Annotated in this window: 54 protein-coding genes and 2 riboswitches (2 of these 56 cut by a window edge); of the genes, 20 read left to right on the forward strand and 34 right to left on the reverse strand. The window is 72.7% G+C overall.

Features of this window, described 5'->3' with window-relative positions; translation table 11 throughout:
- Positions 1 to 630, reverse strand: the 5' portion of a protein-coding gene (locus CRYAR_RS26790) for an MSMEG_1061 family FMN-dependent PPOX-type flavoprotein (protein WP_051570994.1). Its footprint begins 3 nt before the window's first position; 630 of the gene's 633 nt are visible here — the first part of the coding sequence; its start codon is at positions 628 to 630; its stop codon lies off the left edge, out of view.
- Between the two features lie 30 nt (positions 631 to 660).
- Here CRYAR_RS26790 and CRYAR_RS26795 point away from each other — a divergent pair, with 30 nt between their 5' ends.
- A complete protein-coding gene (locus tag CRYAR_RS26795; protein ID WP_035856074.1) occupies positions 661 to 1,629 on the forward strand; it encodes a helix-turn-helix transcriptional regulator in 969 nt (322 codons plus the stop codon).
- Positions 1,630 to 1,633: 4 nt separating this feature from the next.
- On the opposite strand, the gene CRYAR_RS26800 is transcribed toward CRYAR_RS26795, so the two are convergent.
- Genes CRYAR_RS26800 through CRYAR_RS26810 form a run of 3 tightly spaced genes read right to left on the reverse strand, consistent with a single transcriptional unit; the run spans position 1,634 to position 3,445 of the window.
- A complete protein-coding gene (locus CRYAR_RS26800) occupies positions 1,634 to 2,095 on the reverse strand; it encodes a DUF427 domain-containing protein (RefSeq protein ID WP_035856076.1) in 462 nt (153 codons plus the stop codon).
- 44 nt (positions 2,096 to 2,139) lie between these two features.
- A complete protein-coding gene (locus CRYAR_RS26805; RefSeq protein WP_035866546.1) occupies positions 2,140 to 3,060 on the reverse strand; it encodes an SDR family oxidoreductase in 921 nt (306 codons plus the stop codon).
- A gap of 43 nt (positions 3,061 to 3,103) precedes the next feature.
- Positions 3,104 to 3,445 (reverse strand): STAS domain-containing protein, encoded by a 342-nt coding sequence (locus tag CRYAR_RS26810; protein WP_035856080.1) that lies wholly within the window; start codon positions 3,443 to 3,445, stop codon positions 3,104 to 3,106.
- Positions 3,446 to 3,669: 224 nt separating this feature from the next.
- Here CRYAR_RS26810 and CRYAR_RS43705 point away from each other — a divergent pair, with 224 nt between their 5' ends.
- Complete coding sequence (locus tag CRYAR_RS43705; protein WP_051570995.1) at positions 3,670 to 6,012, forward strand: putative bifunctional diguanylate cyclase/phosphodiesterase; 2,343 nt, start codon at positions 3,670 to 3,672, stop codon at positions 6,010 to 6,012.
- Here CRYAR_RS43705 and CRYAR_RS26820 read toward each other — a convergent pair.
- The 3 genes from CRYAR_RS26820 to CRYAR_RS26835 all read right to left on the reverse strand — a co-directional run bounded on the left by CRYAR_RS26820 (position 5,960) and on the right by CRYAR_RS26835 (position 8,811).
- Positions 5,960 to 7,453, reverse strand: coding sequence for a PAS domain-containing protein (locus CRYAR_RS26820; RefSeq protein ID WP_035856083.1), 1,494 nt, complete (start codon positions 7,451 to 7,453; stop codon positions 5,960 to 5,962). The two genes, CRYAR_RS43705 and CRYAR_RS26820, sit on opposite strands and share 53 nt — an antisense overlap.
- A gap of 99 nt (positions 7,454 to 7,552) precedes the next feature.
- Positions 7,553 to 7,864: a hypothetical protein gene (locus CRYAR_RS26825; protein WP_211247655.1), complete on the reverse strand. Its 312-nt coding sequence runs from the start codon at positions 7,862 to 7,864 to the stop codon at positions 7,553 to 7,555.
- A gap of 53 nt (positions 7,865 to 7,917) precedes the next feature.
- Positions 7,918 to 8,811, reverse strand: coding sequence for a LysR family transcriptional regulator (locus CRYAR_RS26835; protein WP_035856092.1), 894 nt, complete (start codon positions 8,809 to 8,811; stop codon positions 7,918 to 7,920).
- A 72-nt stretch (positions 8,812 to 8,883) separates the two neighbouring features.
- Between CRYAR_RS26835 and CRYAR_RS26840 the strand changes: the two genes are divergently transcribed.
- From CRYAR_RS26840 to CRYAR_RS26860, 5 genes are all read left to right on the forward strand, one after another.
- Positions 8,884 to 9,540: a cyclase family protein gene (locus tag CRYAR_RS26840; protein WP_035856095.1), complete on the forward strand. Its 657-nt coding sequence runs from the start codon at positions 8,884 to 8,886 to the stop codon at positions 9,538 to 9,540.
- 1 nt (position 9,541) lies between these two features.
- Positions 9,542 to 9,820 carry a CBU_0592 family membrane protein gene (locus CRYAR_RS26845; protein WP_051570996.1) on the forward strand — a complete coding sequence of 93 codons (279 nt, stop codon included), beginning with the start codon at positions 9,542 to 9,544 and terminating at the stop codon, positions 9,818 to 9,820.
- Between the two features lie 78 nt (positions 9,821 to 9,898).
- Positions 9,899 to 10,786 (forward strand): tyrosine-type recombinase/integrase, encoded by an 888-nt coding sequence (locus tag CRYAR_RS26850; RefSeq protein ID WP_035856098.1) that lies wholly within the window; start codon positions 9,899 to 9,901, stop codon positions 10,784 to 10,786.
- 285 nt (positions 10,787 to 11,071) lie between these two features.
- Positions 11,072 to 12,598, forward strand: coding sequence for an OmpA family protein (locus CRYAR_RS50335; RefSeq protein WP_051570997.1), 1,527 nt, complete (start codon positions 11,072 to 11,074; stop codon positions 12,596 to 12,598).
- Between the two features lie 148 nt (positions 12,599 to 12,746).
- Positions 12,747 to 13,733: an IS481 family transposase gene (locus CRYAR_RS26860; protein WP_035856099.1), complete on the forward strand. Its 987-nt coding sequence runs from the start codon at positions 12,747 to 12,749 to the stop codon at positions 13,731 to 13,733.
- On the opposite strand, the gene CRYAR_RS26865 is transcribed toward CRYAR_RS26860, so the two are convergent.
- Positions 13,730 to 14,269: a DUF6318 family protein gene (locus CRYAR_RS26865; RefSeq protein ID WP_035856102.1), complete on the reverse strand. Its 540-nt coding sequence runs from the start codon at positions 14,267 to 14,269 to the stop codon at positions 13,730 to 13,732. The two genes, CRYAR_RS26860 and CRYAR_RS26865, sit on opposite strands and share 4 nt — an antisense overlap.
- A gap of 314 nt (positions 14,270 to 14,583) precedes the next feature.
- Here CRYAR_RS26865 and CRYAR_RS26870 point away from each other — a divergent pair, with 314 nt between their 5' ends.
- The 3 genes from CRYAR_RS26870 (at position 14,584) to CRYAR_RS47565 (ending at position 18,716) form a co-directional block, all read left to right on the forward strand.
- Complete coding sequence (locus CRYAR_RS26870) at positions 14,584 to 16,416, forward strand: substrate-binding and VWA domain-containing protein (protein ID WP_084700982.1); 1,833 nt, start codon at positions 14,584 to 14,586, stop codon at positions 16,414 to 16,416.
- Between the two features lie 454 nt (positions 16,417 to 16,870).
- Positions 16,871 to 17,068 carry a DUF5999 family protein gene (locus tag CRYAR_RS26875; RefSeq protein WP_035866553.1) on the forward strand — a complete coding sequence of 66 codons (198 nt, stop codon included), beginning with the start codon at positions 16,871 to 16,873 and terminating at the stop codon, positions 17,066 to 17,068.
- Positions 17,069 to 18,464: 1,396 nt separating this feature from the next.
- Positions 18,465 to 18,716 carry a hypothetical protein gene (locus CRYAR_RS47565; protein WP_157018083.1) on the forward strand — a complete coding sequence of 84 codons (252 nt, stop codon included), beginning with the start codon at positions 18,465 to 18,467 and terminating at the stop codon, positions 18,714 to 18,716.
- Positions 18,717 to 18,879: 163 nt separating this feature from the next.
- Here the strand turns inward: CRYAR_RS47565 and CRYAR_RS26885 are convergent, their stop codons facing one another.
- Positions 18,880 to 19,773 (reverse strand): NAD(P)H-binding protein, encoded by an 894-nt coding sequence (locus CRYAR_RS26885; RefSeq protein ID WP_035856111.1) that lies wholly within the window; start codon positions 19,771 to 19,773, stop codon positions 18,880 to 18,882.
- A gap of 142 nt (positions 19,774 to 19,915) precedes the next feature.
- On the opposite strand from CRYAR_RS26885, the gene CRYAR_RS26890 reads away from it, so the two are divergent.
- The 3 genes from CRYAR_RS26890 (at position 19,916) to CRYAR_RS43715 (ending at position 21,679) form a co-directional block, all read left to right on the forward strand.
- Positions 19,916 to 20,527 carry a TetR/AcrR family transcriptional regulator gene (locus tag CRYAR_RS26890; protein WP_035856114.1) on the forward strand — a complete coding sequence of 204 codons (612 nt, stop codon included), beginning with the start codon at positions 19,916 to 19,918 and terminating at the stop codon, positions 20,525 to 20,527.
- A gap of 241 nt (positions 20,528 to 20,768) precedes the next feature.
- Positions 20,769 to 21,110 carry a hypothetical protein gene (locus tag CRYAR_RS48200; RefSeq protein WP_169745087.1) on the forward strand — a complete coding sequence of 114 codons (342 nt, stop codon included), beginning with the start codon at positions 20,769 to 20,771 and terminating at the stop codon, positions 21,108 to 21,110.
- Complete coding sequence (locus tag CRYAR_RS43715; protein WP_169745088.1) at positions 21,107 to 21,679, forward strand: GNAT family N-acetyltransferase; 573 nt, start codon at positions 21,107 to 21,109, stop codon at positions 21,677 to 21,679. Before CRYAR_RS48200 ends, CRYAR_RS43715 begins: the two co-directional genes overlap by 4 nt.
- Positions 21,680 to 21,714: 35 nt before the next feature.
- Here CRYAR_RS43715 and gcvP read toward each other — a convergent pair whose 3' ends face one another.
- From gcvP to clsA, 10 genes are all read right to left on the reverse strand, one after another.
- Entirely contained in the window at positions 21,715 to 24,567 is a 2,853-nt protein-coding gene (gcvP, locus tag CRYAR_RS26905) for an aminomethyl-transferring glycine dehydrogenase (protein ID WP_035856119.1), read from the reverse strand.
- A gap of 38 nt (positions 24,568 to 24,605) precedes the next feature.
- Positions 24,606 to 24,699: riboswitch (glycine riboswitch) on the reverse strand.
- A gap of 1 nt (position 24,700) precedes the next feature.
- A riboswitch (glycine riboswitch) is annotated at positions 24,701 to 24,795 on the reverse strand.
- 18 nt (positions 24,796 to 24,813) lie between these two features.
- A complete protein-coding gene (locus CRYAR_RS26910; RefSeq protein ID WP_245620720.1) occupies positions 24,814 to 25,344 on the reverse strand; it encodes a MerR family transcriptional regulator in 531 nt (176 codons plus the stop codon).
- Positions 25,345 to 25,662: 318 nt separating this feature from the next.
- Positions 25,663 to 26,130, reverse strand: a complete 468-nt coding sequence (locus CRYAR_RS26915; protein WP_035856122.1) for a bifunctional nuclease family protein — start codon at positions 26,128 to 26,130, stop codon at positions 25,663 to 25,665.
- Positions 26,131 to 26,269: 139 nt separating this feature from the next.
- Positions 26,270 to 26,983, reverse strand: coding sequence for a transcriptional regulator FtsR (gene ftsR, locus CRYAR_RS26920; protein ID WP_035856127.1), 714 nt, complete (start codon positions 26,981 to 26,983; stop codon positions 26,270 to 26,272).
- Positions 26,980 to 27,450: an oxoglutarate dehydrogenase inhibitor Odhl gene (gene odhI, locus CRYAR_RS26925; protein WP_035856133.1), complete on the reverse strand. Its 471-nt coding sequence runs from the start codon at positions 27,448 to 27,450 to the stop codon at positions 26,980 to 26,982. The genes ftsR and odhI overlap by 4 nt, the downstream gene beginning before the upstream one ends.
- Positions 27,451 to 27,696: 246 nt before the next feature.
- Positions 27,697 to 28,080 (reverse strand): glycine cleavage system protein GcvH, encoded by a 384-nt coding sequence (gene gcvH, locus CRYAR_RS26930; protein WP_035856136.1) that lies wholly within the window; start codon positions 28,078 to 28,080, stop codon positions 27,697 to 27,699.
- A gap of 28 nt (positions 28,081 to 28,108) precedes the next feature.
- A complete protein-coding gene (locus CRYAR_RS26935) occupies positions 28,109 to 29,062 on the reverse strand; it encodes a DUF881 domain-containing protein (protein WP_051570999.1) in 954 nt (317 codons plus the stop codon).
- A gap of 2 nt (positions 29,063 to 29,064) precedes the next feature.
- Positions 29,065 to 29,397: a small basic family protein gene (locus tag CRYAR_RS26940; RefSeq protein WP_035856140.1), complete on the reverse strand. Its 333-nt coding sequence runs from the start codon at positions 29,395 to 29,397 to the stop codon at positions 29,065 to 29,067.
- Entirely contained in the window at positions 29,394 to 30,371 is a 978-nt protein-coding gene (locus CRYAR_RS26945; protein WP_035856144.1) for a DUF881 domain-containing protein, read from the reverse strand. The genes CRYAR_RS26940 and CRYAR_RS26945 overlap by 4 nt, the downstream gene beginning before the upstream one ends.
- Positions 30,368 to 30,994 (reverse strand): cardiolipin synthase ClsA, encoded by a 627-nt coding sequence (clsA, locus tag CRYAR_RS26950; protein WP_245620508.1) that lies wholly within the window; start codon positions 30,992 to 30,994, stop codon positions 30,368 to 30,370. The genes CRYAR_RS26945 and clsA overlap by 4 nt, the downstream gene beginning before the upstream one ends.
- Positions 30,995 to 31,214: 220 nt before the next feature.
- Here clsA and CRYAR_RS26955 point away from each other — a divergent pair, with 220 nt between their 5' ends.
- Positions 31,215 to 33,101, forward strand: coding sequence for a S8 family serine peptidase (locus CRYAR_RS26955; protein ID WP_051571000.1), 1,887 nt, complete (start codon positions 31,215 to 31,217; stop codon positions 33,099 to 33,101).
- Between the two features lie 54 nt (positions 33,102 to 33,155).
- Here the strand turns inward: CRYAR_RS26955 and CRYAR_RS26960 are convergent, their stop codons facing one another.
- From CRYAR_RS26960 to CRYAR_RS26970, 3 genes are all read right to left on the reverse strand, one after another.
- The gene (locus CRYAR_RS26960) at positions 33,156 to 35,069 is read right to left on the reverse strand and encodes a glycoside hydrolase family 15 protein (RefSeq protein WP_084700988.1); all 1,914 of its coding nucleotides are present in this window, start codon (positions 35,067 to 35,069) and stop codon (positions 33,156 to 33,158) included.
- A gap of 500 nt (positions 35,070 to 35,569) precedes the next feature.
- On the reverse strand, positions 35,570 to 35,785 hold the full coding sequence (locus CRYAR_RS26965) for a hypothetical protein (RefSeq protein WP_035856146.1): 216 nt from the start codon (positions 35,783 to 35,785) through the stop codon (positions 35,570 to 35,572).
- A gap of 207 nt (positions 35,786 to 35,992) precedes the next feature.
- The gene (locus CRYAR_RS26970; RefSeq protein WP_245620509.1) at positions 35,993 to 36,715 is read right to left on the reverse strand and encodes a SanA/YdcF family protein; all 723 of its coding nucleotides are present in this window, start codon (positions 36,713 to 36,715) and stop codon (positions 35,993 to 35,995) included.
- Positions 36,716 to 36,760: 45 nt separating this feature from the next.
- Between CRYAR_RS26970 and malQ the strand changes: the two genes are divergently transcribed.
- Positions 36,761 to 38,899, forward strand: a complete 2,139-nt coding sequence (gene malQ, locus CRYAR_RS26975) for a 4-alpha-glucanotransferase (RefSeq protein ID WP_035856148.1) — start codon at positions 36,761 to 36,763, stop codon at positions 38,897 to 38,899.
- Here the strand turns inward: malQ and CRYAR_RS26980 are convergent.
- Positions 38,844 to 40,184, reverse strand: a complete 1,341-nt coding sequence (locus CRYAR_RS26980) for a cytochrome P450 (protein ID WP_035856150.1) — start codon at positions 40,182 to 40,184, stop codon at positions 38,844 to 38,846. The genes malQ and CRYAR_RS26980 overlap by 56 nt on opposite strands.
- Positions 40,185 to 40,240: 56 nt before the next feature.
- Between CRYAR_RS26980 and CRYAR_RS26985 the strand changes: the two genes are divergently transcribed.
- Entirely contained in the window at positions 40,241 to 40,666 is a 426-nt protein-coding gene (locus CRYAR_RS26985) for a nitroreductase/quinone reductase family protein (protein WP_051571001.1), read from the forward strand.
- A 1,149-nt stretch (positions 40,667 to 41,815) separates the two neighbouring features.
- Here the strand turns inward: CRYAR_RS26985 and ptsP are convergent.
- Genes ptsP through CRYAR_RS27010 form a run of 5 tightly spaced genes read right to left on the reverse strand, consistent with a single transcriptional unit; the run spans position 41,816 to position 47,542 of the window.
- Positions 41,816 to 44,437: a phosphoenolpyruvate--protein phosphotransferase gene (gene ptsP / locus CRYAR_RS26990; RefSeq protein ID WP_051571002.1), complete on the reverse strand. Its 2,622-nt coding sequence runs from the start codon at positions 44,435 to 44,437 to the stop codon at positions 41,816 to 41,818.
- Complete coding sequence (gene dhaL / locus CRYAR_RS26995) at positions 44,430 to 45,011, reverse strand: dihydroxyacetone kinase subunit DhaL (protein ID WP_035856153.1); 582 nt, start codon at positions 45,009 to 45,011, stop codon at positions 44,430 to 44,432. Before dhaL ends, ptsP begins: the two co-directional genes overlap by 8 nt.
- The gene (dhaK, locus tag CRYAR_RS27000; protein ID WP_035856155.1) at positions 45,008 to 45,994 is read right to left on the reverse strand and encodes a dihydroxyacetone kinase subunit DhaK; all 987 of its coding nucleotides are present in this window, start codon (positions 45,992 to 45,994) and stop codon (positions 45,008 to 45,010) included. Before dhaK ends, dhaL begins: the two co-directional genes overlap by 4 nt.
- A gap of 20 nt (positions 45,995 to 46,014) precedes the next feature.
- A complete protein-coding gene (locus CRYAR_RS27005) occupies positions 46,015 to 47,040 on the reverse strand; it encodes an NAD(P)/FAD-dependent oxidoreductase (RefSeq protein WP_035856159.1) in 1,026 nt (341 codons plus the stop codon).
- A 10-nt stretch (positions 47,041 to 47,050) separates the two neighbouring features.
- Complete coding sequence (locus CRYAR_RS27010) at positions 47,051 to 47,542, reverse strand: phosphoribosyltransferase (protein ID WP_245620510.1); 492 nt, start codon at positions 47,540 to 47,542, stop codon at positions 47,051 to 47,053.
- A gap of 75 nt (positions 47,543 to 47,617) precedes the next feature.
- On the opposite strand from CRYAR_RS27010, the gene CRYAR_RS27015 reads away from it, so the two are divergent.
- Positions 47,618 to 48,517 (forward strand): S1C family serine protease, encoded by a 900-nt coding sequence (locus tag CRYAR_RS27015; protein WP_051571003.1) that lies wholly within the window; start codon positions 47,618 to 47,620, stop codon positions 48,515 to 48,517.
- Here CRYAR_RS27015 and CRYAR_RS27020 read toward each other — a convergent pair.
- From CRYAR_RS27020 to CRYAR_RS27040, 5 genes are all read right to left on the reverse strand, one after another.
- Positions 48,510 to 49,268, reverse strand: a complete 759-nt coding sequence (locus CRYAR_RS27020) for a DUF427 domain-containing protein (RefSeq protein ID WP_084701987.1) — start codon at positions 49,266 to 49,268, stop codon at positions 48,510 to 48,512. The two genes, CRYAR_RS27015 and CRYAR_RS27020, sit on opposite strands and share 8 nt — an antisense overlap.
- 18 nt (positions 49,269 to 49,286) lie before the next feature.
- On the reverse strand, positions 49,287 to 50,432 hold the full coding sequence (locus CRYAR_RS27025; protein WP_157018087.1) for a hypothetical protein: 1,146 nt from the start codon (positions 50,430 to 50,432) through the stop codon (positions 49,287 to 49,289).
- On the reverse strand, positions 50,425 to 50,946 hold the full coding sequence (locus CRYAR_RS27030) for a SigE family RNA polymerase sigma factor (protein WP_035856174.1): 522 nt from the start codon (positions 50,944 to 50,946) through the stop codon (positions 50,425 to 50,427). Before CRYAR_RS27030 ends, CRYAR_RS27025 begins: the two co-directional genes overlap by 8 nt.
- A 58-nt stretch (positions 50,947 to 51,004) precedes the next feature.
- On the reverse strand, positions 51,005 to 52,027 hold the full coding sequence (locus CRYAR_RS27035; RefSeq protein WP_051571004.1) for a S1C family serine protease: 1,023 nt from the start codon (positions 52,025 to 52,027) through the stop codon (positions 51,005 to 51,007).
- An 86-nt stretch (positions 52,028 to 52,113) separates the two neighbouring features.
- Positions 52,114 to 52,497 (reverse strand): hypothetical protein, encoded by a 384-nt coding sequence (locus tag CRYAR_RS27040; protein WP_035856178.1) that lies wholly within the window; start codon positions 52,495 to 52,497, stop codon positions 52,114 to 52,116.
- 135 nt (positions 52,498 to 52,632) lie between these two features.
- On the opposite strand from CRYAR_RS27040, the gene CRYAR_RS27045 reads away from it, so the two are divergent.
- Positions 52,633 to 53,304 (forward strand): NUDIX domain-containing protein, encoded by a 672-nt coding sequence (locus tag CRYAR_RS27045; RefSeq protein ID WP_035856180.1) that lies wholly within the window; start codon positions 52,633 to 52,635, stop codon positions 53,302 to 53,304.
- Here CRYAR_RS27045 and CRYAR_RS27050 read toward each other — a convergent pair.
- Positions 53,301 to 53,708, reverse strand: coding sequence for an HNH endonuclease (locus tag CRYAR_RS27050; RefSeq protein WP_035856185.1), 408 nt, complete (start codon positions 53,706 to 53,708; stop codon positions 53,301 to 53,303). The two genes, CRYAR_RS27045 and CRYAR_RS27050, sit on opposite strands and share 4 nt — an antisense overlap.
- 144 nt (positions 53,709 to 53,852) lie before the next feature.
- Here CRYAR_RS27050 and CRYAR_RS27055 point away from each other — a divergent pair, with 144 nt between their 5' ends.
- Both CRYAR_RS27055 and CRYAR_RS27060 read left to right on the forward strand, forming a co-directional pair.
- Positions 53,853 to 54,170 (forward strand): bifunctional 3-phenylpropionate/cinnamic acid dioxygenase ferredoxin subunit, encoded by a 318-nt coding sequence (locus tag CRYAR_RS27055; protein ID WP_035856188.1) that lies wholly within the window; start codon positions 53,853 to 53,855, stop codon positions 54,168 to 54,170.
- Positions 54,171 to 54,189: 19 nt separating this feature from the next.
- Positions 54,190 to 56,415, forward strand: partial view of a GcvT family protein gene (locus CRYAR_RS27060; RefSeq protein ID WP_035856191.1) — the 5' portion only. The gene runs 168 nt beyond the window's last position; the window shows 2,226 of its 2,394 coding nt (coding positions 1-2,226); the start codon lies at positions 54,190 to 54,192; its stop codon lies off the right edge, out of view.

Consider the following 56,415-nt stretch of genomic DNA (forward strand, 5'->3'; position numbering starts at 1 on the left):
GGCCGTCGGGTAGCGCTTCTCCACACCCGGGAGCGGCTCCGGCCAGTACGCCGACTGGCTGAAGAAGATCTCCTTCACCGTCGGCAGGTCCTCCGAGGACGGCCACGTGTCGGGCTTCCAGATCCCGCCCCGCGTCGGCGCCTGCCCGCAGTGCAGGAACATCTCGTCCACCTCGACGACCGTCGCCAGGCGCGGTGACGTCCCCTGGTCGCCGTCGAGGCGGGAGCCCGGCAGGTCGGCCAGGAACGGCGCGTCACGCACGATCGTCGCGCGCCCGTTGAGCCGCACCGTCTCCCGGTAGCCCGGCACCAGGAAGATCAGGCCGACCGACGAGCGCTCGACGATGTTGCGGAAGCTGTCGATCCGGCGGTTGCCGGGCCGGTCGCCGAACGCGATGTGCCGCTCGTCGAGCACCAGCACGCCGCCCGGCTTCTCGCCCCGCGGCGACACGTCGAGGCGCCCGTCGGCGCTCACGGTGGCCAGCAGGAAGTACGTCGAGAACGACAGGAATCGCCGGGTCTCCTCGTCGATCACCGAGATCGACTTCTGCTTCATGTGGGGGTGGGGGTCGGGGATCAGCTCCCGCAGCTCCGCCACGCTGACGACCGGCTTCCCCAGGTCAGGGGTCATGAGGCGCTCACGAAGGCTAACCTAACAAGGGTGCGCGCGGAACGTCTGGTCGCCCTCCTGTTCATCCTCCAGCGGCGCTCGGCGGCGACCGTTCCGGAGCTCGCCGAGGCCGTCGGCGTCTCCGAGCGCACCCTGCACCGCGACCTTGTCGCTCTGCGCGACGCCGGTGTCCCGCTCTGGACCGAGACCGGCCGCCACGGCGGGGTGCGGCTCGTCGAGGGCTGGCGTTCGCGCCTGGACGGCCTCACCTCACGCGAGGCGGTGGCCCTGCTGGCGATGGGCGCCCCGCAGGCCCTCGCGCAGCTGGGCCTGGGCACCGCGGTCACGGCCGCGCACGCCAAGGTCGCCGCCACGCTGCCGCCGGAGCTGCGCGACCAGGCCGAACACCTGGCTCAGCGCTTCCTCCTGGACGCACCGGACTGGTTCCGCACCGCCGACGGCACCGACCACCTGGCCACCGTCGCGGGTGCGGTCTGGCACTCCCGCCGGCTCCGGATCTCCTACCGCCGCGAGACCGGCACCGTGGAGCGCACGGTCGACCCGCTGGGGCTCGTCCTCAAGGCCGGCGTCTGGTACCTGGTCGCGGCGGTCGAGGGCACCGTCCGCACCTACCGGGTCGGTCGCGTCACGTCGGCCGACGAGCTAGACGAGCCCGCCGAGCGCCCCGGGTCGTTCCACCTGGCCGAGTGGTGGGAGACCTCGTCGGCGGCGTTCGAACGGTCGCTGCAACGCACCGACGTGCGGGTCCGGCTGAGCCCTCGCGGCTACCGCTGGCTCCCGAAGACCCTTCCGGCCGACGTCGCCGAGCAGGCGCTCGCCACCGCGGGCCCACCGGGTCCCGACGGCTGGCGCGAGGTCACGCTCGGGCTCGAGTCGCCCGACGTCGCGGTGGGTCAGCTCCTCCCGCTGGCCACCGAGGTGGAGATCCTCACGCCGGCCGCGGTCCGGGCGTCCTTCGCGCGGATCGCGGCCGAGATCGCCCGCCGCCACGGCGGGTGAGCGCTCACCAGCCCAGCGTGCCCGGCGCGCCTTTGAACGGGCCGGTGACGTCGGCGGTGATCCAGCCGCCGTAGAAGTCGCCGTCCTGCGGCTGGACCACCTCGCCGGCCACCCGGCACTCGTCGACCCGGCTCGGGTAGAAGGCCACCGCGTCGGTGAGCTCGGCGTACGCGGGCGTGGGGTCCGGGTACGACCAGCCTGCCCGCCGCACCCGGGTCTCCCCCACGACGACGTCCCAGTACTCGGCGATGCCTTTGAACTCGCAGAACGACCGGCCGTCCCCGGGTTCCAGCGCCCCGGCGGCGATGTCGTCGCGGGGCACGTAGTACACCGGCGGGTGCGAGGTCTCCAGGACCCGCCAGCACCGGTCGCTGTCGACGATCGTCCGGCCCGCGTGCACGATCGTGACCCGGCTCGCGGTTCGCTCGAGGCGCGGCGGGCGGGGGTAGTCCCAGACTGACTCCATCGGCTCAGCCTGCCAGCCCGGCCGCCGGGCCGCAGAACGGCGGACTACCGGTACTTCGCGACCGTCTCCGCGTCGGCGGGCCGCCCCGCCCGCTCGACCTCGATCATGTAGCGCCAGCCGTCCGGACGGCTGCCGTCGACGTCGTCGATGCCGTACCGCTTCGCGAGCAGGCCGCTGTCGAGCGACTGCCCGCTGAGCGCGTGCCGGTCCGGATCGGCGGCGAGCGCGGCGACCGTGCGCCCGGCGAACGTCGGCGTCTCGGAGATCGCGAAGTGCGGCGTCGTGGCCAGCGCGTCGCGCCAGTTGTCCTCGCGCACGCCGAACGCCTCGAGCATCGCCTCCGACCGCAGCCACCCGGGCGAGAACGCGACCGCGGTGCCGCCGGACGGGGCCAACTCGAACGCCTCGGCCTTGACCAGCTGGTGCGCGGCGGTCTTGGCTACGTAGAACGCCGTCGACGTGCCCTGGCGGAACACCGCGTCGTACTCAGGGATCCCGTCGGTCAGCTCGACGACCAGGCCGTCCCCCGCCGCGACGACGAGCGGGAACAACACGTGTGCGGTGATCACGTGGGCGTCGATCGCGAGGTGGAGCATGCGGAGGCTCGCGTCCAGGTCGTGTTCCCAGACCGGCTTGCCCCACTGCAGGTGGTGGTCACCGCCCCAGACGCCGTCCACCAGGACGTCGAGCCGTCCGTGCGCGGCCCCGATCGTGGCGGCCAGGCCACGCACGTCGTCGGGGACCAGGTGGTCGACACGGATCGCGGTGCCCTTCCCGCCGGCGGCCTCGACCAGCGCGACGGTCTCCTCGATCGTTTCCGGCCGGTCGACCTCGGAGCGACCGGCCGACGTCGACCGGCCGGTGACGTAGACGAACGCGCCGGCCCGGCCGAGTTCGACGGCGATCGCGCGGCTGGCCCCGCGGGTGCCGCCGGCGACGAGAGCGATCTTTCCGGTGAGATCCATGGACACCAGCGTCACCGCAAACCCTGACAGCGCACGACAGGGTTTACCGCACGGGAAGAGAGACCATCCCGTTCATGCCGGTACGGATGAGAATCTCACGGATGAAATCGGGCAGTCCGCTGATGATCACCGGCGAATACACCCGCTCGACCAGCCCGGAGAGGAAGTTCAGCGCGGTGGCTCCGAAGAACGTCACCGCGGACAGGTCGACGACCACCCGGTCGTCGCGCCCGGCCACGGTGCGGACCCGGTCCAGCACGGCCGCGTGCTCGAGGTCGATCGCACCACGCAACCAGACCAGCAGCAGCCGGTCGTAGCGGACCCACTGCACGGCGTCGGGCTGGGAGGGGGTCGCCAACGGAGCCGGAGGAAAGACGTCGTCCACGGAACTCCTGCATTCAGTCGTCGTCGAACGGTGTTCGTCGTACGGGCCGACTGCTTGACCTCGGGAACAGCCCGCAACCGGACGTTCCACCTCTCATTCTGACGCAACCGGCGACCACCGGCACCTCGGAACCGCGACCCGGCGGCCGGTTTCACGAAGTCGCCCCCGATTGCTGCCGATGCACCGGGTGACGTGTGTACGGCGATCGGGGAGAGGGGCGGCCCATGGCGCGTGCCGGACGCCCGGTCGGCCGTGCGGTCGCAACGCTGGTGTTGCTCTGTGTGCTGGTCTGCCTGCACGTCCCGGCCATCCGTACCGACTCGCTGTACAGCGCCACGATCATGCTGCTGACCGGCGGCGGAGCCGTGCTGCACGGCTGGACGGCCGCACGCGCGCGCGGACGAGCGCGGCGGGTGTGGGCGACGACGACGATCGCGCTCGCGTGCTGGGGGTACGCCGAGGTGTCGGTCGGGCTGCCGGCGGTCGCCACCGGCACCGCGCCCGAGCGGAGCCTGATCGCGAACGTGCTGAACCTGAGCGCGATGGTGTTCGCGGTCATCGGCATGCTCTCGATCCCCGGCGCGCCCCGCGACCGGTTCGCCCGCCTGAAGATGCTGCTCGACGGCGTCGTGGCCGCGACCGCGCTGGCCGGCGTCGTCTGGATGCTCATCCTGGAGCCGCTGATCCGGGTCAAAGGCTCGTCGCCGGCGTTCATGGACCTCGCCTATCCGGTGGGCGCCACCGGCATCCTGGCGGTCGGCGTCGTCCTGCTGGCCGGTCAGCCGATCCGGCAGTGGTCGGCGATGACGCTGATCACGACCGGCGTCACGGTGCTGACGATCGGCCTGCTGGTGGAGATCGGCGGCGAGATCACCGGCGACGGCTGGATCCGGCCGTGGGCGCTCGACGCCTACGTGGTCGCGGCCGTGTTGCTGGCGGTCTCCGCGCTGGCACCGCTGCCCGAGGACACCGAGCGCGCCTGGCAGGCCGCGGGCGGCGGCCTGCTGCCGTACGTCCCCGTGGGTGTCCTGTACCTGACCGCGAGCGGGTACATGCTGACCGGCCGCGCCCTCGAACCGCCGGTGATGTGGGCGATGATGATCATGACCGCGGGGGTGCTGGTCCGGCAGTTCCTCGCGCTGCAGTCCAACGCGCGGCTCACCGCGGACCTGGCCGCGCAGCGCGCCAAGCTGGTGTTCGAGGCGACGCACGACGCGCTGACCGCCCTGCCGAACCGGGCGATGCTCCAGCGCGCGCTGGCCGCGCTCCCCGGCGCCACCCGGGCCGGTGACCGGCCGCCGCCGGACGGGCCGCCGACGCTGCTGATGATCGACCTCGACGGCTTCAAGAGCGTCAACGACACGCTCGGGCACGCCGCCGGTGACCAGCTGCTGGTGGTGATCGCCGAGCGGATCCGCAGCGCGATCGAGCCGCTCGGCGACGTGGCACTGCCGGTCCGGCTCGGTGGCGACGAGTTCGCCGTGCTCCTGCACTCCGGCGGCGCCCCGGTCGCGGTCGAGCTGGCTCAGGACCTGGTGCTCGGCATCGGCACGCCGATGTCGCTGGACGGGCACCCGGCGACGGTCGGCGCGAGCATCGGCATCGCCGCGCACGGCCGGTCCGAGCGGATGCTGCACGACGCCGACGTCGCGCTCTACGAGGCCAAGGCCCGGGGCAAAGGCCACTACCGGCTCTTCGACGAGCGGCTCTCGGCCGCCGTCGCGGCCCGCCAGAGCCTGGAGGCCGACCTCGGCGGCGCCCTCGGCGGCGGCCAGCTGTCGCTGGTGTACCAGCCGCTGGTCGACCTGATGGCCGAGGAGGCGCCGCGCTGCGAGGCGCTGCTGCGCTGGGACCACCCGACCCGCGGGCGCCTGACCCCCGATGAGTTCCTCACCGCCGCCCAGCACGTCGGGCTGCTGCCCGCGCTGGACCGGTGGGTGCTCGGGACCGCGATCGCGCAGGTCGCGGCGTGGCGGCAGACCGACCCGGAGTTCGTGGTGAGCGTCAACGCGTCGGCCGCCTACCTGGCCTCGGGCACGCTCCCCCGGGACGTGCGCCGCGCGATGGAGCAGCACGGCCTGCCGGGCAGCGCACTGATCGTCGAGGTGACCGAGGGGTCGCTGATCGTCAACCTGGAGGCGGCCGCCGGGCTCCTGCGCGAGCTGCGTGAACTCGGCGTGCGGGTGGCGCTCGACGACTTCGGCGTCGGCTACTCGTCGCTGAACTACCTGCGTCAGCTCCCGGTGGACGTGGTGAAGCTCGACCGTTCGTTCACCAGCGAACTCGGCACCGGGCCGGACGCGGTGATCCTGGTCGACGGTGTGCTCGACCTGGCGTACCGGCTCGGCCTGGAGACCGTGGCCGAGGGCGTGGAGACCGCGGAGCAGGCCAGCCAGCTACGTGACCTGGGCTGCCGGTACGGGCAGGGGTTCTACTTCGGGGCGCCGGCTCCGCCCGTGGAACACCCGCCCCGGATCGAGAAGACCGCCGTGCATCCGGCCAATCCGGGCGGGGTCACTCCCGGTGCGGCCGGGCCGGCGGGCCGTCGACCGGAAGCCGCACGGTGAACGTCACGTCCGGGTGGTAGCGGGTCGACACCCGTACCGTCCCGCCGTGCGCCCGTACCACCGCCAGCGCCAGCCGGGGTCCCAGCGCGGCCTCGACCGGCGCCGACGGATCCGTCCCGGCGGCATCGTCGGAGAGCACACCGACGCCGATCAACGTGAGCTCCGCGATGCCCGGCTCACCCTTCAGCCGCACGTACACGTCCCCGCCGGCCACCGCCCCCAGCAGCGCGTCGACCGCGTCGCGCAGGCGCCCGGCGTCGCCCCGGAGCCGGAGCCGCTCGGGCCGGCCGACCCGCACCGACGCGCGGATCGACGGGCTCAGCGCCGCGACGGCGGCGGCCACGACCGCGACCAGGTCGAGCTCGGCGACCCGCAGACCGGCCCGGCCCTCCTCGAGCGCGGCGAGATCGAGCAGGTCGTCGCGGGCGGCGCGGGCGGCGGGCCCGTCGCGCTCGAACGCACGCAGCAGCGTCCGGAAGTCGTCGCGGCTGCGGTGCAGCTCCGAGGCCAGCTCCTCGGCCCGGCGCCGGGACAGGAAGTGTCCGACCTGATTGGCGATGCCGCCGAGCTGGGCGACCAGCCGTTCGCCGTTGTACTCGCGGTGGTCGGCGACGCAGGTGAGGACGCCGAGCACCCGCCGTCCGTCACGCACCGGCACCGAGACCGCCGCCCGCACCCCGACCGTGTGGGCGCGGCGGGCCCGGCCCGGGAAGTTGCTCGTCGGGACCTTGTCGGTGGAGAGCAGGTCGGGGATCCAGAGCGGTTCGCCGGTCTCCCAGACCGTGCCGCCGATCCCCCAGCCCCGCTCGATCGTCGGCGGGAGAAGCGCCTCGAGCGTGCGGCCCGGCGCGTCCCACTGCGCGGCCAGGCGCAGGACGTCGGCGACCTCGTCGACCAGCCAGAGCTGGGCGTGGGGCCAGCCGAGCGTGCCCGCGACCGCCCGGACCAGCGCCGGGCCGACGTCGGAGACCGTGGTGGCCTCGGCCAGCGCACGGGCCACGAGCCTCTCGCACCGGCGGAACCGGGTCGCGCGCTCGCGCAGCGTCGTGTCGCGGAACGCGGCGACCGCGCCGACCGTCCCGCCGTCGGGGGCCAGGACCGGCCGGGCGTTCACGTCGGCGTGGCGCGCCCTGCCGTCGGGGACGACGATCCGCACACTCAGGCCGTCCACGGTCTCGCCGCGCAGCGCCCGGTCCACCGGGTGGTGGACCGGGCCGAGCACGGTTCCCTCGGAGTCGGTGAGGCTCTCCCGGATCAGCCGCTCGACCGTGTGGTCGGCGTCGCTGAGCTGGTACAGCGCTCGCAGAGCGCGGTTCGCCCGCACCAGGCGGCCGGCGTCGTCGAACACCGCGACGCCGACCTGGAGCGTGTCGTAGAGCGCGGACGCGAATCCGTCGGGGCACACGACGCCGCCTTCGCGACGGATCCGGTCCGTTGCCATCGGAGGCCTTCCGCACGCAAATCGGTCAGATTCGATGCGAGCGTACGCGTCCGATCTGTACGCCACGGCCCCACGAGGACCTTTAGGACATACGGCTAACTACTTCTTCTTGGACGCCTTCTTGGCGCTCTTGCCCTTCTCGGCCACCGTGGTGTCGGGGTGACGCTTGACGGTGCTGTCCTTCACGAACTTGCCGGTGATCGCGCTGCGCTTCTGACCGCTGCTCTTCTTGCTCGACGACTTCTCGGCGACCGTCGTCTTCGGCTTCTTCTCGACGGTCTTCTTGTCGACGTACTCGCCGGTGACCGCGCTGCGGCCCTTCTTCACGCTGCTGGTGGTCTTCGCGCTCTTGGTGGCCTTCGTAGCCTTGGTGGCCTTCGTGCTCTTGGTGGCCGTCGCGGTCTTGGCCATGGGGGTTCTCCTCAGCATCGGGGGTTCTGCTGTTTTCTGCGTTACCCAATGGTTCACGCTGATGAACTCGCGGCTTTTGCCGTGATCGCCCGCAGCACGAGCCGCGCCGCCGGAGTGGGTTCGTGGCGGCCCGCTCGAGAGAGGACACCGATCCGGCGGACCCCGAGCGCCGGCGCGTCGAGGACCTTGACGCCGGGCGGCAGCTCGTCGGGCAGCGCGAGACCCGGCACGACGGCCGCCGCCAGCCCGGCCGCGACGAGCGCGATCGCGGCCGGGTACTCGAGCACCTCGTGCTCCCGGTCGAGCTCGACGCCGTGCTGGGCGCAGAGCCGGTCGAGCGCCGCGTGCACGGCCGTACCCGGCGGGCTGCCCACCCACGGCCGTCCGAACGCGGCGGTGAGGTCGGCACCCCAGTCGGGCGGGGTGAGGACGCGGAACGGATCGTCGAGCAGCCACGTGCCGCCGAGACCGGCGCGGTCGGCGTCGGCATAACTCTCGGTCGTGACCAGGTCGACGCCGCCGGCGCGGAGCGCGGCCAGCGCCGGCTCCGGGTCGAGTTCACGCACCGAGACACGGACGTGCGGGGTGGCCGCGTGCACGGCCGCCACGGCCGGCCCCACCAGGTGCTGGATCAGCGTCGGGAACGCGCCGATCACCACCCGGCCGGTGACGTGACCGGTCAACGCGGCCAGGTCGCGCTCGGCCTCGGCCAGCACGACGGCGAGGCGGGCCGCGTGGTCGGCCAGCAGCCGCCCGGCCGGGGTGAGCCCCACCGGCCGTCCGGCCCCGGACCGGTCGAGCAGCGTCACGCCGGTCTCGGACTCCAGGCGCGCGAGGTGCTGCGACACCGCGGACGGCGTCAGGTGCAGCACCTTCGCGGCGGCGAGGACACCGCCGGCGTCGGCGACCGCGCGCAGCACGGCGAGCCGGCGAGGATCGAGAGGCATTCAGTGACGCTACAGGGTTGGTGCAGAAATTGTCGTTACTACTACATGCCTCTCGACCGGCAGGATGACGTCATGAGCCTGATCGACCTCTCGCACGAAATCCGCGCCGGCATGACGACCTACCCGGGTCTGCCGGGGCCGGAGATCACCCCGCACCTCACCCGGGAAGCGTCCCGGGAGGTGTACGCGCCCGGGGTCGAGTTCGCGATCGACCGCATCACGATGGTCGGCAACACCGGCACGTACCTGGACGCGCCGTTCCACCGCTACGAGGGCGGAACCGACCTGGCCGGAGTACCGCTCACGTCGGTGGCGGACCTGCCGACCGTGGTCGTGCGGTGCACCGAGCGCGCGGTCGACGCGGCCGTCCTGTCCGCCGCGCTCGAATCATCGGTGCGGGGCCACGCCGTGCTGCTGCACACCGGGGGCGACCGGGGCTGGGGGACGCACGCGTACGCCGCGGACGCGCCGTACCTGTCCGAGGACGGCGCGCGGTTCCTGGTGGAGGCGGGCGCGGCGCTCGTCGGCATCGACAGCGTGAACATCGACCAGGTGACGCCGGAGGGGTTCCGGCCCGCGCACTCGCTGCTGCTCGCGGCCGAGATCCCGGTGCTGGAGCACCTCACGAACCTCGGCGCCGTACCCGACACCGGCGCGCGACTGCACGCCGCGCCGCCGCCGGTACGCAACTTCGGCACGTTCCCGGTGCGCGCCTACGTCGTGGTGTGACGTGGCCGAGGTCGCGGGGTGGGTCGGTGCGCTGGCGCTGCTGGCCGGGTACGCGCTGCTGTCGCTCGGGCGGATCCCGAGCGGCGGCCGCTACCACGTCTTCAACCTGGTCGGCGCGGCCGGCCTGATCGTCAACGGCGCGGCCCACGGCGCCTGGCCGTCGACGATGCTGAACGTGGTGTGGGTGGCGATCGGCGGGGTGGCCCTGGCCCGCCTGCACCGCCGCCCCGAGCCCGGGTCGCGCTGGCCGACGAGGCCGCGGCCGGAGCGCGCGCCGTGACGGAGGATCCACGATCGCGGGGCGTGAAGCGGCGTGTCGCCCTGTCGCCTTCTGTCTGGGCTTGTTATTTTAACGTCCATGTCGGAGTCGTCGTTCGCCACTGTGGACGCGTTGGTGGCCGCGGCCGGGGTCGGCCGGAGCCCGGCGCGGTTGCGTCAGCTGCGGTGGGTCGCCGGTGAGCTCGCGGTGTTCGTCGCCCAGCAAGCCGAGGCCGACACGTCGTTCCGGCGGCCGAGAGCACTGCGCGGGTGGTTCGATCCGGCGTTGATCGGCCCCTTCCTCGCCGCCGCCGACGCGGGCACGCTGCGGCGGCGCGGTTCGGCCGGGCGCCCCTCCGGGGACGCGACCCGCAGCGTCCGGCGCAGTTGCCTGCGGATCCTCGCCCGCCAGGCCGGGCTCGACGATCCGGTGCCGGACGAGGTGCCGCGCCCCGCTCCCCTGACCCGGGTGGACCCGGTGCCGGCCGGGATGGCGCTGGGTCATCTCGCGACCAGGGCGGACCGCACCCGGTCGGCGGGGGCCGTGCGCGCGGCCGCGATGGCGGCGGTGACACGCGAGCTGGGCCTGCGCACCGGGGAGATGGCGGCGCTCACACTGGCCGACGTCGACCTCGCGGCGGGAACGCTGACCTGGCGCCCGGCGGCACCGCGGTCGGGCCCGTCACCGGAGCCGCGCACCGCGACGCTGACCCGGGTCACGCTGGCCGCGCTGCGCGACTGGCTGGAGGTGCGGCCGGCGCTGGTGACGATGGCGCCGCGGTCGAAGGCGCTGTGGGTGTCGATCCGCGGCAACCACGACGGGTCGGGGGTGCGCCGTCCGCCGGGGATGCCGCTGCAGCCGAACGGCATCCGCCGGTCGCACGAGCGCGCGGTCAAGGACTGCAACGTGAACCTGGCCGGGGAGCCGGGGTACGAGCCACTCCCCCGGGTGCCGGGCCGCCTGCGTCCGGACGAGCCCGAGACCTGAGCCGTCCGCGAGGATTCCGCCACCGGCGCTCCGCAGACCGGAGCTGTTCGGGAGAGCTCCGTCGCCGGCGCCCCGTGGCCACGGAGCCCTCCCGAGGTGGAGCGCACCGACTGTCGCCGCCGCACCGGCGACAGCCGGCCGTGCGCTGCCAGGGCTCAGCTTTCCGACGCGGCGTTTCCTTCGGACATCCGAAGAGTTTCGGCGCTGCAACATCTCGAGCCCGGCGGCACGCCCCTCACCGCGGCGATACCGCACCATTTTGCCCATATACGTTACTTTCTATCCGTGTTCATACCTGCTCACGAACACCCGATCCGGGCGCTGGTCCGTGCGGCGGCGCTGCCGCTCGCGCTGGGAGCGGCGCTGACCTTCCCGACCGCGGCGACCGCCGAGCCACCCCCGGCACCCGGCCAGGCCGGCGGCCCGATGGCGGGTGAGCCTGTTGGCGGCCCGATGGCCGGTGAGCCCGCCGTCGAACCGATGGCCGGTGAGCCCGCCGTCGAACCGATGACCGGTGAGCCCGCCGTCGAACCGATGACCGAGCCGTGGGTCGAGCCGGCGCCCCCACCCGCACCGGACGAGCTCACCACCTCGCTCGGCCCGATCGGGCTCGCGCTCCCCGGGCAGCAGCTCACGCTGGTCGGCACGGGGTTCCGCCCCGGCGAGACCACGCAGGCCACCGCGGACCCGGCCACCGCGACCGCCACGGCGCTGGGCACCGCGATCGCGTCCGGCGCCGGCGAGGTCAGCCTCACGGTCACGCTCCCGACCGGCTTGGACGTCGGTGACCACACGGTCGTCCTGACCGGCGCCGAGGTGACCCGCACCCTGCACGTGCTCACCCCGCCGACCGCGCTCACCAGCAACGGGCCCGACGTCCAGGCCGTGGCCCTGCCGATCCCGGCCGGTGGCTGGGTGACACTGCTCGACGCCAAGGAGGAGCCGGTCACCCAGGTCAGCAGCCGCGACCAGGGCCTGTACTCGATCGACCCCTCCACCGGCCGGGTCACGTTCGCACCGAAGAGCATGTTCTGGGGCGCGGTGCGCCCGGTGCACTTCCGGATCTCCGACGCCGTCGGCCAGACCGTCCAGGGCACCTGGACGCCGGCCGTGGACGCCCGTCCGCTGCCCTCCGTCCGCACGGCGGAGCGCACGCTCACCGACGCGAGCGGCGGCACCGCCCGGATCGGCTGCACCGCCGGCCCGATCGCGGTGGTCACGTGCGAGGCCACGCTCACCGCGGTCGTCGGCAGCGAGGACGTCGTCCTGGGCACCGGTACCGGCCAGACCGCGACGCCGGTCGTCGGCACCCGGGTCGCGGACGTGACGCTGACCGAGCAGGGCCGCCGCCTGGCCGGGCGCCCCGGCGGCATCGCGGCCGAGGTCAGCGTGCGGATGTGGGTACCGGACCGGCCCGAACCGTTCGAGGCGACCGGCGAGACCGTGCTGACCGCGCTGACCGTGACCGCGCCGCGCACGATCCGCTATCCGGCCGGCGGCCTGGACGTGCCCGAGGCCGACCTGCCCTACCTCAACGCGCTGCGCTCCCGGCTGACCGACGTCACGGCCGTGACGTGCACCGGCGGCACCGACGACCAGGGTGACGCGGAGACCAACCGGCAGGTCGCCGAGGACCGCGCCCGCCGGGTCTGCGAGTACCTCACCGCCAACACGATCAGCGGCCAGGTGCGCGCGGTCGTGCGCAGCGTCGGCGAGGACGACCCGGTGGCCGACAACACGACCGAGGAGGGCCGCACCCGCAACCGCCGCGTCGAGATCGCGTTCAGCTACGCCGCGGAGCCGAGCAGCTAGGGCGTGACCTGCGAGCGAGATTCGCAGGCACGGCCTAGATGTTCTGTCCACGGACGTTGGTGACGGTGGGGTTGACGTGGCGGAGGACCTCCGGGCAGGTGTGTAGCTGCCAAGCACACACAGCCTGTCGGTCCACGGAGGTCCTCCAGTGCCCCACCGTAATGCCCCGCTGACCGAACTCGGACGCCTGCGGCTGGCCCGCTGCGTCGTCGATGACCGCTGGTCGTTGCGGCGAGCCGCCGACCGGTTCCAGGTCTCGCCCACCACAGCCGCGCGCTGGGCCGGCCGCTACCGCCGGCACGGTGCGGACGGTATGACCGACCGGTCCAGCCGTCCGTACCGATCCCCGGCCCGCACCGCCCGGCAGACCGAACGAAAGATCGTGAAGATCCGGGTCACCAAACGCCTCGGACCAGCACGCATCGCCGCCCGTCTCGGCCTGAACCCCGCCACGGTCCACCGCGTGCTGACCCGCTACCGGCTGCCGCGTCTGGCTCACCTCGACCGCGCCACCGGCGTCCGGGTCCGCCGTTACGAACGCGACGCGCCCGGCGACCTGATCCACGTCGACGTCAAGAAACTCGGCCGGATCCCCGACGGCGGCGGCCACCGCACCCGCGGCCGCTCCGCCGGCAGCCGCAACAAACGGGCCACCACCGGCGCCCGCAAGAACTGCCATCCGGTGATCGGCTATGCCTATCTGCACACCGCGATCGACGACCACTCCCGGCTGGCCTACACCGAAATCCTGACCGACGAACGCAAAGAGACCGCGACCGGCTTCTGGACCCGCGCCCTGGCCTACTTCACCTCCTGCGGGATCACCGTCGCCCGGGTCCTGACCGACAACGGCTCCTGCTACAAGTCCCGCCTCTGGGCCGACACCCTCACCCACGCCGGGATCGCCCACAAACGGACCCGGCCCTACCGGCCCCAAACCAACGGCAAAGTCGAACGATTCCACCGCACCCTGGCCGAGGAATGGGCCTACGCCCGCCCCTACCGATCAGAAGCAGAACGCCAGGGCGCATTCGCGCCCTGGCTGCACTTCTACAATCACCACCGCGGCCACACCGCCCTCGGCGGTCTACCACCCGCGACCCGCGTCACCAACCTCACGGGACAGAACACCTAGATCAGTTGCTCGGCGGCGTCGACGCCGCGGACCACCCAGGTCTTGCCGTTCCACAGCACCCGGATGTCGCAGTCGGCGAAGCTCTTGCCGTCCAGCCGGCCCCGGGGCTGGCCGAGCGGGCTGGTACCCGACCGCGGGCTGCGGTCGTAAGACACCGCGACCGTCATGACCTGGCCGGCGAAGTTCTCGATCGTGTTCGCCTCACGCACGGTGTAGACGCCGCCCTGCAACGACCCGCCGTCGTTGTAGTTGTCCTGGATGACGCCGATCGCGGCGGTGCACTCGGTGCACTTGGGGTCGCTGACCGTCCGCAGCAGTTCGACGTCGCCGGTCTGCACGCCGTAGCTGAGCACCGAGAACCAGTACTCGGTGAACGCGGACGCGCCGACCTGGTCGTGCTGCCCGGCCTCGGGCGACGGCGCGGGTGGCGTCGGCTTCGCGCTGGAGGGTGCCGCCGACGGTTCGATCACCGGGCCGGAGCCGGAGTCGGAGGAACACGCGGTCAGCGCGGCCACGACGAGGCTCGCGGCGGCCACGACTCGCGCTGTCCGGGCAGCACGTATCGCACCACCCCGTCTGCCGATCACGCCCGGAAGATTAACCCGCCGATAACCGCGAGTGGCGTGTGTTCGCACGAACTGCGCCCGCTATCAGCTCATTCCCACGGGAACTCCCGAAAACTGTGACCTCCGCGTGACACACGCTGTTTTCAATCGGGAGAAATTCCCACAATGGGTAATCACGGAATTGCTCTCCGAAGTTGACGCAGCGTTCTGACAGTCTCTACTGCCAGTAAAGCTACTGATGCGTAGACTCCGGCCACGAGGCCTCGGAGTGGAGGACAGCGCACATGGCAACCGGGCGGTTCCGCCGACTCCAAGCATCGCGTCGCAAGGAGCTCGAGGCGGAGGCCGCCTCGCAGACGCCACCGCGCTCCGGCCGGGTGGCCCCGTGGATGGTCGCCGGCGTCGTCGCCGTCCTGGTCTTCTGCGGAGTCACCGCCGGCTACGTCGTGGCTGCTCGCGCCGGTTGTGACGGCACGCCGACCACGCTCTCCGTCGTCGTCTCGCCCGACCAGGTGGACGTCGTCCGCAAGACGGCCGCGGCCTGGCAGGACGGGAAACCCTCTGTCGACGGCCGGTGCGCGCGGATCCAGGTCACCGGTGGGGCGTCCCGCGACGTCGCGGCCGCGCTCAGCCCCGACCAGGAGCCCGGCGGCCAGGACGAGACCGCCCGCCCGGACGTCTGGATCCCGGAGTCCAACAGCTGGGTGCTCTCCGCCGCCCGCCGCCAGGACGTCGCGGCGATGGTGAGCGGGCAGCGCACGAGCGTCGCCACCTCGCCGGTCGTGATGGCCGTGCCGCGCCCGATGGCCGAGGCGCTCGGCTGGCCGGCCACGCAGGTCTCCTGGTCGGACTTCGTCGGCATGCACTTCCTGAAGAAGACGTGGAAGAACTACGGCCACCCGGAGTGGGGCGGCATCCGGCTCGGCATGACCGAGCCGACGACCTCCACCGCGGGCCTGCTCAGCCTGGTGCCGATCTCCGACCGGAACGGCGACGACACGATCTCGCTCGACGAGGCGAAGGCACTGCTGGTGTTCAGCCGGTCGGTCACCGACCGCCAGGCCGACAGCGCCCCGTTCTACCAGGCCTTACGCAGCGCGCCCACCGAGATCGCCGCGATGAGGACGATCAGCGCGTTCCCGTCGCTGGAGCACGACCTGGCCACGTACAACGCCGGCGACCCGGCCGTGAAGCTCGTGCCGCTCTACCCGGGCGAGGGCACGGTCTTCGCCGACTACCCGTACACGATCCTGAACGCGTCCTGGGTCGACTCGTTCCGCCGGCAGGTGGCACTGGAGTTCCAGGAGTTCCTGCAGACGAGCACCGCGCAGCGCATCTACGGCGACGCCGGGTATCGCGCCCCCGACAAGTCCACCCGGTACGCCGAGGGCACGCTCGGCGAGCTGGGCTTCTCCGACCAGGTGGGCGCGATCGCCCGCACCGTCGGGTCCGCCGACACCGTCGACCGCACGATCGTCTACTGGACCGCGCTCGAACGCACCACGACGTTCCTCGCGGTCGTCGACACGTCCGGGTCGATGGTCGAACCACTCGGCGCCAAGACACGCATGCAGGTCGTCCAGGAAGCCGCGATCAAGGCGATCTCGCTCTTCGACGACGACTCGCACGTCGGCCTCTGGCAGTTCTCCACGAACCTGATCGGCAACCAGGACTGGCGGCAGGTCATGCCGCTGACCCGGGCCGGGTCGAAGGACGCGGCGACCGGGAAGCCGTTCCGGGAGGTCGGCATCCAGAAGGTGCTCGCCCTGCGCCCCGGGGGTAACACCGGCCTCTACGACACCGTCCTGGCCGCCTACAAGTACATGCAGAAGAACTGGCAACCCCGCCAGCTCAACCTCGTCGTCGTGCTCACCGACGGGCGCAACCAGGACGACAACGGCATCAGCCGCGCGTCGCTGCTCGGCCAGCTGCGCTCGATCCGCCAGCCCGACCGACCGGTGCAGGTCATCACGCTGGGTCTCGGCGACAGCGTTGACGAATCCGAGCTCCGCCAGATCTCCAACGCCACCGGCGGCAAGTCCTACAAAGCCAAGGATGCCGACGACCTGGAGCGGCTGTGGCTCGCGACGATCCTCGGCGAGTCGCCACCCAAGTAGCCGTTCGGCTAGGGCCGAGGGGGCCGGACAGCGCCGAAACTCGGGACGCTGGAATGGGGTGTCCCGCTCCCTCGTTACCTCATCCGGCGTGGCATCGTTAGAGCCATCGGAAATGGCGCAGGTCACAGAGAGCAGGGGTGCGCGGATCGGTCACGGTCCGCACGCTTCGGTCAACTCTGCGGGATCCCTCTCGAAGAAATCCCCCATTTCGGTGCGTTTCGCCTCGCGTTATCCACAACCGATGGGCAGTTCGCGAAGTGTTTTCAATTCGTTGCCCACAACTCGGCCCATCCGGGCGATGTTTGGAGTTGCGGTGAGGGACCATGATGTGAGGGAAACCACAGGTTCGACGACGAGCCGCACCGCACCACCGGCACCACGGAAAGACCCCAGCATGGCACCGCAATTGATGTCCAACCTGAACAATCAGTACATTCTGACCGGAGACCCTTCGATGTGCCCGCATGAGCCGAAGTGCCCTTCATTCGAAGCCCCTGACCGGGACGCCGCGTCGATCCTCGCCGCGCACCCCGTCCAGGGTTGGAGCCTGCTCTGCAACGGCGTGATCGTTTTCGAAGACACCGGTGAGCTGCTGCCCGACGGCCGCTGCGTCGACCCGTGTCGACCGGAACCCGCACACGCCGCCGCCTAGCTCACCCGGGCGGCGCCGAAGCCGCCCGTAACCCCCGGTGGCAGGTCGTCTCCCCGAACCACGGGGTCTCCCCGCCGCCGGTCCACCCACGGCGGCCGCCGCATCCTCCGGCGCGCGTCCTCACCCGATCCGCGCGTCGCCCGGCCCACCCGGCCGGGTCCGGCGCCCGCCGCCCATGACTCTTCCCGCATCGCCCGGCAACCTCCGGCGCCGATGCCCCCCACCCGCACGCCCCGGCTGACGTCCCAGCGTGACTCCGCCCGGGGTGACGGCACGCGGAGTTCGTAGCGGCGGCTCGCCCAGGAGCGGCCATCACGGCCAGTGCGCCGGATCCCGGCCTCCTGGACGCCGCGATGGAGTGGTCGCGGAGCAGCACCGGCGCAGGGCTCCCGGTGGGTGACGCCGGCCGCCTCCCTCGTGGCGTTCATTCCGTCGGCGAACCCGACCGGCGAGCCCTGCCCCTCGGCGATCCGGTCGGTGAAGATCGTTCCGACGACGGCGGACGGTGTTGAGCGCACCGCGGACCATCCCGCTGCGCTCGCGCGGTACCTCGGCCGACACCGCCGAGCGCTCGCCGGAAGCACGCAACCGACGCCGAGCCCGGTCCTGAGCAGCCCCGATCCGGGCCCGCAGCAGGCCACCGGCGGCGATCAGGAGCGACCGAGGCCGACGCCCAACACGAAGCAACCGGCGACGCCCGCCTCGGAGCGATCGGCCAAGGACCCAACGCGGAGCGACCCGGCCGACGAACCAACGCGAAGCGACCGACCGACGCCCAGCGCGAAAGCGACCGGCCGACGAACCAACGCGAAGCGACCGCCCAACGACCCAGCGCGAAGCGACCGACCGACGCCCAGCGCGAAAGTGGCCGGCCGACGCCCAGCGCGTAGCGACCGGCCGACGCCCCGACGCGAAGCGATCTTCTGCAGTGACCGGCCGGTAGACGTGCCGACGACCAGGGCGGCGGCCATCGGGATGCCGCCGGAGAGAACCGGCGTCGACCTGACTGCAGCCGACCACCTGCTGCCGCCAGACTGCGCTGAAGGGCAGGAACCCTGAACGCGGCCGCCGGGTGAGGAACGCGGCGACGATGAGGCAGGTCGACGCCGGAACCTCGGCGCCCGGAACTCCGTCACCCCGCGCATCATGAACCGGCCCGCGCTCGGGCAGATCGGCACATCGACCAGGAAACACCCAGCGCCGGCCGAGGTGCTCAGAGAGCAGCCCGGCGAGCGACCCGGCCACGGCGCCGTTGACCGCGCCCCAGCCGCCGAAGCCGATCAGCCACGTGCGGCGGCAGCCGAACCGGTCGGCGGCGAACCGGTCGGCGGGCACCCGGGGCGGCCAGAGACCGGGCGTAGCCGTCGAGAACCCATCCGAGCTCGGCGTGATCCGGGTGAGTGACGCATGCGCTGCGGATCAACGGCCAAGCCAGGTACCGGTAGATCGGCGCGGTGCCGACATCTCCGATCAAACGCTCACCCGGCGGTACCGCCGACTGCGCACCGAGATCGGCTGCGCCGGCCGGGAGACCCTGGTGCTGCAGAAGCTGACCCGGCCCTCGCGGATGACCTCGGTCGACGTGCACGGCGTGGTCCACCAGCTCGTCGGCGGCGTGGTCGGCCGAACGTCCACGACGTCGCGCTGACATCACCACCGCGGACACACCGCCGCTGGAGGCGCTCACCTGCGACGGTCGGCTCGGCTACGCGGAGCCGGCGGCCACCACCGGGCCGACGACCATCCCGGCCATCGGCCGGGTCCGCCGGACGTCGTGGAGCGGATCGGGTCGGAACCCCTGCTGCGCGACGTCAAGCCGCTCGGCGCGGTGCGGTGACCGCGGGGTAGTGCTTCTCGAGGAACTCGCGGTAGCCGGTGGGCCGGTACCCGATGAGTCGCTCCAGATCGCCGGTGTCCTGGCTGAACGAGCCGAGGCCGACGCCGACGACCCAGGCCGTCAGGAACTCGGCCACCGGCCGGGGCAGGTCGTTCCGGAGGTAGGTGTCGAGGTACTCGTCCGCCCCGACGGTGACGTACGGAACCGTGGTGCCGTGGATCTCGCTCAACGTGGCGGCGATCTCCCGGAACGACGCCGCCTCGCTCCCGTTCAGCGTGTAGGTCGTGTTCTCGTGGCCCTCCCCGGTGAGCACGGCCACGTTGGCCGCGGCGAGATCGTGCACCAGCGCCGGCGCCATCGTGCCCTCACCCGGGGGCACGCGCACTCCCTGCGCGTACGGGTCGGCGCCGAGGTAGACGTCGAGGTGGTCGAGGTACATCGGGTTGCGCAGGATGGTGTAGGTCAACCCGGAGGCGCGGAGGGCGTGCTCGGCGAAGACGTCGGACTCGGTGACTCCCACCTGCGTGATGCCGAGCGTCTCGTCGCGTTGGATCGCGGTGTAGATCACGTGCTCGACGCCGGCCTGTTTCGCCGCGGCGATGGCCGTGAAGTGCTGGGCGTTGCGGTCGGTGAACGCTTCCGCCGAGACGAGCAGGAGCTTGTCGACGCCGTCGAAGGCACGCACCAGCGACGCGTGGTCGAAGTAGTCGCCCCGGCGGATGTCCACACCTCGCTCGGCCAGGTCGGCCGCTCGGGCGGGGGTGCGGGCGAGCCCGGCCAACCGGTCGGCGGGCAGGCGCTCGAGGAGGAGTTCCAGTGTCCGGCGGCCCAGGTTGCCGGTAGCGCCGGTGACGAGCAGCTTTCCCATGCGTCGATTCCTGTTCTGTGGTTCGGTCGGCGTCTCAACAATGATGCCCATCATCATTGTTCATCAAGGCGGCCGGGGCAACAATGATGAGGAGTATCATCGATACCGGGAGTGACACCGTCCGCCGCGGGAGGAGACTCACGTGCCCCGACTCACGCCGGAGCAGAAGCAGCGCAACCACGACCGGATCGTCGAGGCCGCAGGCCGCGGATTCCGAGCCCGGGGAGTCGACGGGATCGGCATCGCTGATCTGATGAAGGCCGCCGAGATGACGCACGGCGGCTTCTACAACCACTTCGGATCCAAGGACGACCTCACGCGGGAGGTCATCCGGCAGGGCTTCGCCAGTTCCCTCACGGCCCTGGCCGACATTCGCGACGAACATCCCGGCTCGGCCCGGGCGGCCCTGGATCACCTGGTCGACCAGTACCTGTCGGTGCTGCACCGCGACCATCCCGAAGACGGCTGCGCGTCCGCCGCCCTGGTCACGGACACCGGACGCGACGACGTCGCGACCCAGGCCGAGTACCAGCAGGGGCTCGAGGGCTTCTTCCGCGCGATCACCGACATGATGCTCGAGAACGCCCGCCAGTCCGGCACCGGGCTGACCACCGCGTCCGCCCGCGAACAGGCCATCGCGCTCTTCAGCCAGCTGGTCGGCGCGCTCGTCCTCGCGCGAGCGGTCGCCAAGTCGTCCCCCGACCGGGCGGACGAGATCCTCGCGGCGAATCGCACCCGGCTCACGCAAGCCTGACGCCCGGAGGGCAACGATCGTCTCGGCCGGGCCGGGCATGGTCCGGCCGTGGCCGGGAGGCGAACCGATTCGCGGCGGCACCGTGCCGTGCGGCTACTGGCTCCGCCCACCGGCCGCGTGACGGCGATCCGTGCGCCCTACGCGAGGACGTGCCATGCTGGGGACATGACGAGCGATCTCAGGAGTCATGCCGCGTAGGGCACCCGGGCGGGTGCGGGCGTCACGCGGGCACGTGGCGGTCGTGTCCACGCGAGGACTCCCGGACGGCACGGCCCACGCGCTGGACCGTCTGGACCGGCCCGAGTTACGGCCCGCCGCCGTCGCGGAGTCCCTGTCGCGCTGGCGCCGCATCGCCGCGATGCCCCGGTCGGCGCTGGCCGACCCGCACAACGACATCACCGAGTTCGTCGCGCCGGCCGTGCGGGATCACCTGGAACGCGCCGTGCGGGCCCTCGGCCGCCGAGCGGCCCGGCCCCTCCGCGCGACGGTCGACCCACTCGACCGGCAGTTCGAAGCCAAGACCCTCAACAACCCGCGCCTGGATCCGGCCGCGCCGTGGTGGGCCCGCCGGTGGTGGCATTGACCGGCACTGGTAACGAGGCCGCCGGTGATCGCGCCGACGGGGACGGCACCGTTCTGGGCCGGCGGACCACGATCAGCGACGGCGTCGTGGCCCTCCGGCGGTGGAGTCCCGAGGACGCGGAGTGGTACGCCGCGGTCGTCACCGGGGATCCGCTGATTCAGCAGTTCACCGCCGAGTCGCCGACGGTGAGCGCGGACGAGGTGCGGTCGGCCATCCGGGAACTCCCGGCGGAGCCCACCGGCTTCCTGATCACCGACGACGCCACCGGGCAGCGGCTCGGCAACATCGCGCTCACCCACGAGCACGGAATCGGTGACGTCTCGTACTGGCTGGCGGGCCATGCCCGGGGACGTGGCGTCGCCACCGCGGCTCTTCGGCTCTTCACCGACTGGGCCCACGGCGCGCTGGACCTCTCCGAAGTGAGGCTGTGGGCCCACCGCGACAACGCCGGCTCCCGGGCGGTGGCCGAGCGGGCCGGGTACGTCCGGGATCCGGGGCGCGACGGCATCCGCGAGGTCAAGGACCGGTCGTGGCCGACCGTCGCCTACGTTCGTCGGCGACCCGGCTGACCGCCGGCGCACGGTGTGCGCCGGCGGTCGGGGACTCACAGCGCGAACGCCTCCGGGGACGGGCAGCTGCAGACCAGGTTGCGGTCGCCGAACGCGCCGTCGATGCGGCGGACCGGCGGCCAGTACTTGTCGGCGGTGCGCCCCGACGGGTAGGCGCCGAGCGCGCGGTCGTACGGGTGCTCCCACTCCCCCGTCACCATCGCGGCGGTGTGCGGGGCGTTGACCAGCGGGTTGTCGTCGGCCGGCCAGGTGCCGTCGGCGACCTGGCCGATCTCGGCCCGGATCGCGATCATCGCGTCGCAGAAGCGGTCGAGCTCGGCCAGGTCCTCGGACTCGGTCGGCTCCACCATCAGCGTGCCGGCCACCGGGAACGACATCGTCGGCGCGTGGAACCCGTAGTCGATCAGCCGCTTCGCGACGTCGTCCACGGTCACGCCGGTCGACTTGGTCAGCGGACGCAGGTCGAGGATGCACTCGTGGGCCACCAGGCCGCCGGAACCCGCGTACAGCACCGGGAACGAGTCACGCAGCCGGGCGGCGACGTAGTTCGCGGCGAGCACCGCGGTCCCGGTGGCCTCCACGAGCCCTTCGGCGCCCATCAGACGCAGGTACACCCACGGCACCGGCAGGATGCCGGCCGAGCCCCACGGCGCCGCCGAGACCGGTCCGGGGCCGGTCGCGGGCCCGGCGTCGGAACGCAGCGGGTGGTTGGGCAGGTACGGCGCGAGGTGCGAGCGCACCGCGACCGGGCCGATGCCGGGGCCACCGCCGCCGTGCGGGATGCAGAACGTCTTGTGCAGGTTCAGGTGGCTGACGTCGGCACCGAACTTGCCGGGCTTGGCGAACCCGAGCAGCGCGTTGAGGTTCGCGCCGTCGACGTACACCTGGCCACCGGCGTCGTGCACCAGCGCGCAGACCTCGGTGATCGTCTCCTCGTACACGCCGTGCGTGGACGGGTAGGTCACCATCAGCGCGGCCAGGGAGTCCGCGTGCGAGGCGATCTTCGCCCGCAGGTCCGCCAGATCCACGTTCCCCGCGTCGTCGCAGGCGACGACCGCGACACGCAGACCCGCCATCACCGCCGACGCGGCGTTCGTGCCGTGCGCGGAGGACGGGATCAGGCAGACGTCACGATGCGCCTCGCCGCGGTCCCGGTGGTACGAGCGGATCGCCAGCAGCCCGGCGAACTCGCCCTGCGAACCCGCGTTGGGCTGCAGCGACACCGCGTCGTACCCGGTGACCTCGGCCAGCCAGTGCTCCAGGTCCGCGATCATCGCCGTGTACCCGGCGGTCTGCGACGAGGGCGCGAACGGGTGGATGCCGGCGAACTCCGGCCAGCTGACCGGCTCCATCTCGGTCGTCGCGTTCAGTTTCATCGTGCAGGAGCCGAGCGGGATCATGCCCCGGTCGAGCGCGTAGTCCCGGTCGGAGAGGCGGCGCAGGTAACGCAGCATCGCGGTCTCCGAGCGGTGCTCGGCGAAGACCGGGTGCTCCAGGTAGCTGTCGTCACGCACCAGCGCGTCCGGGATCGCGTCCCCGGTCTCGACGTCGAGCGCGGTCACGTCCAGCGCGGCGGCGTCGATCCCGACCGCGGTCCAGACCGCACGCAGGTGCTCGACCGTGGTGGTCTCGTCGCAGGAGACGCCGATCGTGTCGTCGTCGACGCGCAGCACGTTCACCCCGGCGGAGGCCGCGGTCGCGATCACGTCGTCGGCGCGCCCGGGCACCGGTACCCGGATCGTGTCGAAGAACGGGCCCGTGACCCGCAGCCCCGCCGCCAGCACGGCGGCCATGCGGTGCGTACGCAGCGCGATCTGCTTGAGGCCCTCCGGGCCGTGCCAGACCGCGTAGGCGCCGGCCATCACCGCGAGCAGCACCTGCGCGGTGCAGATGTTGCTGGTGGCCTTCTCCCGGCGGATGTGCTGCTCGCGCGTCTGCAGGGCGAGCCGGTAGGCGGGCGCGCCGGCGGCGTCCCGGGAAACCCCGACCAGCCGGCCCGGCAGCGACCGCGCCAGGCCCTGGGAGACGGCCATGTACCCGGCGTGCGGGCCGCCGAAGCCGAGCGGGACGCCGAAGCGCTGGGCCGAGCCCACCGCGATGTCGGCGCCGAGCGAACCCGGCGAGCGCAGCAGGCACAGCCCGAGCAGGTCGGCGGCGACGGTCACCAGCGCGCCGCGCTCGTGGGCGGCCTCGATCCACGGGCGCGGGTCACGCAGGACGCCGGAGCTGCCCGGGTACTGGATCAGCACCCCGAAGTACGGCGTGTCCGGCAGTTCGTCCGCGACGACCAGGTCGATGCCGAGCGGCTCCGCCCGGGTACGCAGCACGGCGAGCGTCTGCGGGTGGACGTCCGGGTGCACGACGAAGGTGTCGGACTTGATCTTCTTGGCCGAGCGCCGGGCCAGCGTCATCGCCTCGGCGGCCGCGGTCGCCTCGTCGAGCAGCGAGGCGCCGGACACCGGCAGCCCGGTCAGGTCGCTGACGACGGTCTGGAAGTTCAGCAGGGCCTCGAGCCGGCCCTGCGAGATCTCCGGCTGGTAGGGCGTGTAGGCGGTGTACCAGGCCGGGCTCTCCAGGACGTTGCGGCGGATCACCGGAGGGGTGACCGTGTCGTGGTACCCGAGGCCGATCATCTGGGTCATCGGGCGGTTGCGTGCCGCCAGCGTGCGCAACGCGGCGGTGGCCTCGGGCTCGGAGAGCGCGGGCGGCAGGTCGAGCGAGTCGCCGAGCCGGATCGACGCCGGGATCGCCGCGCTCAGCAGCGCCTCGACCGAGGGCTGACCGACGGCGTCCAGCATCGTGGAGACGTCATCGGCGGACGGGCCGATGTGACGACGGGAGAACGGGCTGACGGCAGCGAGGGACGCGAGCGACGGACGGTCGGTCATCGAGAGCTCCGGGGGTGTCAGGACACGGCGGACCGGTCTCCCCCTCTGTCATCGGTACCTGAGAGCTTCACCCGATAAACCTGGGCTTGCACCGTCGGTGAGGCGCGTCACTGCGCCTGCTTTCCAGAGTCGCCCGCACCGCACGGTCCGTGGGCCTGAGAGGTTCCGGGGAGGTTGCTCCTTCGGCGCCCTGAGCCGGCTGCCCAAGGACTCTCCCGCACGGGGTGATGACGCGCTACAAACCTATCAGCCGGTGCGACGGGTCGCCCGGCGGCGGGAGAGCTCGTCGGACTCGGAGCGGGACGCCGGGGCCGGGCTGCCGTTGGCGCGCTCGCCCGGCAGCTTCGCCAGCGAGCCCTCGATCTCGCGGAAGGCACCTCCGACGGCGATGCCGAACACACCCTGACCGCCCTGCAGCAGGTCGACGACCTCTTCCGGCGAGGTGCACTCGTAGACCGTGGTGCCGTCCGAAAGCAGCGTGATCCGGGCCAGGTCCTCGACGCCCCGCGCACGCAACTGGTCGACCGCCAACCGGATGTTCTGCAGCGAGACACCCGCGTCCAGCAGCCGCTTGACGATCTTCAGGACGAGGATGTCGCGGAACGAGTACAGCCGCTGGCTGCCGGAGCCCTGCGCGCCCCGGATGCTCGGCTCGACCAGCCCGGTGCGGGCCCAGTAGTCCAGCTGCCGGTACGTGATGCCGGCCACGTGACACGCGGTCGGACCCCGGTAACCCACGTTCTCGTCCGGGCCCGACCCGGGTTCCGGCTCGAACAGGACGCCTTGGCCGTCGTAACCGCCGCCGGCGTAACTGTCGAGAGGAAACCCGTCGGGCACGGAAGGCACCCCGGGAACCGGGAGCCCGGCCGTACCGTCGCGCTTGACCACCGCTGACCTCCGCGCGTGTGCCGATCCACTGTGCCCCCGAGACCTCGACGGTAGGAGGACGGTGAACACCGGTCAACGTCCGGCGGCGGCGTGTCGCGACATCTCTGCGCAACAAAAAAGCATACATTACTTCAAAACGGGGCATAATGCCCAGAATGCTGTTCCGCCCGGTGTACTGACGGTATTCCCCCTACCGGCACTACGTCCTCAGCTTCCGGCGAAATCCTCCGGCGAAATCGTGTCGAGAAATTCGCGGAACTTCGCGACTTCGTCCTCCTGCTCGTCCGGGATGATGATCCCGGCTTCCTCGAGCACCGCCTCCGCGCAGGTGATCGTGACCCCCACGCGCAGCGCGAGCGCTATCGCGTCGGACGGCCGCGAGCTGACCCGCACGCCGTCACCGATGACCAGTTCCGCGTAGAACACGTTGTCGCGCAACTCGACGATCTCGACCTTGCGCAGCGGCGCGTCCAGCGCCCCGAGGACGTCCTTGAGCAGGTCGTGGGTCAGCGGCCGGGTCGGCCGCACCCCCTGCTGCTCGAACGCGATCGCCGTGGCCTCCACCGGGCCGATCCAGATCGGCAAGTAACGATCACCGGCGACCTCCTTGAGCAGGACGATCGGCTGGTTGTTCGGTAGCTCGACCCGCACACCGACGACGTTGAGCTCCTTCACCCGTGCCTCACCCAGCCTCCGCACTCACGCGCGCAGGGCCCGGCGAGGCCCCACCGCGCGTCCTAGCTTGCCTCTGTCGAACGTACACGCCGAGCCCTCGCACGGCGCGGCGCGCTCGGCCTCCGGGAGAGCGCCTCGCTCAGCCGCCGAGGGAGCCGCGCAGGCGCGCCTGGACGAGCGCCGTGTGCAGCCGCAGGGAGAGCGCCGCGAGCTCGCGTACGACCTCCTCCGCGCGGGCCTTCGCCTCGGGGCCGCGCTGGCGCGCCACCGGGGCCACGACCTGCTCGAACAAGCCCACCTCGCGATCGGCCGCGGTGCGGTAACCACGCAGGTGTCGCGGCTCGAGGCCGAACTCGGCCATCCGGGCGACGGTCTCGGCGACCACCACCCCGTCCGCGTCGTACCAGCCGGCTCCGCGCGCGGTGATCAGACCGAAATTCTCGATCTGCTTCAGCTGTGCGTCGGTGATGCCGGTCCGTTCGAGTAGTTCCGATCGAGAAAGTCGGACATCAATCTCAGGTCGGGAGAAATCGCCCGCCTCTGGCAGGGTCTCGGAGTCCACCAGCTCACGGCCCGGGGACGGCGCACCCCGCCCGGACCCCTGGAGGTGTTCCCGGATCACGCGCAGCGGGAGGTACTGGTCCCGCTGCGCGGCCAGGACGTACCGCAGCCGATCGACGTCCTCCGACGAGTATTTGCGGTAACCCGCCGGAGTGCGCTCCGGTTCCACGAGCCCTTCGGACTCGAGGAACCGGAGCTTGGAGATCGTCGTGTCCGGGAACTCCGGCCGGAGCTGGGCGAGAACCTCGCCGATGCTCAGAAAGGACCGGGCGGAGGACCCGGACGGCGTCACTGCGCGACCCCCTCCGCAGCCCGCTTCGGGCCACTGAGGAAGACGAGCCGGAACTTGCCGACCTGCACTTCGTCGCCGTTCGCCAGCGTGGCCGACTCGACCCGCTCGCGGTTGACGTAGGTGCCGTTGAGGCTGCCGACGTCGCGGACCACGAACACACCGGCCTCGCGGCGGAACTCGGCGTGCCGGCGCGACACGGTGACGTCGTCGAGGAAGATGTCGCTCTCCGGGTGACGCCCGGCGGTCGTGACGTCGGAGTCCAGGAGGAACCGGCTACCCGCGTTGGGGCCACGCCGGACGACGAGCAGCGCCGAACCGGCCGGGAGGCTCTCCGCGATGCGGGTGCCTTCGGGGTCGTTACCGCCGCCGGCCTCCGACGCCTCGACGACGGCGTCGTCAATGGCGCCGAGGATCATCGTCGAGGTGACGTCCACCTGCTGCTGATCGTCCTCGGAATGGCGGCTCATCGCACACCTCCGGCGTTGCGGGCCCGCAGGCACGGCGGAGCGAGTGCTGGAGGGGCACCCTTCAAGTTCGATCGCCTCCCGGTCTTCGTCTGTCGGCCGCTCGCGCGGCTGAGTACCTGCGTGGGGTTTCTGCGACCCAGTTTGGCAGACCCGGTCGCAGCGAGGGGACGACCACCTGCCTCACGACGAGGTGTTCGACCCACGAAGCCTAGTGCAACCAGGTGAGCAGCCGCGCGGCGGCGGCTACTACTCCTTCTCGGTCAGCTCGCGGTACTCCTCGGCCGAGAGCAGGGAGTCGAGCACGCCCGCGTCGTCGACCTCGACCTCGAGCATCCAGCCACCGCTGTAGGGCTCGCCGTTGATCAGCTCCGGCTGGTCGTCGAGAGCCTCGTTCTTCGCGGTCACGGTGCCGGTGACCGGCGCGTAGACGTCCGAGACGCTCTTGGTCGACTCGACCTCGCCGACCGCCTCGCCCGCGGTGATCGTGTCCCCCACATCGGGCAGTTGCACGAACACGATGTCGCCCAGCGAGTCCTGGGCGTAGTCGGTGATACCGATGCGGACGATGCTCCCGGTGGTCACGCGGATCCACTCGTGCTCGTTGGTGTACCGCAGATCGTCGGGGATCACGGTCTGTTCCTTCCTCGGGTCAGGGGATTCAGTCGACCGGCTCGGCGTACCGAGGCGTCGCCGGGGACAGCGTCGCTGAGACGGTGACCGGGTCCGGCGCGTCGATCTGCAACTTACCGCCGGCGTCCTCGACGGAGTCGACGACACCACCGGGGATCGCGAGAGCCGCGCGCATCGTCTCCGGGTCTCCGATCGCGAGCAACGTGTACGGCCCGCTCAGATCGTGGTTGCCGACCAGCAGGTGATTGTTCTCGGTGTCCAGGAACGCCGTCGACGCGACGATCCGCACCGGACTCCCGGTGCGCCCGCCCATCTGCATCGCCTCGGCGCCGGCCCCGCGCAGCTCCTCCACCGCGTCGAGGACGACCTCGGCACGGAGCGCCGAGGAACCCGGGCGGAACACCAGCCGCAGCCCCTGCCCCTCGGCGGGGATCGTGCCGGCCAGGATGCCCAGCTCCTCGGACCGGCGCTCCAGGTCCTCCTGGACGGTCTGCGAGCCCTCCGCGGCCGAGCTCAGCGTCCGGCGGCGCTCCTGCAGTTCGGCGATCTCGGACCGGAGCCGCTGCTCCCGGCTGTCCAGCTCGTCGAGGATGCGGACCAGATCCTCCTGCCGGGCGCCGGCCAGCGCGCCGTCCTTCTCGTTGCGGCGCAGCTGGGCGGCGAGGCTGACGCCGAGCAGTGCGCAGAGCGCGACCACGGCGACCTTCATCCACCAGCGGCGCGAGCTCTCCCGCGGACGCCGGTGCGCCGGGGACGGCCCGCCCGCGTCCGGGCGCGCGGGCCGCCGGGCCGGCACCAGCTCCCGGCCCGGGGTGCCCGGCTCGTCCGCCGCGGTGCCGTCCGCCGCCGCGGTGCCGTCCGCCGGCTCCGGGGACGTGGTCGGCGAGCGCGGCGCCGGCGCCCGGGTGGCCGGAGCGGGGGTCGGCAGCGGCACGGTGATGGCCTCGGTGACCGCGTCGTCGTCAGGGGTGGGATCGGTCATCGTCACGCCCGGAAGATGTGGCGCCGGATCGCCGCCACGTTGCCGAAGATTCGCACGCCGAGCACGACCACGACGCCTGTGGAGAGCTGCCCGCCGACGCCGAGCTTGTCACCGAGGTACACGATCAGCGCCGCCACCAGCACGTTGGACACGAACGAGACGACGAACACCTTGTCGTCGAAGATGCCGTCCAGCCGCGCCCGGACGCCGCCGAACACCGCGTCGAGCGCGGCCACCACCGCGATCGGGAGGTACGGCTCGAGACCGGTCGGCACCGACGGCTCGAACACGAGACCGACGACGACGCCGACGATCAGCGCCAGCGCGGGAATCAATTCGAACCTCCGGTCGGGCGGGACGGGGGTGGCGTGGACGCGGCCGGGCCGGTCGTCCCCGAGGGGGTGCCGCCGGGCGCCGCCGACGCGGAGGGTGCCGCCGGCGACTCGGCGACACGCAGCTCCGGCTCCGAGCCGGCCGGCAGTTTCAACTCGTCGTCGCGGCGCAGGTCGAAGCCCATCTTGTAGTCCTTGACGTACGACTGGAACCGGCGCACCGCGGGGTCCCGCAGCAGCCGGCGGTAGAGCTGGTCGGAGTCGCCGATCGCGGTGATCGTGTACGGGTTGTCCACCGGGCGGAAATCGACGAGGACGGCCGAACCGGCCGACCGGATGGCCGACAGCGCGGTCAGCCGCTGGCCGTCGACAGCGACCGCCTCGGCGCCGGACGCCCAGATCGCGTTCGCGAGGCTCTGCAGGTCGCGGTCCTGCACCAGGAACGCCTCGGCGTCGCCGACCGGCACCCCGGTCACCGGGTCGCGGGTGGGTTCGCCGTCGGAGACCTCCAGCACGATGCCCTCGCCGGTGACCGCGAGCAGCCCGGTGGCGGCCTCGGTGTCACGCACGCGGCGGGACAGCGCGCGGCCGCTGTCGTTGTTCGTCAGCGCCCTGTCCTGGGCCTCGGCCACCTCTTCCCGGCGATCGTCGGCCTGCTTCTGCAGCTCGTCGGTGGTGGACTGGGCCCGGCGGATCTCGGCCGCGAGCGCGTCCCGGGTCTTCGCGGCCGCGGGCGCGGTGTCGACGGTCTCCTTGTACGCGATCGCCAGCACGACGCCGATCACCGCGGCGCACGCGACGGTGAGCAGGCCACGCCCCCGGCGGGCCAGGCGGGACGGCGGCTCGCCGGCCTCCCGGCGCCCGGCCGCGGCGGCGTACCCGGGGTCGAGGTGGTTGTTCATCAGGTCGGCCAGCATCGTGAGGCCGGGCGAGGGGGGCGCGTCCTTGCCGAACAGACGGAACTTCGGCTCGGTCACGCCGCCAGCTCTCTCCGCGCGGAACGGACCAGCGACCCGGTCTGCACGACGTAGAGCGCCGCGGCCCACCAGTAAAGCCCGACGCCCCAGATCGCGAACGCCCAGCCGACCGGCATCGCGACCGCGCCGACGACGCCGTCCTGCCCGCCGAGCAGCAGCAGCGGGAACGCGTAGAGCAGGTTGAACGTCGCGGCTTTGCCGATGTAGTGCACGGGCAGCGACTCGTAGCCGTACCGGCGCAGCACCAGCAGACCCACCCAGAGCACGGCGTCGCGGACGACGAGCGCGAGCGCCAGCCACCACGGGATGATGTCGCGGATCGCGAACGTCACGACCGTGGTGAAGACGTAGAGCCGGTCGGCGAGCGGGTCGAGCAGCTGGCCGATCCGGCTGACCTGACCCCAGGCCCGGGCCAGCGCCCCGTCGAGCCAGTCGGAGAACCCGCTGACGACGAGCACGAGGAACGCGAGCAGGTCCGCCCGGGCGACCAGGACGAGGTAGACGAACACCGGGACGCCGAGCAACCGCAGCGCGCTCAACGCGTTGGGCACGGTCAGCACCCGCGCGGTGACCGGCGGGTCGGCTTCCACCGGTGCCGGTGCCACCTCGGATGCCTCGGGCACGACCAGCCTCCCCACCGCTGTTGGTACGGGCCCGATCGGCTCCGTACCCGCCCATGCTGCCACCTCGGACCGACAGCGGGGCGACCGCCGGGCGTCCGGTGGCGCCCGACACTCCGCCGCGACGCTGATCACCTCGCCGTTTCCTCAGCTCAGGGCGTTGTGGGTCGAGTGACGAAGTGACCACACGGATGTGGCCCGAGTCCGACCGAGGAGAACGCCGGTGACCCGACCGACCCGCCGCACGCAGCGCGCCGCACGACTGACCGCCGGCGCCGCCGGGCTGTCCCTGGTCGCCGGCGCCCTCGCCGGCGCCGTGCCCGCGACCGCGGCGCCCGCCGCCGACCCCGCCCGCCACGCGGGTCTCCCACTGCCGGCCGGCGCGTCCGGCGGGCGCGTCACCGCGGCCTGGGACACCCCGGACGCGAGCGTCTCCGCACCGGCCACCGCCCTGGTGGGTGGCGTCCGGGCCGATCAGCCGGTGCGGATCGTCACCGTCCGGACCGTCGACGGGCGTCCGGCCGTGACCACCCGCACGGTCACCGGGCGCGCCAAGGCCACCGCCGTGGTCACCGCGGCCCAGGCCGACGACGCCACCGTCTCGGTCGGCGTCGACCACGTGCTGCACCTCACCGACACGACGAGCAACGACCCCTACCGGGCCTCCCAGTGGGCGCTGACCACGCTCGGCGCCGAGAAGACCTGGACGTCGACCACCGGTACCGGCGTCACGGTCGCCGTGGTCGACACCGGCGTCCAGCGCAACCACCCCGACCTCGCCGGGACCGTGCTCGCCGGCGTCGACCTGGTCGGTGACGTACCGGCCAGCACCGACGGCAGCAACGACGAGAACGGCCACGGCACCCACGTCGCCGGCATCGTCGGGGCGATCGCGAACAACCAGAAGGGCGTCGCCGGCCTCGCGCCCGGCGTCAAGATCCTGCCGGTGCGGGTGCTCGACGGCGACGGGGCCGGCTACGACTCCGACATCGCCCAGGGCATCGTGAAGGCCGTCGACCGCGGCGCGGCCGTGGTGAACCTGTCGGTCGGCGGCACCGAGGCCGGCGCCACCGCGTCGGCGGTGAAGTACGCGCTGAGCAAGAACGTCGTCGTGGTCGCCGCGGCCGGCAACGAGCGGCAGGACGGCAACGCGATCAGCTACCCGGCCGCAGACACCGGCGTGATCGGTGTGGCCGCGACCGACTCGACGAACACCGACGCGCCGTTCTCCAACACCGGCAGCTACGTCGACCTGGCCGCGCCCGGCGTCGGCATCTGGTCGACGTTCAAGGGCAGCACCTACAAGCAGCTGTCGGGCACGTCGATGGCGACGCCCTACGTGTCGGCGGCCGCGGCGCTCGCGAAGTCGGTCTCGCCCGGCCTCACGCCGGCCGCGATGACGAACCTGCTGCAGAGCACCGCCACCGACATCGGCAAGGCCGGCCGCGACGACGCGACCGGGTACGGCCTGGTGAACCCGTACGCGGCGGTGTGCTCGCTGGTGTCCTGCGACGGGTCGACCCCGGCGCCGACCCCGACGACCGAGCCGACCACGCCGGTCGATCCGGTCACCACGGCCTTCCGCCTGACCACGGGCGGCGGCCGGACCGTCACCGCCGGGACGACGATCTCGATCGCCGGCAAGCTCACCAACTCGGCGACCGGCGCCGCGCTGGCCGGGGCCTACGCCGAGTTCTGCGTCCGGATCGCGCCCGCGACCGGCTTCGTCTGCACCGCCGCGACCACCGGCGCCGACGGCACGGTGCGGGTCAGCGGCATCGCCACCGCCAACACCTGGATCTACCTGACCTACCCCGGCGACGGCCAGACCGCGGCGTCGCGCACGGCGACGGCGGCCTACCCGGTGGCGGCGCGGGTCGGGCTGCGTGCGGGAACGAAGTCGGTGACCGCTACCGTCACCCCGGCCCGCAGCCAGCTGGTCAAGCTCGACCGCTGGACCGGGAAGACCTGGGCGCTGGTGACCGGCAAGACCGTCACCGGGGCCGGCACGGCGTCGTTCACCAAGCTCAAGGCCGGCACCTACCGGGTGCGGGTCGGGGCGACCTCGTCCACGATCGCGTCGGTCAGCGGAACTCTGAAGGTCAAGTAGTCACCGTCGGAGCCCGCCCAGGGCGACACAGCGTCGTCCTGGGCGGGCCGCCTGTCAGACCGTTCCGTGCTCGGCTCGGATCACGTGCATCACCGCGTTGATGAGCGCGAGGTGCGTGAACGCCTGCGGGAAGTTGCCCAGGTGCCGGCCCGAGTACGGGTCGAGCTCCTCGGCGTAGAGGCCCAGCGGGCTGGCGAACGACAACAACTTGCCGCACAGCTGACGAGCCCGGTCCAGCTCCCCGATCTCGGCCAGCGCCGAGACCAGCCAGAACGAGCAGATCGCGAACGTGCCCTCCTCGCCGCGCAGCCCGTCGTCGGTCTCGTCGACCTTGTAACGCAGGACGAGCCCTTCGACGGTGAGCTCGTCGGCGATCGCCAGCACGGTCGCCTTGATCCGCGGGTCGTCCGGCGGCAGGAAACGCACGAGTGGCAGCAGCAGCGCCGACGCGTCGAGCGCCTCGGTGTCGTAGTGCTGGGTGAACACCCCGCGCGTGTCGGTGCCCTTCTCGCAGACGTCGGCGTGGATCACGTCGGCGATGCGCTGCCACTGGTCGGCCAGCTCGTAGTCCTGACGCAGCCGGGCCAGCCGGGCGCCCCGGTCGACCGCCACCCAGCACATCACCACCGAGGAGGTGAAGTGCTTGGGCTCGCCGCGCACCTCCCAGATGCCGCGGTCGGGTTCGTTCCAGTGCTCGATCGCCTTCTCCACCTGGCGCCGCATGATCTTCCAGGTGCGGTCGTCCAGGCGGTCCCGCGAGCGGGTGTGCAGGTACATCGAGTCGAGGACCGCGCCCCAGACGTCGTGCTGCTCCTGGTCGAAGGCGCCGTTGCCGATCCGGACCGGCCGGGCACCGTCGTACCCGGAGAGGTGGTCGAGCACCTTCTCGGTCAGCACCCGCTCACCGTCCACGCCGTACATGACCTGCAGATCACCCTGGGACGCGACGTCGGCGACGAAGTTGAAGAAGTCGTCGGCCTCCCAGTCGAAGCCCAGCGTGTACAGGCCCCAGAGCGCGAACGTCGAGTCGCGGATCCAGCTGTAGCGGTAGTCCCAGTTGCGCTCGCCCTGCGGCGTCTCCGGCAGCGACGTCGTGGCCGCGGCCACCAGCGCGCCGCTGGCCGCGTAGGTGAGGCCCTTGAGCGTCAGCGCGCTGCGCTGCAGGTGCCCGCGCCACGGGTGGTCGGGGAACGAGCCCCGGGCCAGCCAGTGCTGCCAGTGGTGCGCGGTCCAGGTCTGGCGGGCGTTGGCGTCCTCCACCGTGTACGGCGGTTCGACGCTCGCCCAGGAGAGCACCGCGTAGCGCTGGTCGCCTTCCTTGAGCAGCGTGCGCGACGTGGCGCGGCCGCCCTCGAAGCCGATCCGCATGTCGGTGGTCAGCCGCAGCTTCGGCCCGCTGTCCTCACCGTTGGCGCTGGTGGCCAGCCCCTGGTGGTAGCCGCGGTCGGTGTAGGACCAGCGGGCCTGGTGCTGCCCGTAGTCGAACATCGGCTCGCAGTCCATCACGACCTGGACCTCGCCCTTCACGCACCGCACGGTACGCAGCAGCATGTGCTGGGCGTCGTAGTCGGTGGGGGCGCGCCGCTGGGTGGGCGAGAACGCCTCGTTGTGGTGCCACGGGCCGATCAACAGCGTGTCGCGGACGATCAGCCAGCCGCCGGAGGACTCCCAGGACGTCTCCAGCACCATCGTGCCGGGCAGGTACCGGCGGTCGACCGGAACCATGTTGTCGGCCGGGCCGAGGCGGAAGCCGCCGGCGTCGCGGTCGAGGGCAGCGCCGAACACGCTCGGTGAGTCCAGGCGGGGCAGGCAGAGCCACTCCACGTTGCCGCTCGGCGCCACCAGCGCCAGCACTTCGCAGTCGGAGAGGAAGCCGTAATCCGCGATCGGCGGGAACGGCGACCGGGACGCGAGCGTATCGGCCGAGACCGGAACGCGGATGCGGTCGAAACCGCCGCCGCTGATCATCGGACGATCACCCGGTGTACCCGGGCCGCGGACCGCCGCGGCGATCCGCTGGGCGCAGAAGACGTCATCGGCGCCGCACCTCCTCTTTGTCCGGCCGACCAGCGGCCATACGCTCTTTCCGGCGGGAGCCCTGTCCCCCACGTTGCGCACCGCTCATGACGGTGTCGTCTCGCCGCCGTGACCAGTGTGTAGCACCTCCGCGGGCCCGCGGACCAATCGCGAGTCAGCCGCGGTTCGCACGCCCGCCACCGCGCGTTCATCGCCAGGTTCCTACCCGTTTCCGCTCTCGAACACGGTACGTACGGACGGTTTCTGAATCCATCCGGCTCCTCGTTCGACGCCAAGTCTCCAACGTCCCGGTTGTGGCCGTGTCACCCGGGGGTGGTTACACACAGTCCTGAACGGACCGGACGGGGTCACCGGTTCGACTACGGCGACGGCCCGCACGCGCGGGCGTGCGGGCCGGGAAGGACGTGAGCGTGCGGGGCGGAGGAGCGGTGTCAGGCCGCCAGGGTCTGGATGGCCCACTGCATGCGCAGCACCGCGATCTCGGGGTGCTCCCCGAACTCGGCGGCCAGCCGGGCGGCGCAGCCGTCGGCGCCACCGCAGGTGAGCAGTGCCCCGGCGATGGCCGCGCGGACCTGCTCCGGCGTCGGACGGTCGGAGGGCTGGAGGGCGCTCGCGAAGAGAGCCTCGGCGTCGATGATCGTGCTCATGACCTTCCCCTTCGTGGAGTGGAGCGACCCGGTGTTGATCTCTGGCTCACTCAGGGTGCGCTTCGGGAGCGGTCTCGACGATCGGCCGTTGGACAGTTGATCTGTCTCCTCCCGAACACTTGCGAATACGCCGTTCGGATGAGCCTCGGGTGCAAAACGCGCCGGGGTACCCGGGGAGAACCGTCCGCGCGCTAGAGTGCGCACGAATCAGCTGCTCGCAGCCTCGTCGAGCGCGGAATCACGCGGCGAGACCACCGCCGGCTGCCGGTTCCGCAATGCGTCGGCCACGGCTTTCCCGGCCGCCGGCACTTCCCGGGTCCGGCTCCGCCACAGTCGCTGCAGGCTGCAGCGGTCGCAGGCGGCACCCACCCCGTCGGCGTCGATCCCGACGTGCCGGCAGAGCGCCACGGCCCGGGGCAGGTGGAAGGTCTGCGTCACGAGCAGCGCGCGGCGCACGCCGAACACGTCGCGCGCGCGGACGCACGTGTCGTACGAATCGAGCCCCGACGGGTCGGCCACCACCCTCGCCGCCGGCACCCCGCGCCCGGTCAGGTACCGGGTCATCGCGGTGACCTCGTCGCCGGAGTTCCCGCCGCCGTCCCCCGACACCAGCAGCGCCCGCACCTTCCCGGCGCGGTAGAGCTCCACCGCGGTGTCCAGGCGGTTGGCGAGCATCGGCTTCGGCGTGCCGTTCCGGTCTAGCTCGGTGCCGAACACGATCGCCACCGGCGCGTCCGGCGCTTCGGCCACGGTCGCGACCCGGTGCCCCGACGACGCGCTCCACTCCCACCCCAGGCACGCCACGACCACCAGCGCCCCGGCCGTCACCACGCCGGCGGCCGCCCCCAGGAGCCGGCGACGACGGCGGACACCCGGTGGCCGGGCGTCGCCGGACCGGTCGGCCGACGACACGTCGGAAGCCTCGCTCACGGGCCTAGGGAATCAGCCGGTCGCAACTGGGTACCGTCTCAGCTCGTGAGCGCTCAGAACACTGTCGACGCCGACCTCGCCGCCCTGGCCGCCGCGCACGGCGTGGCCACCGAGTACGTGGGCTCCACCGGCCGCCCGGAGATCGTCACCGCGTCCACCGTGGTGGCCGTCCTGGGCGTGCTCGGGGTGGCCGCCGACACGCCGGAGGCCGTCGCCGCGTCGCTCGCCGAGGCCGAGCTGGCCCCGTGGCGGCGGCTGCTGCCGCCGACCGTCGTGGTGACCGCGGACGCGCCCGCGACCGTCGTGGTGCGCCCACCGGCCGGCCGGCCGATCGCCGTCCGCGTCCTCCGGGAGGACGGCACGTCCGTTCCGGCCACCACGTCCGGCGACGCCGGGCGAGCGCGCACCGTGGACGGCGTGCCGCGCGAGGAGCGCACCGTGACGCTGCCCGCCCTCCCCCCGGGCTGGCATCGCCTGCACGTGTCGGCCGGTGACGGATACGACGAGGCCGTGCTGATCTCGGCGCCGGCGAAGGTGCCGTCGCCGGCCGGGGACGCGCGCGTCTGGGGCTGGATGCTCCAGCTGTACGCGCTGCGCGGCGACGACTCCTGGGGGCTTGGCGACTACGGGGACCTGCGCGAGCTGGTCCGCTGGAGCGGCGCCGAGCTCGGCGCGGGCGCCGTGGTGTGCAACCCGCTGCACGCGCCGTCGCCGGTGCTGCCGCTGGAGAACTCGCCCTACTACCCGTCGAGCCGCCGGTTCCGCAGCCCGCTCTACCTGCGCATCGCCGACACGCCGGAGTACCGCGCCGCGCCGGCGGACGTGCGTGCGGCCGTCGACGCGCTGCGCCCGCACGCCCCGGCCGACCGGATCGCCCGCGACCCGGTCTGGCAGGCCAAACTGGCCGCCCTCGAGCTGCTGTTCCCGGCCCGCCGGGGCGACGCCCTCGCCGCCTACCGCGCCGAGCAGGGCCAGGGCCTGGAGGACTTCGCGACGTTCTGCGCGCTCGCCGAAGAGCACGGCGTGCCGTGGCAGACCTGGCCGGTCGCGCTGCACCACCCCGCCTCCGACGCGGTGGCGGCCGAGCACGCACGGCTCGCGCACCGCGTCGACTTCCACGCCTGGTTGCAGTTCCTCTGCGACGAGCAGCTCGCCGCGGTCGGGGCGGCCGCCGACGCCGCCGGGATGCCGATCGGTGTCGTGCACGATCTCGCGGTCGGCGTCGACCCCGGCGGAGCCGACGCCTGGGGCCTGCAGGACGTGCTGGCGATCGGCGCGTCGGTCGGCGCCCCGCCGGACTCGTTCAACCAGCAGGGACAGAACTGGGGCCTGCCGCCGTGGAACCCGCGGCGGCTGGCCGAAGCCGGGTACGCGCCGTACCGCGACATGCTGCGCGCCGCGTTGCGCTCGGCCGGCGGTGTCCGCATCGACCACGTGCTCGGGCTGTTCCGGCTGTGGTGGGTGCCGGCCGGGCGGTCGGCGGCCGAGGGCACCTACGTGCGGTACGACCCGGACGCGTTCCTCGGTGTGCTCGCGCTCGAGGCGCACCGCGCCGGCGCGGTCGTCGTCGGGGAGGACCTGGGGACGGTCGAGCCGCACGTGGCCGTCGCGCTCGCGGCCCGCGACGTGCTCGGGAGCAACGTGCTCTGGTTCGAGCGCGACGACGCGGACCCGACCCGGGACGCCCCGGGCGAGCTCCCCGACCGCCCCCGGCCGCCGGCCGCGTGGCGCGCCGGCGCGGCGGCGTCGGTGACCACCCACGACCTGCCGACCGCGGCCGGCTTCCTGACCGGCGAACACGTCCGGGTGCGGGCCGAGCTCGGCGTGCTGGGCCGGTCGGTCGAGGAGGAGCAGGCCACCGCGGACACCGAGAAGGCCGCGCTGATCGGTCTGCTGCGTTCGGAGGGGATCATCGGGCCCGACGCGTCGGACCAGGAGATCGCGCTCGGCCTGCACGCGGTGCTGGCCCGCACGCCGTGCCGGCTGGTGCTCGCCGCGCCCGGTGACGCCATCGGTGACGTCCGTCAGCCGAACCTGCCCGGCACCATGGACGAGTACCCGAACTGGCGGCTGCCGCTGGCCGTGCCGGACGCCGCCGGCGGGCACCGGCCGGTGTCCCTGGAGGAGTTCATGGCGTCCGACCGGGTCCGGCAGCTCGCGTCGGTGTTGAACGCCGTGCGGTGAGGGTGACCGGGATCCGGTCGTAACCGCGCAGCGTGCGGGTGGGGCGCTGGTGGAGCTCACCGGCGAGGGAGAGATCGGGGAAGCGCTCGAACAGACGACGCAGCCCGATCTCGCCCTCCAGGCGGGCCAGCGACGCACCGATGCAGTAGTGCGCTCCGCTGGAGAACGCCAGGTGCTCGCGGGCGTTCGGACGCCGCACGTCGAAGCGGTCGGGGTCCTCGAACACGTCCGGATCCCGGTTCGCGCCGCCGATCATCGCGGTGACGAACGAGCCTTCGCGCACGGTCACGCCGCAGATCTCGGTGTCACGCAGCGCGCGCCGGCTGGTGGCCTGCACGGGGGCCTCGTAGCGCAGCATCTCGTCGACCGCGTTCGACCAGAGGCCGGGGTCGGCGGCGAGCGCGTCGCGCTGCTCGGGGTGGCGCATCAGCAGCACCGCGCCGGTGCCGAGCAGGTTCACCGTCGTCTCGAACCCGGCGGCCAGCAGCAGGCCGGCGATCGCCAGCAGTTCCCGGTCGTCGAGCTTGCCGCTCTCGTCATCGAGGTGGACGAGCTTGCTGACGATGTCGTCGCCGGGGGTTCTGCGCAGCGAGTCGAAGTGCGCGTACATCCAGTCCGACATCTGCTCCAGCGCGGCCTCGGACTCCTCGAACTGCTGATAGGTCAGTCCGACGTCGAGCACGGGCGCGGCGAGCGTGCCCCACCGCAGGAACGTCTGTCGCATCTCCAGCGGAACCCCGAGGATCTCCGCGATCACGGTGACCGGAAGCAGGCTGGCGTACTCGGCGACCAGGTCGACCGGCTCGCGGTCCTCCAGGGCGTCCAGGAGCTCGGTGGTCCGTTCTTCGATGCGCCCGCGGAGGGCCTCCACGGCCTTGGCCGTGAAGACGCGGCTGACCAGCCGGCGGTAGCGGGTGTGGTCGGGCGGGTTGGTGACCAGCAGCGAGGGCGGATCGATCGGGCCGACGATCCGCTCGTCGGCCGCGACCCGCTGGAGCAGCTTGCGGGAGATCCACGGCATGGTCTCGGGGTCGAAGCCGACCGCGAACGCGTCGCTGCGCAGGATCGAGGTGACCGCCGGGTGGCTGACCGCCTGCATCATCAGGCGCCCCTTCACCAGCGGACCGCGGGCGCGGATCTCGTCGTAGGTCGGGTACGGGTTCGCGCGGGCGGCCGGGTCGGCCAGGATCCGGGCGTGCAGATCGCCGCGGCGGTAGGCGCGGCCGATGACGACTCTCGCGATGCCGTGCAGGCTGACCCAGCGTGCTCTGCTCTTCAGCGACATGTGTTCATTCTCGGCGGCGACCCCGTCGCGGCGGATGTGTTTGCGAGAGTGAGTGAATGACGATGCCCAGTGATGTCGGTGCCTACAACCGGCAGCTCATCGCCCAGTTCCGGGAGAGCAACGGCGCCGCGCTGGGCAACCGCCCGTTGCTGCTGCTCACGACGGTGGGGGCGCGCTCCGGGAACGAGCACACCGCGCCGATGATGTACGTGCCGGACGGCGACCGGCTGCTGGTGGTGGCGTCGAACGCCGGCGCGCCGCGGGATCCGGACTGGTATATCAATCTGGTTGCTAGTTCGGCGGTGCGGGTGGAGGTGGGCGCGGAGTCGTATGCGGCTTCGGCGCGGGTGTTGACGGGTGACGAGCGCGAGGCGACGTTCACGCGGATCGCGGCGCAGTACCCGTTCTTCCACAAGCACCAGGCGAAGACGTCGAGGGTGATCCCAGTGGTGGCGCTGGAGAGGGCGACGGAGCCGGGTTAGAGCTCGACGCAGCGAGGTCGGCGCACGGACACGCGGCGCTGGCCGGGGCTGCTCAGCGCGGGGAGCATGGCGGTCGACGGAGGGGCGTTGGGCCCGTCGCGGCCGGGATCTCGCGGCTGGGATCTCGCGGCTGGGCACGGAGGTGCTCGGCGCCGGCCGCTTGCCGCGACGGTATTTGGCGACTGCGACGCTCGACACTGAAGCGCCTAGCGCTGGAGCGCCTAGCGCAAGGCCGCTGGGCGCACCGACGCTGGACGCATGGGTACTCGGCGGAGAGCATTCGGCGCGATCAGGGCTGGGCACTTGCAGCTAGGCACTGGGGGCTCGGCACGGCGCGATTGCTGCTGGGGCGCTTGTCGGCTGGGCGCTCGGCGCGGGACCGCTGGGTGGCTGGGCGCTCGGCGCATAAACGCTGGGCGCATGGGACTCGGCGGAGGCTCACTCGGCGGGCTCAGGACTGGGGCGCTGAGGGCTGGGGGCGCTCAGGACTGGACGGACTGGGGGCCTCGGCGTGGAGCGCGAGGCACTTGTCGCTAAGGCGGTTATCGGCCGGGGCGATCGGCGCGGGAACACTTGGCGATGGAGCGCTCGGCACTGGTGGGCCGAGCATTGGAGCGCCTAGCGCAAGGGCGCGAGGCACTCGGCACTAGGTCGATCGCGGCTGGCGCACTCGGGCGCTCGGCGCACAGACGCTGGGCGCATGGGCACTCGGCGGAGCCCCATTCAACAGCGGCACATTCAGCGCGCTCAGAACTGGGCGCTCAGAACTGGGCGCTCAGAACTGGGCGCTCAGAGGGATCGGCGCCGGAGGGCTCGGCGCAGGGCGCTCACGGTAAGCATTGGAGGGCTCGGTGCGGAGCGCTTGCCGCTTAGGCGGTTAGCGGATGGGGTGCCCGGCACGAGGACGGGTAGCGATGGAGCACCGCGCACCTAACCGCTAGTGCGCGAGGCTCTCGGCACTGGGCCTATCGCCGCTCAGGTCCTCAGCGCATCCGGGCACGCGGCACTCGGGCACGCGGTGCACCCGGCGCACTCGGGCACTCCGCACCCAACCACCTGGCGCACCCAACCACCTGGCGCACCCAACCACCCGAGAACCGCGCACCCGAGCCCGCTCCCTCGACACACAGCGCATTGGCACCTTAAGTCTCACGCTCGGGTGGAGGGTGAGAAGTACCCACCGGCTTCCGTAGCGGTCGATGCCTTGAGTGCGGCAGCAGCAGCCTGGGCGGCGTCGGCGGCGTCGGTTTCCCTCACGGCCTGTTTCACCATGGGTACCAGCGCCGGGGCGACGCTGAGTTCGCGCACCCCGAGCCCGATCAGCACCGCGGCGGCGCCGGGTTCGGAGGCGAACTCGCCGCACACGCTGACCCGTGTGTGCGTGCCGGCCGCCCGGCCGACGGCGTCGATCAGCCGCAGTACACCGGGGTCCCAGGGGTTTCCCAGCGCCGCCACCCCTTCGTCCCCGCGCGCCGCGGCGAGCGTGTACTGGGTGAGGTCGTTCGTGCCGATGCTGAACTCGTCGACGAGCGGCGCCAGCGCGGCCGCCTTGAGCGCCGCGGACGGGACCTCCACCATCGCGGCCACCTCGAGCCCCGGGGGCGCGCCACGCCGCTCCGTCCGGACCGCGTCGTCCAGTGCCGTTCGCGCGGCGGCGAGCTCGTCGACGGTGCTGACCATCGGGAACATGACGGTCACCGGCGTCTCGTGCGCGACCCGCACGATCGCCGTGAGCTGCGCCGCGAACAGATCGGGGCGCAGCAGCGAGAACCGGAGCCCGCGCACCCCGAGGAACGGATTCTCGGAGGCGGGCACCGGGGCGTAGGGCAGCGGCTTGTCGCCCCCCACGTCCAGCGTCCGCAGCGTGAGGCGACGCCCTCCGAGCGCGCCGGCGAGCGCGCGGTAGGTCTCGGTCTGCTCGTCCACGTCGGGGGGCGTGCTCCGGCCGAGGAACAGGAACTCGGTGCGCACCAGCCCCGCGAGATCCGCGCCCGCCGCCGCGGCCGCGGTGGCGTCGTCGAGCCCGGCCAGGTTCGCGCCCACCTGGATCCGGACCCCGTCGGTGGTGTGCGCGGACCGGTGCGCACCGGCGTCCGCCACCCGCCGACGCCGAGCCGCCTCATCCCGAGCCGCGACGAACCGTTCGACGACGTCCGGGGCCGGGTCGACCACCAGCTCACCGGTACTCCCGTCGAACGCGATCGGAGTGCCGTCCGCGAGGTCGAGCACGGACTCCCCGGCCGCGACGACCGCCGGGACGCCGCGGGCACGCAGAAGTAGCACGCTGTGCGCGGTGGGACTGCCGTGAGCAAGCACGACCCCGGCCGCCTCGATCCTCACCGCGTCCACGGGGGTGAGCCCGTCCCCCACGAACACCGCCGCTGCGCCCTCGTCCCCGCCCGCGCTCGAACCGCCGGCTACCTCCCCAGTTCCCTCGATGGCCCGATTCGGTGCGGGCGGGGTCGCCAGGGCGGTCAGGACCTGCACGCGCAGGGCGGCCAGATCTTCGGCTCGGGCGCGGAGGTAGGCGTCGGGGAGCGCGCGCCACTCGGCCTCGGCGGCGCTGATCGCCTCGGACCAGGCGGCTCCGGCGTCCGCGCCGGACGTGATGCGGGTGGCGGCGGCGGAACGGAGCGCCGGGTCGTCCAGCAGGAGCAGGTGCGCGTCGAAGATCGCCGCCTCGGTGGCGCCGACCTCGGCGGCGGCGCGGTCGCGGACGGCGGTCACCTCGGTGGTCACCGCGGTAAGGGCGTGTTCGAGTCGCTGCTGCTCGGTCGCGGCGTCCACCGGCCCGGTACGCGGCGCGGGCACCACGGCGCGGGTACCGGACCTCCGCACGACCCCCACCACCACCCCCGGCGACGCCGCCAACGCCCCGCTCCCCGCCGTGGCCGTCCCGCCCGCCACCGCCGCTGCTCCCGCCTGGGGAACGACGGCCCCGGACGACACCTCTCCCGCCGGGGGGACCGCGACGGGAGACGTCGTGCCGTCGGACACCGGTGTGAAGGCGGCGAAGATCTCGGCGGCGGCGGTCAGGATCCGGGTCAGGGCGGCGGGCTCGCCGGGTGGGACCCGGACCTCGACCTCGTGGCCGGCGAGGGCGCCCAGGGTGGCCACGCGGGAGAGGCTCTCGGCGGGGACCGGGCCCGCTCCGGTCGTGCGGTTGCGGAGCTCGACCGGCACGCCGACCTGGCGGACCACTCCCACCAACGCGGCCGCCGGACGGGCATGCAGACCTTGCGGATCCGTCACCACGAACACCCCGGCCAGCGGCTCGCCTGCCCCCAGGCCGGACGCGGACGGCTCGGACGCCGGCGACGGGGCCAGGTGATCGGACTTGGGGATCAGGCCGGACGCCGCCTCGGCCGCCACCGACGCGCGGTCCGCGCCGCCCGCCGCGGCCACCACGGCCCCGACCAGACCCTCCACCAGCGGCGCCGGGCTCAGCACCACCCCGTCCCGAACCTCGTCGTCGAGCAGCTCGAGAGCCATCTCGGCCGACAACAACGCCGAACCCAGATCCATCAGCACGACCACGCCCGCCGCGCCGCTGATTTCGGTGATCGAGTCGGCGATCGCTACCGCGTCGGTGCCGAAGGTCTCCTCGTCGAGACCGGCCGCGATGCCGATCCGCACCGGAGCGCCCTGGGCCATCTCCCCCGCGAGCCGCACGGCCGCCTCGGCCAGCGCCCGGCTGTGCGACACCACCACGATGCCGACGGTCTGCCCGCCGCCGTCCCCCGCCGCGACCCCGACCGCCGAATCACGCATCGGCTACCAGCGTGGACGCGGCCGCCGCCACCAGCAACGTCGCCGACGCCGCTCCCGGATCCAGATGCCCGGCGCTGCGCTCCCCCAGATAACTGGCCCGGCCCTTCCGCGCCACCAGCGGGATCGTCGCGTCGCGGCCGGTCTCGGCGGCGGCGCGCACCTCGCCCCAGTCCTTGCCGGCCTCCAGCGCCTCCACGGCCGGCACCAGCGCGTCGAGCATCGTCTTCTCGCCGGTGGTGGACTTGCCCCGGGCCGCGACACCGTCCACACCGGCCCGGAACGCAGCCGGTACACCGCCCGGGAGGGCTCCGGCGGCGCGCAGGAAGAACGTGCCGTAGAGCGGCCCGCTGGCCCCGCCGACGGTGCTCACCAGCACCATGCCGACCTTCTTCAGCAGCGCGGCGTCGTCGTCGAACGAGGTGGCGTCGAGCGCCGCCACCACCGCGGTGAGCCCGCGCGCGAGGTTGGAACCGTGGTCGGCGTCGCCGATCGCGGAGTCCAGCTCGGTCAGCCGCGGCGCCTCCTCGATCGCCAGCCGCGCGAACTCGCGGACCCAGGCCTCGACGCCGCTCATGCGCCCCACCGCAGCCCGGGGGTGTCCACCGGTGCGTCCCACAGGCGGAGCAGCTCGTCGTCGAGGGCGAGCAGGGTGACCGACGCCCCGGCCATGTCGAGGCTGGTGATGTACGGCCCCACCAGCGACCGCACGACCGGCACCCCGTGCTTGCCGAGCAGCGCCGCGACCTCGCCGTAGAGCAGGTACTGCTCGATCAGCGGCGTCGCGCCGAGCCCGTTGACGAACGCGAGCACCCCCTGCTCGGGCTGGATCTCGGCCAGCACCGGCTCGACGAGCATCGCGGCGGCGTCCTTCGCCGACGCGAGCGGGACGCGCTTCCGGCCCGGTTCGCCGTGGATGCCGATGCCGAGCTCCATCTGGTCCTCGGGCAGGTCGAACGTGGGCTTGCCGGCGGCAGGCACGGTGCCCGACGTCAGCGCCAGGCCCATGCTGCGCCCGCGGTCGTTGACGCGCTGCGCGATCGCCGCCACCTCGGCGAGGCTGCGCCGTTCCTCGGCGGCGGCACCCGCGATCTTCTCCAGCAGCACGGTGACGCCGACCCCGCGCCGCCCGGCGGTGTAGAGGCTGTCCTCCACGGCGACGTCGTCGTTGGTGATCACGGTCGCGATCTCCGTGCCCTCGGCGAGTTCGGCGGCCATCTCGAAGTTCATCACGTCGCCGGTGTAGTTCTTCACGATGTGCAGCACCCCGGCGCCCCCGTCGGCGCGCTGCGTGGCGGCGAGGATCTGATCGGGCACCGGGGAGGTGAAGACCTCGCCGGCGGCCGCGGCGTCGAGCATGCCGAGCCCGACAAAACCGCCGTGCAGCGGCTCGTGGCCGGAGCCGCCGCCGGAGACGAGACCGACCTTGCCCGGTACCGGCCCGTCGGCGCGGTAGACGACCCGGTGCTCGAGGTCGACCCCGAGCTTCGGGTGCGCGGCCGCGAGACCGGCGAGGGCCTCCACCACGACGTCGGCCGGAGCGTTGATGAGTTTTTTCATGCCGGGCTCCTCTGCTCGTACTACGGAAGATCCTCCGGTAAACCGCGGGACGCCACCGCGGCCGCGAGATCCGCCCCCAGCGCCGGCGCGAACTTGAACAGGTTCTCACCCCACACCGACAGAACCGGGCCGGACCGAGCGACGTGGATCCCGTCGCCGAGCCCACGGGTGGGGGCGCAGTAGACCTCGTCGACCGGCTCCGGCGCGACGACGTCGGACAGGAACTCACGCACGTACGCCGTCACGGCGGACAGCGCCCGGCGACGCGCCTCCGCGACCGGCAACGACCAGGCGGTGTCCTCGGCCGGTAAGTGGGCTCCCAGAGCCCAGAGCCCCGCACCGGCGAGGTGCCCGTAGGTCGTGAACCCGTCCCGCCAGGAAGCGCTCCGCTCGATCCAGCACCGCAGATCAGCGCCGGGCACCAGCGGAAACGTGAACCGGAAGTGATGCTCGGGGTCGGCCACCACCTCGGAGGTCAGCGGCCCCGCCCCCGCCGCGACCAGCACCGAGTCGCACTGCCAGCTCCCTCGGGACGAATGGATCGTCGCGGTGTGCCCGTGCACGGTGACGCGCTCCACGTCGTCGACCACGAGACCGCGGCGTACCGCGGCGGCCAGGAACGCGCCGGTGCGGGCGGCCCGGATCACGCCGCCGGCCGGGTCGACCAGGAAGGGGCCGGGTGTGTCCGGCTGCGCGGGCAGGCCCGGGACGGACGAGAGCGACGGATAGAGTCCACAGCGGACACCGGCGGCGCGCATCGCCGCGTACCGCTCGGCCGCGCCGGCCCCGCTGACCACGGTGGTCTCGGCGCCGATCAGGACCTGCCCGGTCGTGCGCTCCCAGCGGCTCCAGCCCTCCCGTGCCCGGACCGCGTAGCGCACCAGGGCGGGCGTGTCGTGGGCGTAGCGGAAGATGCGGGTGTCGCCGCGCGAGCGGCCGGTCATCGGCGCCGCGCGGTCGAAGACGCGCACGGTGACGGGGTAGCGCCGCAGCGCGTACGCGGTCGACAGACCGACGATGCCGGCCCCGATCACCCCGATCCGCACCCCTACAGGCCTACACCACCGGAGGCAGGGTCGACCAGGGGAAGTTGATCCAGCGGTCGGTGCGCCGCCAGACGTACTCGCACTTCACCAGCGACTGCGGCTTCTCGTAGAGCACCGCGGTCCGTGCCTCGGCGACGTGGGCACCGCAGAACCCGGAGACGACCTCGAGCGTGCGACCGGTGTCGGCGACGTCGTCGACGATGAGGACGCGGGCTCCGGCCAGGTCGACGATCTCGGGTACCGGCGGGAGCATCACCGGCACGGCGAGGCGCTCGTCCACCCCGGTGTAGAACTCGACGTTTATCGTCGCCACGTTCTTGACGTCGAGCGCGTACGCCAGCGCACCGGCCGGCAGCAGCCCGCCGCGGGCGATCGCGAGCACGATCTCGGGCCGGTATCCGTCCTCGGCGATCTGCGTCGCCAGGTCACGGGACGCGGTCCCGAACAGATCCCAGTCCAGGACTTCGCGGTCGATGTCGGGTCCGGCTGCGTCTGCGCTCACGGCGGAATCGTAAACAGACCTGGCCGGCCGCCCCGAACCGAGCAACAGTTGTTGCACTGTAATCAAGGAGGCCCGATGCTCGACGTCTACTCTCAAATCGTCACCCGGGTCGCCCGCACCGTCGGGCCGCAGGTCGCGGCGCTGACCGTCCGCAGCCGGCGCGGTGAGGGCGCCGGGTCCGCGGTGGTCGTCGGCCACGACGGTCTGCTGCTGACGAACGCCCACGTCGTGGCCGGTGCCGACGGGGGAAGGGTCGCGTTCGCCGACGGCTCGGAGACCCGGTTCCGGGTGATCGGCGCCGACCCGCTCTCCGACCTCGCGGTCGCCCGCGCCGACGAGACCCCCGGCGACGCCGCCGAACTGGGCGACGCCGACGCGCTGCAGGTGGGGCAGCTGGTCGTCGCGGTGGGCAACCCGCTCGGGCTCTCCGGCACGGTCACGGCCGGGGTGGTGAGCGCGCTCGGCCGCTCGCTCCCGGCACGCAGCGCCGGCACCACCCGCCTGATCGAGGACGTCATCCAGACCGACGCCGCGCTCAACCCCGGCAACTCCGGCGGAGCGCTCGCCGACGCGGAGGGCCGGGTCGTCGGCATCAACACCGCGGTCGCCGGGGTCGGCGTCGGGCTCGCGGTGCCGATCAACGCGACGACGCGCCGGATCCTTCGCGCGCTGGAGGCCGACGGCCGGGTCCGGCGGGCCTACCTCGGGCTGGTGACCGCCCCGGTGCCGCTACCGGAGAAGCTCGGCGAAGCACGCGGCCTGCGCGTCGTCGAGGTCGTGGCGGGCAGCCCCGCCGCCCGGGCCGGGCTGCGCGCCGGAGACCTCCTGCTCGACGCCGCCCGCGCCCCGGTCCGCGACGCCCAGGGGCTGCAGAAACTGCTGTTCACCGACGCCATCGGCCGGCCGTTACCGCTCACCGTCTTCCGCAACGGCGCGATGGTCGACGTCGTGGCGGTGCCCACCGAACTCAGCTGAAGTGGGTCTCCGGCCGTTCCTGCACGACACCGTCGATCGTCACGTCGACCTTCTCGTCGTAGAACGCGGCCAGCCCCGTCACCTTCTGGCTCTCCGGCAGCGGCGACCGGTAGGTCCAGACGATGTTCCGGTGCTCGGCGCCCGACTCCAGCACGACGTCCCAGTAGGTCGCGGCGCCCTTGTACGGGCAGTGCGTGACCAGCTCCGACGGCCGGAGCAGCTCGAGCCGCACGTCGGTCAGCGGCAGGTAGTAACGCGGCGGCAGCGACGTCTCGAACAGGATCCGCGGCTGACGGGAGTCGGCCACCACGACGCCGTCGACGCTGACCTGAACGTGGCGGCTGCTGCTCAGGATGTCGACGCGCTTGTACGGGTCGCGGGGGTGGACGTAGACCGGCTCGTCCTCCTCCAGCCACTCGTCCATCGACGCCCAGTCGAGCCGGACCAGCGCGCGGAGTTCCGGGAGCGGCGACGACGGGAACGTCACCGCCGCGCTCGGCAGCGTCCGGTCCGGGAGCACGACGTCGTGCACGACACCGTCGCCCCGGCTGGGCGACCGACTCACCTCGCCGGTCGCGACCAGCTCGGCCAGGACGTCGTCGCGCGGCAGGTAGTAGGCCGGGTAGTAGGGAACCTCCCAGACCAGCACCGGGTGGCGCGTATCGGCGACCACCCGCCCCGCGACCAGCGCGCGGACCCGTTTGCGGCCCGGCTCGACCCGGACCCGGCCTCTGGCGTTCTCACTGGACATGGACGCCATTGTCCCCGATCAGGGCAGTTTCCTCAGGTCGAGCACCCGTGCGCTCCGCGCGCCGGACGTGGGCCAGAAGGCGGTGTCGTCGCCGAACTCGAACCCGACCGGCACCGTCGAGGAGCCGTGCAGCCGGCCCAGCTCGACCGTGCGCCGCGCGACCAGGTCGACCAGGTCCAGCCGTCGGCTCCCGTCGGCCTCCCGGTCATTACGGATGAGCACGAGGTACCGGTCGCGGAACGGCACCATCCCGGAGAATCCGGTCTGGTAGCCGGTGAACGACTGCCATTCGGTCCCGTCGAGGCGCACGAGGTCGATCGTCGAGCCGTCCCGCGCCGACAGGCACCAGACCGGCGTGCACGTGTCCGCGGGCGACCGCGCGGTCCGGACCTCACCGGTACGGACGTTGCGCAGCGTCGGCGGTGTCTTTCCCGTGCGGGTCAGCCAGGGCCAGAAGCGGGGATGGTCGGACGCCGTGTCCTGGAACTGGGCCGTCGCGCGGGTGCGCAGGTCGACGGCGCGCACGCCCTGCGGTGTCGGCCCGTAGAAAACCGTGTCGCCGTCGAGTTCGACCGACGTGGTGTGGCCCCGGAAGGTCACGGTCGTGACCAGCGCCGGCGTCAGCGTGCCGACGGGAGCGCTCCAGATCTCCGGCGCCCCGCCCCGGCCGTTCACCAGCCAGACGATCCACCTGCCGTTCGCCCGGACGTTGGAGACGTGGGCCCAGCGCGGCGCCGGCGCCGAGTGCGTGGACACCGGCGTCACCGACGAGCCGCGGAGCAGGACGAGCCGGGTGGCCCTCCGCTGGTCCTCGATGACGGCGACCGCCCGGCCGTCCGGCAGCATCGCCTCGACCCGGTACCCCTCACCGCCGACAGTGCCCGGCAGCGTGCGGATCGCGTCCGGCCAGAGGCCTTCGACGGTGGTCGGGGTGGTCGCGACCGGGGGTGGCGCGTCGCGGGCGACGGCCAGGACGCTCACGACGCCGACGAGCAGCACGAGCACGACCCCGGCGGCGGCCGCCGCGACCAGACCGCTCCGCCGCCGCCGGTAGCCCGCGGTCACGGTCCGGTAGAGGTCGGCCGGCGGCGGCGGTGCCGCGTCGGCGACCCGGTTCAGCGTGTCCACGAGGACGTCGGTCACGTCGCGCCGCGGGTCAGACATGACGCCTCCCGTCGATGGTGAGAACTTCGGGGATCTCGGGGTCGAGTCGCGCGCGGAGGGCGGCCAGCCCGCGCTGGGCCTGGCTGCGGACGGTGCCGCGGCTGATGCGTAACCGGGCGGCGATCGTGTCGTCGCCGAGCCCCTCGTAGTAGCGCAGCACGAGGACGGCCCGCTGGCGCGGCGGCACGTGCGCCAGCGCCGTCCACACCCCGACGTCGTTCTCGACCCGGCTGATGCCGGGGTCGGCGGCCCAGCGCTCCGGTACCGCGTCGGTGAGCCGTTCCCGGCGGCGTTTGCGCCACCAGCTGATGTGGAGCCGGGCCATCGTCGTGCGGACGTACGCCTCCGGGTCGTCGCGGCGTTCGACCCGGTCCCAGGCGCCACGCAGCCGGATCAGCGCTTCCTGCACCAGGTCGGCCGCGTCGTGCGGGTTACCGGCCAGGACGAACCCGTAGCGGGTCAGCGCGTGGGCGCGGCGGGACACGAAATCTTCGAAGCCGTCGGGCTCCGGCATGGACAACCTCCCCGGTCGTCCCCAGGACGCGCCGGGCCCCGGATCTGTTGCACCGGGGTCAGCCGGTGATCCGGCCCACCGTCACCGGCACGGTCACGGCGTCACCGCCTCGCTGCACCACGACCTCGACCCGGTCGCCCGGGTTCACCGCGCGCACCGCCGCGTACACGTCCTCGACGTCGGCCACGTCCTGCGCACCGATCTTCGTGATGACGTCCCCGGTGCGGATGCCCGCCGTCGCCGCCGGCGTTCCCGCGCCCACCCGGACCACGACTGCGCCCTTCTCGGCGTCGACGCCGAGCGCGTTGCGCACCGCGTCGGTGAGCTGGGCCAGCGACACCCCGAGATACGGGTGGACGGCCTTGCCGGTGCGCAGCAGCTGGTCGGCGACGTCCACCACGGTCGCGCTCGGGATCGCGAACCCCAGCGACACCGCTCCGGCCGAGGGCGGGATGTACGCCTCGTTGATGCCGACCAGGCGGCCCTGGCTGTCGAACAACCCGCCACCGGAGTTGCCCGGCGAGATCGCGGCGTCGGTCTGGATCAGGTCGACGAGCGGCCGTCCGCCGGTCTGCTCGGCCGGGATCTGGCGGCCGACGCCGGAGATGATGCCCTGGGTGACCGTGTTCTCGAAGCCGAGCGGGCTGCCGATCGCCAGCGCGACCTCACCGGAGCGGGGCAGATCGTCGCGGATCGCGATCGCCGGCAGGTTGGTGCGTGCGGCCTTGATGACCGCGAGGTCGGCGATCTCGTCGGTGCCGACGACCGTGCCGTTCACGCTCGCGCCGTCGGCGAGCGTCAGCGTGACCGACCGGGCGGTGCCGACGACGTGCTGGTTGGTGACGACGGTGTCCTTGCGGTAGACGACCCCGCTGCCCTGCGACCGCCCGGCGGTGACCGTGACCACGCTCGGTTCGACGATCTCGACGACGTCCGGGATCGAGGTGCCCGCCGCGGCCGACGGGCTGCGCGTGGCGTCGGCCGCGGGCTCGGCCTCCGTCCCGAGCGCGCTGCACCCCCCGAGCAGCACCACCGCGGCGACCGCCGCCGTCACCCGCACGTACCCGCTCCGTCGGCCCATGACGTGCGCTCCTCGCGTCGGACTAGTGAGCGGCCAGTCATCGGGCGCTCACCCAACGCTATCTCCACTACCCCGCCGGCCGGGTCTCACGCGCCGCGGCGGACGCGGTGCCAGACCGAAGCGGCGGCGACCGCGACCCGGGCGATCAGCACGTCGGCACGCGTCGCCGGCCGCCCGTGCGCCACCGCCGACGCCACGACCGGCACGGGCTCGGTCACGCGCGGCGGCTCGACCTGCCGCAGGGCCGGGTCGGGGGCGGCCGCCGCGAGCGCCCGCGCCACCGCGAGCGCTCGCGGATCGGGCCCGGTGGTCTCGGCGTCGTCGGCCAGACCGTCGAACAGGTCGGCGAGGCCGGTGCGGAGCTCCCGGTCGAGGCCGGGCGACTGCCGGAACCGGGACGACGCGGCCCGCAGCTCCGCGACCCCGGTGTCGTACTCCGTGCGCAGCGCGGCCCAGTCGACGTCCGTCATCTCGCCCTCCGTTCGGCGTGGTCGATCGCTTCCCTCTCCAAGTAACCACGGACCGGGGCACTCATGCGGCGTCCACAGTGGCTGAACCGGACACCCCTGCCGAGACGCGTCACAACCGTGCGTAATGATGGGGAGATGACGTCGAACGACAAGGGCACTCCAGGAGTGGACGTTCCGGATGGCCGTGGCCGCACCGGGCTGCACCTGACCGGCCGTGACCTGCGCGGCAACCCGCGGGTCGAGGTGCTCGACGTCGAGCTGCTCGCGTCCAGCTGGTACGTGCTGCGCAGGAACACGTTCACGTACCGCCACCGCGACGGGCGGGTGACGACCGAGTCACGCGAGACCTACGACCGCGGGAACGGCGCCACGATCCTGCTCTACGATCTCGCCCGGCGCACCGTGCTGCTCACCCGCCAGTTCCGCTTCCCGGCCTACGTCAACGACCACCCGGACGGGATGCTGCTGGAGGCCGCGGCGGGGCTGCTGGACGGCGACGACCCGGAGACCGCGATCCGGCGCGAGGCCGCCGAGGAGACCGGGCACACGGTCGGCGCGGTCGAGCACGTGTTCGACGCGTACATGAGCCCGGGGTCGATCACCGAGCGGCTCAGCTTCTACGCGGCGCCCTACAGCGCCCAGAGCCGGACGTCGGAGGGCGGCGGGGTCGCCGGCGAGGGTGAGGACATCGAGGTCGTCGAGCTCGACTTCGACAAGGCGCTGGCGCTGATCGAGCAGGGTGACATCGCCGACGCCAAGACCATCATGTTGCTGCAGTGGGCGGCGCTGCGCGGCCCGTTCCGCTAGAGCCCGTCCGGCGAGCGAGATCCGCGGGACCGGACCTGGAGCCGCCGCAGCTGGGACGCGATCTGGGTGCGGGCCCGGCGCTGGCCGCCCCGCTCCGCGATCGCGGACGCCAGCTCACGCAGCGTCCGGGCGAGGCGGGCGCGGTCCACCGGCCACCCGAGCCGCTCGCACTCGTCGGCCCAGTCGGCGGCGCCGCGGTGCCCGCGCGCCCGGTTGCACCGCCCGCACGCCGCGACCTCGTTCTCCAGCCAGGACGGGCCGCCCTTGACCCGCGGCACCAGGTGATCGGTCGTCGGGCGCACCAGGCGCCCGAACTCCCGGCCGCACCAGACGCACGCCGCCCCGTCGCGGGCCATGCGCTCGGCCAGCCGGTCGGCCCGCGCCGGTTCCCCTGAAGTACTCATCAGGTCGATTCAACGCTCATCGACCGCACCCGCATCCCGACCTCTTGACACCGGGGCGCGCCGGATCCGACCCTGTTGCGGAGGGCGCACCGCGTTCTGCATGACGCACACCCTTCTGTCTGACGCACACCTCGAGGGGTTCGCATGATTCCCGTCTGCCCCCTGGACGACCTTCCCCCCGGCGAGAGCCACCGGCTCGACCTCACTCCCCCGATCAGCGTGTTCCGCACCGACGACGGTGAGCTCTACGCGCTCGACGACACCTGCACCCACCAGGACGCCTCGCTGGCCGACGGCTGGATCGAGGAGTGCGCGGTGGAGTGCCCGCTGCACGCGTCCCGCTTCGACCTGCGCACCGGGAAGCCGGACGGCCTGCCCGCGAAGGTCGCAGTCCGCACCCACCCGGTCGTGGTCGTCGACGGCGTCATCCACGTCGTCCCGTCCGGCGAATTCCCGCACTGAGCGCGACGGAGGCCCAGGCATGACGAAAGTGATAATCGTCGGCGCCGGCATCGTCGGCAGTGCGATCGCCGACGAGCTGACCCAGCGCGGCTGGACCGACGTGCTCGTCCTCGACCAGGGCCCCCTCTACGCCACCGGCGGGTCGAGTTCGCACGCGCCCGGCCTGGTCTTCCAGACCAACCCGAGCAAGACGATGACGAACTTCGCCCAGTACACGGTGGAGAAGCTGCGCGGCTTCGGCGAGCGGGCGTTCCGGCCGGTCGGCGGCCTCGAGGTGGCCACGACCCCGGAGCGGCTGACCGAGCTGCACCGCCGCGCCGGTCTCGCCACGTCCTGGGGCCTGCCCGGCGAGGTGCTCGACCCCGAGCGGGCCGCCGCACTGCACCCGCTGCTGAGCCCGGAGAAGATCCTCGGCGGTTTCCACACGCCCACCGACGGCCTGGTCGGCGCCGTCGACGCGGTCACGTTCCAGGCCGAGCGCGCGATCGCACGCGGGGCGCGGTTCCTCGGCGGCCACCGCGTCACCGCCGTCCGCACGGCCCCGGACGGCCGGGTCGCCGGCGTCGACACCGATCGGGGCAGCTTCGACGCCGACGTCGTGATCGGCGCGGCCGGCTTCTGGGGCCCACGGTTCGGCGCGCTCGTCGACCTGACGATCCCGCTGCTCCCGCTGGCCCACCAGTACGTGCGGACCGGCCCGGTCGCCGCGCTGCCCGGTGACGGCCGCGCGCCGATCCTGCGCCACCAGGACGCCGACCTCTACTTCCGCGAGCACGGCGACCGCGTCGGCATCGGTTCCTACGCGCACCGGCCGATGCCGGTCGAGCACATCCGCCGCCACGACGAGTCGGCCGTGATGCCGAGCGTCGAGGAGTTCACACCCGCGGACTTCGACCCGAGCTGGGACGACGCGGTCGCGCTGCTGCCCGCGCTGGCCGAGACGAAGGTCGACGAGGGCATCAACGGCATCTTCTCGTTCACCGCCGACGGGTTCCCGCTGATCGGTGAGCACCGCGAACTGCCCGGGCTCTGGATCGCCGAGGCGGTCTGGGTGACGCACTCGGCCGGGGTCGCGAAGGCGGTCGCCGAGTGGATCGTCGACGGGCAGCCGAGCGTCGACGTCCACGAGTGCGACCTCTACCGGTTCGACCCGGTCCAGCTCACCGATTCCTACGTCCGCACCCGCGCCGCGCGCAACTTCGTCGAGGTCTACGACATCCTGCACCCGCTCGACCCGCCGGCCGAACCGCGCCCGCTGCGGGTCAGCCCGTTCCACCCGCGCCAGCGGGAGCTCGGGGCGGTGTTCACCGAGGGTGCGGCCTGGGAGCGTCCGCTGTGGTTCCGCGCGAACGACGACCTGCCCGAGGCCCAGGGCATCCCGGACCGCGACGCCTGGTCGGCGAAACACTGGTCGAGGACCGCCGGCGCCGAGGCCCTGGTCACCCGCGAGCGGGTCGCGATGTACGACATGACCCCGCTGAGCCGGCTCGAGGTCGCCGGGCCCGGCGCGCTGGGCTTCCTCCAGCGGATGACGACGAACAACCTCGACAAGGCCCCCGGCGCGGTGACGTACACGCTGCTGCTGGACGAGGCCGGCGGGGTGCGCAGCGACCTGACCGTGGCGCGGCTGGCCCCCGACCGTTTCCAGGTCGGCGTCAACGGCCCGCTCGACCTCGACCGGTTCCTGCGCTACGCCCCCGCCGACGTGGCCGTCCGCGACATCACCGGCGCCACCTGCTGCATCGGTCTCTGGGGCCCGCGGGCGCGTGACGTGCTCCAGCCGCTCACCGGCACCGACGTCGGCCACCGCGCGTTCGGGTACTTCAAGGCCCGGTCCCTGGACGTCGGGGACGTGCCGGTCGTCGCACTGCGCCTGTCGTACGTCGGCGAGCTGGGCTGGGAGCTGTACACGTCCGCCGAGCTGGGCCTGCGCCTGTGGGACACGCTGTGGGACGCCGGCCGGCGGCACGGCGTGATCGCGGCCGGGCGCAGCGCGTTCAACAGCCTGCGGCTGGAGAAGGGCTACCGGCTCGCCGGTACCGACATGACCACCGAGCACGACCCGTACGCGGCCGGTCTCGCGTTCGCGGTGCGCGACGACAAGGACTTCATCGGACGCGACGCGCTGCGCGACCGGGGCGAACCCGACCGGCGCCTGACCGTGCTCACGCTCGACGACCCGACCGCCGTGGTGCTGGGCAAGGAGCCCGTGCATCACGAGGGAGCGCCCGCGGGCTACGTCACC

The organism is Cryptosporangium arvum DSM 44712, assembly GCF_000585375.1.
GTDB lineage: Bacteria > Actinomycetota > Actinomycetes > Mycobacteriales > Cryptosporangiaceae > Cryptosporangium > Cryptosporangium arvum.

Coding starts and splice junctions, on each gene's coding strand:
- CRYAR_RS26800 (WP_035856076.1), bottom strand. CDS start 2,095: ATGGAGTCAGTCTGGGACTACCCCCGCCCGCCGCGCCTCGAGCGAACC.
- CRYAR_RS26805 (WP_035866546.1), bottom strand. CDS start 3,060: ATGGATCTCACCGGAAAGATCGCTCTCGTCGCCGGCGGCACCCGCGGG.
- CRYAR_RS43705 (WP_051570995.1), top strand. CDS start 3,670: ATGGCGCGTGCCGGACGCCCGGTCGGCCGTGCGGTCGCAACGCTGGTG.
- CRYAR_RS26820 (WP_035856083.1), bottom strand. CDS start 7,453: ATGGCAACGGACCGGATCCGTCGCGAAGGCGGCGTCGTGTGCCCCGAC.
- CRYAR_RS26825 (WP_211247655.1), bottom strand. CDS start 7,864: ATGGCCAAGACCGCGACGGCCACCAAGAGCACGAAGGCCACCAAGGCT.
- CRYAR_RS26835 (WP_035856092.1), bottom strand. CDS start 8,811: ATGCCTCTCGATCCTCGCCGGCTCGCCGTGCTGCGCGCGGTCGCCGAC.
- CRYAR_RS26840 (WP_035856095.1), top strand. CDS start 8,884: ATGAGCCTGATCGACCTCTCGCACGAAATCCGCGCCGGCATGACGACC.
- CRYAR_RS26850 (WP_035856098.1), top strand. CDS start 9,899: ATGTCGGAGTCGTCGTTCGCCACTGTGGACGCGTTGGTGGCCGCGGCC.
- CRYAR_RS26870 (WP_084700982.1), top strand. CDS start 14,584: ATGGCAACCGGGCGGTTCCGCCGACTCCAAGCATCGCGTCGCAAGGAG.
- CRYAR_RS26875 (WP_035866553.1), top strand. CDS start 16,871: ATGTGCCCGCATGAGCCGAAGTGCCCTTCATTCGAAGCCCCTGACCGG.
- CRYAR_RS26885 (WP_035856111.1), bottom strand. CDS start 19,773: ATGGGAAAGCTGCTCGTCACCGGCGCTACCGGCAACCTGGGCCGCCGG.
- gcvP (WP_035856119.1), bottom strand. CDS start 24,567: ATGACCGACCGTCCGTCGCTCGCGTCCCTCGCTGCCGTCAGCCCGTTC.
- odhI (WP_035856133.1), bottom strand. CDS start 27,450: ATGAGCCGCCATTCCGAGGACGATCAGCAGCAGGTGGACGTCACCTCG.
- CRYAR_RS26935 (WP_051570999.1), bottom strand. CDS start 29,062: ATGACCGATCCCACCCCTGACGACGACGCGGTCACCGAGGCCATCACC.
- CRYAR_RS26960 (WP_084700988.1), bottom strand. CDS start 35,069: ATGATCAGCGGCGGCGGTTTCGACCGCATCCGCGTTCCGGTCTCGGCC.
- CRYAR_RS26965 (WP_035856146.1), bottom strand. CDS start 35,785: ATGAGCACGATCATCGACGCCGAGGCTCTCTTCGCGAGCGCCCTCCAG.
- CRYAR_RS26980 (WP_035856150.1), bottom strand. CDS start 40,184: ATGTCGCTGAAGAGCAGAGCACGCTGGGTCAGCCTGCACGGCATCGCG.
- CRYAR_RS26985 (WP_051571001.1), top strand. CDS start 40,241: ATGACGATGCCCAGTGATGTCGGTGCCTACAACCGGCAGCTCATCGCC.
- ptsP (WP_051571002.1), bottom strand. CDS start 44,437: ATGCGTGATTCGGCGGTCGGGGTCGCGGCGGGGGACGGCGGCGGGCAG.
- dhaL (WP_035856153.1), bottom strand. CDS start 45,011: ATGAGCGGCGTCGAGGCCTGGGTCCGCGAGTTCGCGCGGCTGGCGATC.
- dhaK (WP_035856155.1), bottom strand. CDS start 45,994: ATGAAAAAACTCATCAACGCTCCGGCCGACGTCGTGGTGGAGGCCCTC.
- CRYAR_RS27015 (WP_051571003.1), top strand. CDS start 47,618: ATGCTCGACGTCTACTCTCAAATCGTCACCCGGGTCGCCCGCACCGTC.
- CRYAR_RS27020 (WP_084701987.1), bottom strand. CDS start 49,268: ATGTCCAGTGAGAACGCCAGAGGCCGGGTCCGGGTCGAGCCGGGCCGC.
- CRYAR_RS27025 (WP_157018087.1), bottom strand. CDS start 50,432: ATGTCTGACCCGCGGCGCGACGTGACCGACGTCCTCGTGGACACGCTG.
- CRYAR_RS27030 (WP_035856174.1), bottom strand. CDS start 50,946: ATGCCGGAGCCCGACGGCTTCGAAGATTTCGTGTCCCGCCGCGCCCAC.
- CRYAR_RS27035 (WP_051571004.1), bottom strand. CDS start 52,027: ATGGGCCGACGGAGCGGGTACGTGCGGGTGACGGCGGCGGTCGCCGCG.
- CRYAR_RS27040 (WP_035856178.1), bottom strand. CDS start 52,497: ATGACGGACGTCGACTGGGCCGCGCTGCGCACGGAGTACGACACCGGG.
- CRYAR_RS27045 (WP_035856180.1), top strand. CDS start 52,633: ATGACGTCGAACGACAAGGGCACTCCAGGAGTGGACGTTCCGGATGGC.
- CRYAR_RS27050 (WP_035856185.1), bottom strand. CDS start 53,708: ATGAGTACTTCAGGGGAACCGGCGCGGGCCGACCGGCTGGCCGAGCGC.
- CRYAR_RS27055 (WP_035856188.1), top strand. CDS start 53,853: ATGATTCCCGTCTGCCCCCTGGACGACCTTCCCCCCGGCGAGAGCCAC.